Genomic DNA, 57,671 nt, shown 5'->3' on the forward strand with positions numbered 1-57,671 from the left:
GGATGTTGGCGATAACTGGAAGTGGCGCTTTGATTTCAGCTAGTCTTGCAGTATATCTAGCTTTTAATTTTACTGGGCATTTATCAAGTATTATTGAAAAGCTACTTCAGATGGATAGCAATCAAACTGTTTTCGAGCGTCTTGCTGAACTGTTACAGGAAACTGTATTACCCTCAATGAACGGCAAACAAAGAACTGAATTATATAATAAGGATAGAATGGAGAAGCAAAGTAAAGAGGGTATAGCCTCAAAAGATAATGAAATCAAAGTACAAAATGTATCTTATTCTGATAAGAATGATAAAGTTCTTTTTAACAATATCTCATTTACGCTTCAAATGGGTGAATCAATTTCTATAGTTGGGCCTTCTGGCGTAGGCAAATCAACACTAGCAAAGATACTATCAGGCTTAGTAGAGGCTGATCAAGGAAAAGTCACCATATGTGGGTATACTCCTGATAGAGTGAGTATTCACACAAACAATAATATAATGAGCCTAGAAAGTCGAGTTCCTCTACTAAGGATTACAATTCGTGAGTTTATTGATCCTTTTGACAAACGAACGGATGATGAATTAGAAAGTTATTTTTCCATTTTTAATTTTCCAAGTCATAGTAAACTGGACACCTTGCTCACTGAACTAAGTTCAGGGGAAATTCAGACTCTTAATATTATTCGTGCTGTTTTGGATGAGAAAAAAATGCTCATTCTCGACGAAGCTACTTCTTCTACAGAATTGGCACATGAGAGACATATTTTCTCAGAAATGAGACGGTTGAGACCACGCACTTCTTTAATTGTAATTTTACATCGATTAAACAATCTGGATTGCTTCGAAAAAAACCTTCGACTCCATTCCGAACAACAACAAAAATAATTTCATTTTGGAAAGAGTAAATTAAATACTACCAACGAAATGGGGATACAAATGGTAATTGTCGATAAAAATCTCGAAATGCAATTTGAAATGTTTAAAGGCACTCCCATCGCTTTATGTGAGGAGTTATTATATTATGTTCGAGATAGTGGGATATATACTTTGAATACTCGAAACTATGGTATTCAACAACTTAATTTGTCAGTCTTTGAAGGTTTCGATGAGCTTATATTCATGCACCATATAAATCGTTATTTATTTGTTTACTTTCTTGACGGAAAGATTGAAATCAAAGTAGCAGCAGTTAAATCAATTAATTTTATTTATGAGAAGACCATTGAAATTTTAATTTCAGGATGTGTTGATACTATACATGTAGCAGGAACTGTACTTTTAGTATGTGGAACCATTAATGAGCAGTTTAATGATACTAAAGGAATAATTCAGCGTATCATTTTTGAAATAAACGAATTAGGTGAACTTCATACATTAGTAGATAATTATGATGGTAGTCTCATTAATAACGCTATACCTGTCTCGATAGGATCAAGGACTTTAGTATATATTGAAGATAAAACACCGTTTGATCCAAATATTGTTTTAGCCACTATTGAGGGAAACTTTATTAATGAGATTACAAGTCATACATGCGTACACTATAATGATACTCTCTTATATGCAGGGTCAAAAGAAGAAAACTACAAACTATTCCATATTGATATGAGCGGTCAAATTGTTATTTATGATGCCCCTGGTTTTATAAATAAACTTATGATATGGAAAGATTTTATTTTTGCAGTAATCTTAGTAGAAGGTGAGGAGATTATTTTTCGAATTGAAATAAGTAATTCAAACGTAGAGTATTCTCCAATCATTACTGGGAGCGGAAAAAAAGAGATATACCCAATGAATAATGGTGTGATTGTATTACATTTTGACACTTTACTTGGAGTTGGTTTTTACTTTATAGATTCTGCATGTAATTTAACTATACCAAGAACTAAATTAGGGTTATGGGAACCACTAAACCTAAATTCAAGAAAAATTGTTTCATCGCAAGGAGCTGTAGCATTAATTCTATCAGCTACTTCTAAGATTAAAGGAAGTATACTTCACTTTCACGGAGGTCCCGACTCCTATGAAGTAGAAGAATTGAGATTTTTCTCTTCCCTGCGTGAATTGATTGAAGAAGGATACCAACTCATTATACTAAATTATCAGGGCTCAAAAGGAATTGGTAGAGCGCATCAATCCGCTTGGAATAATTGGCATACTGCTCTTCAGCAAGACATCGTTTGGCTACAGAGTGAAGGTTTATTAGAAACTGACTGTATTACAGCGGGCTGGAGCTTTGGAGGAACTCTCGCATTTATCGCAACTCAGTTTATTCCAAAATCTAAAGGTGTCATAGTGGGTGGGATTTTATCAAACTTAATTAAACATCGGATACGAGCCAATGAAGTTGATTCAGTTTATGAAGTTTGGTTTAACCGAAGATTTGGTGAAGGAATCGATCTGAAAAATCAGAATAATCTCTTTTTTGATTTAAATAATCACCTAAAAAGACCTATTAAAGTTATATCTTTTCATGGGGAAGAAGATCAGCATTGTTCATATAAAGATTTCGAACAATTTAAAACGAATGCTATTGTGGCTGGATTCGCATGGACTCATTTTGATCTTGCTGGAAAGAGTCATTATGCTGAAACTTTGGAAGATGCTACTCTAATTAAACAAGAGACTTTAAATTTTGTACGTGGTTTATGACATACTTTTCTCGCTCATAGTGTTGCCCAGCTTATAACCATAGGAGGGCAGGATTAAATGAAAAAAACGAATATCGGAATTATCGCCCACGTTGATGCAGGGAAGACCAGCTTAACTGAACGACTACTATTTGAGAGTGGAGTATTAGAAAAGGTTGGTAAAGTAGATGAAGGTAGCACTTTGACAGATTCTCTGGAGCTAGAGAAACGCAGAGGAATAACTATTAAGGCTTCAGCGGTTTCTTTTGAATGGAATGAACACAAGTTTAATTTAATTGATACTCCAGGACATACCGATTTTATAGCGGAAGTAGAGAGATCCCTCGGGGTGCTTGATGGAGTTATATTAGTAATATCTGCAGTAGAAGGAATGCAGGCACAAACTAAAATTTTACTAGCAGCTGTTGAAAAAATGAGACTTCCAACATTAATTTTCATAAACAAAATAGATCGTTTAGGTGCAAACACTAATGTAGTGGTACAGCAGTTAAAAAAAAGATCGAATCGACCAGTATTAGAACTAAGTCAAGTAAAACAATCTAGGAATTCTAGTGTTCAGGTAGAGCCGCTAGATTATAATCGTGAGCGTTGTTCTGAAATCCTGGGTGCTTTAGACGAGGTTTTTCTACATGATTTTGTAGAAGATGTTTTTGTTAGTGATGACCAAATTCGATCTGAAATACTCAACCTATGCGGTGAGGGTCATTGTCTGCCTGTAGTACATGGGTCGGCTATTACAGGTGCGGGAATATCACATTTACTAGATATTCTTACGTTATATTTTCCCTATTCAGAAGGGAACCCTGATGCTAAAGTTTCAGGAACAGTTTTTAAAATATTACGGGAGACTTCTGGGGAAAAGATTGCGTGTGTTCGACTATACGAAGGAAAAATACGAAAAAAAACTCTCATTTCATTACAACGTTCATTGTCTGATGGTAAAGTAGAACAGAGATATGGAAAATTACAAAAAATAGAGATTTATCGAAATGGAGATACCGTTGAGGTAAGCGAGGCTGGACCAGGAGAACTTGTGAAATGTTGGGGACTAGAAGAAATTCAAATAGGAGATATAGTTGGTATAAAAACATCTTATATTTCTCGTTGTAACCTTGCTGAACCGTATCTAGAAGCTGGTGTTGAGGCGAATAATCCCCAAGAAAGACATAAGCTTTTTGAAAAATTATGGCTAATGGCAGAAGAAGATCCTCTTATTCAACTAAAACAAAATGAGAGTGGTATTTGCTTGAAACTCTTTGGTGAAGTCCAAAAACAAGTAATCCAAACCACTCTTTTAGAACAGTATGGTTTAGAAGTGGCATTTACTGAAAGTAGAATGATCTGTGTAGAACGTCCTAACGGTATAGGTAGTGCTATAGAATATGCTGGATCTTCGGGCAACCCCTTTTGTGCAACAGTCGGTCTCAAAATAGAGCTTAATGGAAATATACCTGGTATTCAATATGAACTGGATGTTGAACCTGGAGTGCTTCCAACTACTTTTCACAGAGCAATTGAAGAGACAGTCTATAAAGTGCTCGAACAGGGGCTGTTCGGTTGGCAAGTAGATTCTGCTAAAGTAACCCTTATAAAAACAGGTTATTCTAGTTCTGACACCACAGCAGGAGACTTCAGAAAACTTGTCCCACTTGTTTTAATGCAGGCATATAAACAAGCAGGGGCCACTGTACTCGAACAAATTAGTAAATTTCATTGTGAGGCTCTAAATTCATCTCTTGGCATTCTAATGGGAAGACTTCGTTATTACAGGGCTGTTATATTAGAATGCAGCCCATTATTAAAAGATAGTACAGAAGTAGAAGAAGATTCAGAATGGTTAATTATTGGGAGGATGCCCACAGTATTTGTACAGACTATTCAGAAAGAACTGTACAAGTTAAGTAATGGAGAGGGTGTTCTATACGCTTCGGCAGATGGGTTCGAACCAGTAAAAACAAAGCCCTTTCCTGAGCGTCCTCGGACTGATTTTAACCCATTAAACAGGCACGAGTATTTGCTCCGTCAATCGGGAGCATACTAAGTAGTGGATTCCTTAAATCATCGTTTTTATGTAGCTATATTGCAGGCAAGTGAAAAGCGAACAATGTAGAGACTATATAGCTATCAAATATGGTGAATCAATGGAACAATATTCCGGTTGTAATCAAATTTGAGTACCGAAAAAATTAAAAAACTCAATGGTGTGCATATTAGAATTATCAGATAAATGAATTTACGAGAGTTAATTATCGTTCTACCTTGTTGGCCAGCCTACCAAGAACATGATATTGCTAGGCTGGAAATGACTCATTCTCTTGAAAAATAGTTGAATCTCACCGATGAGTAACGCATGTAGCTGGGAGTTGTGTCAAAGCAATATTCAGTTATACCCAAGCGATCTAATTTGCTGGCGAAAGTAATGTGTATGCCAAGTACATTTCCATAAGAAAACTTTCCCTCGGATTATGAAACAAGTCGAACTGAAAAAACATAATTCACTCAATTAATCCTTAATGCATTCATTAATGACGCATACGTCGAAGCCAAGAAGTGCCCTTGCTTCATCAATCTTATCAAGTTGCAAACAAAGGTGAAGCAGACTGATTCCTTCAAAGTCGCACAAATTTGGATTCAGACCGTTGTTTAACATCAATAAAAGTGTTTGTACATCTCCAAGAGCCACGCATTCAAAGATGAATGGTGGCTCTTGGAGAATTTCGTTTTTATAGATACTAATGAGCATAGCGCATTTTAGAGTATCATTGTTTTGGCAGGCTTCAAGAAAACTTTGTTGTATTGACAACTGAATCAGTCCTTTTATTCTCATTAAAAATCGGACGATACTTCACTGTCAATTATTTAACTGTGCTACTAGGATGCGATACTCGTCAAAATTTGGATCCTCACATTAGTGCGAGCCCCAAAAGTTATTACTTAAACATAATTTGTATTGTGTCGTACGCTGTAGCATGTGGATATATTGCGACCTTGTACTTATCATATGTTGTGGTAAAAGTCTCACGCTCATTCACTGCGTCATCAATCTTCTTAAGAAAGTTTTCTGAAACAGGTATACCAACTGATTTGAGCATTTCTATTGCCAGCTTCCAAGTCTCAGGATTGCCAGCTTCAAAAAGCATAACTCTGTTATACCCCTGTGAAGTTTCTGCTATACTGAAGGAGGTGTGTCCTCCTCCCTCTGTTTTCATTACACTAACAGTTGTAGTTGAGTATCGGACTATATAGTCTTTGTATGTACTGTTGCTATTGACCACATTTTTCATAGCATCGTACACTGTTTTAACACCAGTTGGTACATTTGTAGCTGGTGGTGTTACAGGCTTGTCAGTTGGGAAACGTGGACGATCTTCCAGTTTAGTCAAACCGTTATCTATTGCACGTTTGATGAAAGCTACAGCTTCGGCACGAGTGAGTTTGTCATTACCCTTATATCCTTCTACTGTACTCCCAGTCTTACCACCTGCCAAGTTTTCATTGAGCAAGTACTGGATAGCTTCTTTTCCGATGTAGTTAATACCATTGGCACCGGCGATAATGTTGGCTACATCAGCACGAGTAACTGCTTGGTCACGTGTAGCTCTACCAATTGCAGTTTTAGCAGCGCCATTTACTGGCCAATTTTTTGCAACTGCGATTTGGTACACTGGGTCAGCCCAATGTGTTTGACCAGAAACAGGTTTTACCTCTTCGTAAGCCGAGATGAACATCATCAAGAATTCAGCCTCAGATACTTGTTTGCTCGGTTTGAACGTACCATCTGGGTAACCTTTGATTACACCATTGTTGATGGCCCATTGAATTGTACTGTACGCCCAGTGAGTGGATTTGACGTCCCCGAATTGTTCAGTTGGATTTGCGGCTGATACTACAGTCGCTAACTGTACTGAAAGCAGTATTGATCCCATCAAAGCTATTAACCTCTTATATTTCATCCTTACACCTCCCTGATCGTTTCTCCCATTAAAATATGCTGGAAATATTTTTGTCAATGTTAACAAATTAAAGTTTTTTGGCATGAAAGACTGATGTAATGTTGCAAAATATTGTTGTTAGATGATGTTTACCTATGAAGCAATAATTGCTGATACAAATTTTAAATGCAGATGCTTTAGGATAGGTGTAAGATTACAGTTCAATTTGCTAATTTCATAGAAGTGCGCACGAACTACATAATTTTTTTGATTATTTACGAGATAACACAGGATTCACAATATTAATCATAGCATATCCTTCATTAACGACTCCGAATTCCAGGCTAAGATCTAGAACACCAGAAATATTAACACTCGCACTCTGGGTTGGCACACCTTTGCTAACTATACTAGTCCAAAGAACCTTCCCATCCCCTATAATAGTTAATTTTCCTGATCCTTCTTTAACACTATCGTCAACCCCGTACATAAAGGATAAATCTGAATATTGTCCATTTAGGGTGTAGCTTTGAGTAAGGGACTCATGATGATCACCAAAACCGTTAATGATAAAACCTCTTTTTGGAAGCTGTAAACCTTTATCATATTCCTGCCCGTCGATTTTCATCTTACCATTAATCACCATATCTTCAGCTATCTTAATTGGAGGCTTGTTAGAAAGGTAATCTCCTTCTGCTACCGAGTCCCCAAACAAAACAGATTTTGTTTTACCATCCCAGGCAACAGACTTCCCTATCATATCTCCAATGAGCTTAATAGGCACATATGTTGTTCCACTGTAGATGAGGGAGGAGGGAACAGGCGAGCCGTTATTGTTAAATTTACCACCAGAAGGAGTTTTATCGACTTTGTCCACAATAAATCTAACCGGATCAAAGCTGACTTCAATCTTGTTCGTTGCTCCCCAAGCTATTCCACTGAAAAATAAAGTACCCACTAAAAAGCCTGCCGCTCCAAATTTCCATTTACCCATTTTTCCCATTGATTGTTACCTCCATAATTAGAATTAGTTTGAATAGGATAAACTTATGAAATAACTTTAAAATATAAACTATAAATGTTATTATATATAATTATAACAACTATAGTGTATTAATTTGATTTACCGCCTCAGTTACGCTTAGTTTGAGGTGGTTTGTGTGGAAAATTTAGTAATAAAACTCGGCGATCGTATTCGAAATATTAGAAAGCAACAAGGGATGAGTCAGGAACTCCTAGGAGAGCGTTCTGGACTACATACCAATTACATTGGACAAGTTGAGCGTGGCGAGAAAAATGTAACAGTAGAAAGTCTGGAGAGAATAGCTAATGGACTGAACATTACACTTGAACAATTGTTCCGTCACCTTGATCCAGTTCCTCCGACAGATGACCTTCAAAGACTTCTTCTTTTGCTTGAAGATAGACCCCCACAAGACAAACAACTTGCACTTCAATTGCTTCAATCCGTGTTTCGCTGGGGGGACCAAAAATTCTGATCTCCCATAGTAAAGGAGTATGACGATGTACCAATCTGTAGTGGATAGTCCTTTTTTCAAAGATATAATTAAAAAAGAGGAGCGAACTTGGATAGAGTCCAAGTTTCTTCTCAGAAAATATCCTAAGAACCAAGTACTTTACTTTCAAAATGATCCAGGTCACACGATGTACGTTATCCAAACGGGTATTCTGAAAATATTTCGTCAAGAAGATCACCAAGAGATTGTGCTCGGGCATCAGTTTCCTGGGGAAGTTATTGGTGAACTTGAGTTATTTCATCACGATAATCTCAGAACAGCTTCTGTCGCCGCGTTTGATGAAGTCAGTGTGTGGGAAATCAGACGTGAACAAATGGATGAAATTGTCCGGATCTATCCGGATCTCATGCGTAAAGTAATATACATACTTAGTGAACGTTTAATTCAGGCGGATCGTAAAATCGAATATCTTGCTTTCTTGGATGTGCGAGTGCGTGCAGCAAACCTATTGCTCGATTTGGTATCCAACTTTGGTAAAAAAACATCAAATGGATTGCTTATCAATTGGCGAATTACGCAACAACACTTTGGTAGTATGATCGGTGTAGGTAGAGAAACTGCTTCCAAAGCTCTTAATGATTTTAAGGCTGAGAAATTAATTCACATGGACCATCGCAAAGTTTACGTTATTGATCTTGAAGGTTTACAGGATGTTGCTAATGCAAATCAAGATCCAGTTGAAAAACGTATTTGGCATTCGACCCATAAGTATCATATCCCAACGATTTAGATGATTCTGCACTCTTGCTTACAGATTTTATGTAATTCTTATTACAAACGAATGTTCCTATAGATCGTGTCGCCTAGTACATTCATTTACTTGTCCAGCAAAATTTCTTCATGTTTCAATAGGGACAAATTTTGTAGGGGAGAGAAGTCATATAGCTAGATTTCAATTAGGTGATATTGTAGTTAATGACAGGGTCTTGGAGCAGATTAGCGAAACCGATCAATTGATTGCATTGAATCGCCATGCTCAAGGAGACTGGGGAATGGTATCAGAGGATGAGTTTCTAGCTAATGAGAATGGTTTGTTAGAAGGATCATATTTAATGTCCGTGTACTTGAGTGAACGTGGTGTTGTGTTTTGTGTGATCACGGATGCTGGACGAACAAAGACGACACTTTCTCTGCCGGAAGAAGTTAGGCGGATCTGAATATGAAAAAAAGTGTTGTTGGTATTGAGTTATACTCATGTTCAGAGATTCTGATACAACATCGGGAATACATTGCAGTAAATGGCTTTGTATTTGAAGCGGGGAGGAAGCCTGCAGATTTTGTATTGTTACTTGATCTATTTTGTGGGAGTCTGATTTATATCAAATTGGAGGATCACGAACTTTTACCAGTGATTAGAGAGAATCTATCAAGAGTTAGGGTGGCAGCTAAAATGTGATCTCGGGCGGGGCGTATTGCCCCACCTAAGTCACATGAAGTTGTCCATTCTCGGCCAACACGAGTGTGACTAGTTCTGGTTGAAACAAACTAAACCAGGGTCAACGCCATGCCCACTTGCTAAAATCAATTCTTCAAGCATACTCTTCAGATCATCAAGGTCCCCTGTTTTAACAGTTCGGTCAACATCGACGTCTCTAATTTTTACAGTGGCAGTACCACTAGCTATGTCGCACTCTACTGTCACTGTTGTAGCTTCGTTAGCAATTCGAAATATGGTAGGTACATCGGAACCGTAGAATACCTCTACTCCAGAGGGTGAAACGGCATGACCGCTATCTGGCAACGGAGCCTGCTGAACTAAATCAATGATTTCCTTTATTTGATCAGATATATTCATTCAAATCTCTCCTTAGCTTGTTATCTGTTGAGGCCACATGCAGATACAAAAATGTGCACGTAACTTTCTTTATAAATCGAATCATGGTCATTAAAATGTAGTCAATGTAATCCCTGACCTGTTCCATAGCATAACAATATCTCTTTCATTGTTTGGTGGATACGAAGGTATGCCATAGATAGCCTTTCTACATTAAGTTAAATTTTTGCACATCTCCCCTTTATGTAGAGAGATGTGCAAGGAACAGTTGAGCTATTAATATCGAGGGTTATCAATGATGATCACGCTTTGTATTTTGGAACGTCGACTGTACTCTTCTTCAGCCATGGTTCTTAACGCATTTTCAATGGTCTTGTTCATATAGGATAATGCGGTTGCTTCTCCATCGTTTTCCCACTTCTCGCGAACCTTGTCACCTACAGGTGTGGAAATAAATATTCTGCTGATCTCTTCTGGGGTGAAGCCTTCTTTTAGAAGCTGGCAGGTGGCATGGAAATCTCTCCCAGATCGAGTTTTATCTCGCATACTACTGCTTGCATAGGTGTTCAGATATTCATCAATAGATTTTGTATTCAACTTTTCAAGGAGTCGTTTATCCTTTTTAATACGTTCACGAAGCTCTGATTCAGGAAATGGCACTAAATTGTATAATGTTGGCAATTTAACTTTCTGCATGTGTAGGGAAGATTGTATAGTTTCTATTGCAGGCAGGTACTCAAATTGATCCAACGAGTATCGAATATTGTTCCAACGAACGAAGCAAGTACGTTTAAGCCTTTTTGGATCTTTACGGTTAACAGATCCTGGCATTCGCATGATACGGGAGGCGTCATGACAGTGATCAGCGATGCCTATATGTTTCTCCATCCGGGCACATATGGTTGATACTTGTTTGGAATCGTAAGGCTGGTCCAAGAGGAAATAAACGTGGAAACCATTTCCGCTGTCTACGATGATAGATGGAGAGAAGGGCATCTTTTCATCCAACAATTGTAGAATGAATTCTTTTGCTTCCTTTGGAGTAGCAGCCTCTACAGACTTGATATCAATATCAATCCATATAGTGCTCGACAGATCAACTCCAGAATTAGTAGCTTTCATTTCGTAGTTATCTTCATCATGCTTGTGGACTTCTTTTCTAGGGTTAACTCCATAGTACACACAATCGCCCTCATTTTTAGCCAAACCAAAATTTGCTGCCCGCAGTAAATTTTTGTCATTAAGTTCATAGTATTGTGTTCGAAACTTTCCGTTCATCTGTTTAAAATTGATTTCAAGATACGAAGCCTTATTATCAGTTCTGCTGAAAAATGGCTCATATAGGGTTTTCCAAAAAAGAGCCAGTAGTTGAGAGCGAGGGCCGTCCTTTTCATAGGGCATTTTGCTGATTTTGGCGAATTGCTCCATTTTATTGTCGCTATGGGGAGCTAGAATCAATTGTTGCAACTGCTCAGGCGTGTATGAAGTATTTTGATTAGTGTTCATGGATGGTTGGCTCCTTTAAATGTAGTGAGTATTTGAATAGAGAGTCACTCGACTCTCTATTTGCAAGTGAGCATTAATTATAACTCTTGGATTCGAGCTGGCCTTCATAGAGCATTGAAAGCGTTGCTAAACATATAAATAAATGTTGTAGGTCAGCTATGGCATGCATCAACTTGTGATTCAGTGCCTGGTCATTTAGGATTTCGTCAACCTCAGCTTCTTCCAGAAATGATTTGACAAAAATTTCATCTTTCTGAGCCGACATAGTAGCATGAACTAACTCAAGCAAAAAATTATCTTCCAAGTCATGCATGAAACTAATGAAAATGAACTCCCTCTCAGCTCTAATCTTGCATGTTATGTTGCCAATCCGAGAATTGGCCTCCTTGTATTCTCCATTTTTTTTTGATAAACAAATACGGGATTTTTCCAAGGTATTGATTGTTTTCTCATAAGCTTTTTTCAATTGAGTAATTGTTACATTGGGTACTGAAAACATATTTCTCATCTCCTTTATAAGTTGGCCTGTATTGCGGTGATCTTAAAATTAACCTCCTTGTATTTTGAGACCAAGGAACCGCAAGAGTCGTGTCCTCGATCACAAGAGTAAGAATAATTGACAAGTATGCTTTGTGTCGCTAATATTAACAGAAGAAAATTCTTCCGTTAATATTGTTGCTTAAAATTTGTTGGCATTTGTAATTAACCTGTGACAATAAGAAAGGGGTAGGTCGTTGTGAACACTGGACATATTGAAGTTAGTCAATGGATTGAGTCCATAAAAAATCTTAATTACAGGGGGGTTCTTAATGACAGGAGCATTAGGGAAGATATCGAAACTAAACTGAATTTGACTAAGGCCGAGGGAGTAATACAAAGTAAAAACGCCCTTAAAACATATGACAGTATTATGGAGACCTATATTTACAAGGAAATCAAAAATAAAACTGACTATCGAAATCGAAACAAAAAATTCTTGAATTGTTTGAATAAGTCAAAAAATATTGATGATTTTACGATGAATGAAATTTTTGGGCCGGAATTGAGTGACCTTCAAAATAGAAATAAACAACAAATATCTCATGCAAAATCTTATATTCAAAATGCGGAGAGTACTCCTGAAAATCATAAATATATTGAAAAAGAAAGTGTAATTGAACTTGTGAAAAAATATGGTATTTCCGATAAAGAATCAACAATTAAAAGGTGGATGCAACCGGATGAAAAAAGAATAAAAGCTATTAAAACTAGAGTAGGCAGACAGCAATATTTATCTGTAAAACAAGAAGATATGATTGAATATCTTGGAAATCAGAGTGAAGTTCATCAGAAATTATTCAAACTAGCAGAGACGGACTCTCCTACAATCAAGACTGATGAATTGAGATATATACTGGGAAAAGAATTATTCGAATGAAACGTTACATGTTCCTTGTTAGTAAATTCGCTTCTGTAAAGCTCATTTTTCTCCATGTGTGTATATTTTAAATGATATGCGAGTAATAGAAAACGTACTCAACTAATATATAGATTGAATTAAGTGTGGTTTTATACATGGGAGGACGGGAGAAATGTGGGGGACATGACGGGAGCATCCTACCCTAATGAACTAGAATCCGATAAAAACAAAGCAAAAATAAAATAATAAATATATCATCCTCCCAATCTCCCACACTCTGTACAATGTTCAACCACCTTTTCTAGTGTTAGCATGTTTTTGTTTCTGTTGTGCATTTCTTTTGGGGGAATGGGAGGATGGATAAGCTGTGCCCCGTTTCTCACGAGCTTTAACAAATCTCCCCAATCCTCCCCCGCTTTTTGAGCCTCCCAATCTGGCCTTGTTCTTCGGGGGAGGGGATCTAAGAATATAGTGCGGACATGGTAGAAACAGATTGTTAAACATTAAAAGATAGTGGAACGACTACTGTGATCATTGGTGAGTTCTTGTAGCGAGTAGCTTATCATCAGCTTATGAAGCAAGGAAGGCTACTACCTTAGTAGTTGTAGTATTTGCTTAACTAGAATGGAATAAGGGCTCCTCCGCATCAAGCGAGAAGGAGCCCTGTGTTGTTAAGCACATTGAATTTGTCGAGCTTGTTTTTGATGCACTAGTTGTTTTGATCAATAAGGTTTTGTGCATCTTCTAGATGTATGAAGGTACAATAAGGTTGGGTTTTTGTATTATCGGCATGAGTCAATGAGCATTTGTGGCTGTTAACTTTGGAAAGCCGTCCGCCGCCTTTATTACTTGTGGCTGTGCGGATAATGCCATACGTTGCCCAAGAAGAAATTACATTTTTAGATACGTAACCCCATGTAGTGAGAAGGTTATTTAATTCATTAGTTACAATCATAAGACAAGGGATTATCTTGTCGTTCACTTTGTATTCAGAAAATTTTCCATATTGAGAGTGGTTCGGGTTGCTTTCTGTAAAGTGCTTTTTTTGATTAGTAGTGGCGTAGGCCATAACATCCTCTAGAGCTTCGATATTCTTATTTCGCCCTGTACAAATTTCTTTCAAATAATCATTAGTATACTCACAAATTCGGTTAATTTCTTCGTGATTAAGGGAGGACAATTGATATTTCTCGGAAAGGCACTCCAGAACGACATGCATACTTGCTAGATACTTTGCATAGGAATTATATCTTTCATGGTCAAACATGATATGTTCGCTGTCAGCTCTGTATAATGCAATGTACTTCTCAAATCGTTTCTCAATAGCCGCTTTGTTTTCCAGTGTATAATCAACGAAAAGATCAAGTGTGAGTCCGTAAGTCGAATTAAGCAATTTTCCTAGTCGATCTTGCCATTCTTTTAGCTTCTCTGGTTGATCCACAAGTGTTTCCAGTACACGGTCAATGGATAGGGGGAGAACACGCCGAGTAAGCCCATCCATATGAACCATAGATAAAATGGATGTTTCACCAGTGGATATAATAATGGAAGTTGTATTCTTATCTTCTCTGGCAGTTCCGTCTTTATTCGCCTTTACTCCATATGCGGAGTTAAAAGCAGTATAGATCGCTTTTTGCAAAGTTTCTTTAGTTTGTGTTTGAGAGTCATCGAAAAATGCAGGGTGACTACTATGCGGACGGATGCTTGCTAGAATTCCCGCATCTGTGGCGCCAACCCATGTCTGCATCAAAGGAGATTTTTCCTCAGATTTTCCAATCGGATTCATCGCAGTGTACTGTAAAAGGTTTTTCCCCTTGCCCTTAGCGCCATAAATATCAAGTATCAGATAGCTTGAAGAGGCGAAACCACCACTCATTAGTACATTGATATACGAACTAACGTAAACTGCAACGGACAGAGGGTGGTCTTTAAGTTGTTCTAGTATCTGTTCCAGATTCTGCTTAGCATCATTTCCTTTGGTTACGTATCCGTGTTTAATCATTGTTTGGGCTTTATCATCAGCAATACGAACATAACAATCCTTTCTACGTGGGCTAATGAACTGGGTCTTGTCTTCATTCCAGCCAATAAAACTATACTGATCGTAGCTTGGAATGAGGCGATGATTTAGCTCCTTATACGCAGAAATGTATTTCATGAGTTTTTCAAATTCACCTTTTTGGAAAGGGAGTCCGTTTGAAATACATGTTTCCTCAAACTCTTTGGTCACACGATACAAATCTGTGTCGGCTACCTGCAGAAGGACCCACTTTTCAAGATTATCGTCATAATAACTGATAATGGTTTGTGGGGCGAGTTTGACATTGACAACTTCAAAGTGAGAGCCTGAATACGGAGTACTCCCAAAGAAATTATGAATGTGTAGACCAATCTGTTTTGCTTTATTCAAATTGAACTCAGGAATGAGACATGCCTTGTTTCCTGGGAAGGTTTGATGATGAAAGTACATGAAATCATTAACCGCAGCGGGTACAATTTGTGGAGAATGAATCAGATCAATAATAATCTCTTCTTCTGTTTTATCTGGAAAAACTTCCGTCATTGCTTTAAGAATGGCGCTGCGCTCAATCTGATGCGATGGAATTCCGGCACCTCTCGTGTATGTTGCAGATACATTGAGAGTGGTGATAGCTTCTTGGAGATGATGTTGATAATTTTCATTACCACGGACGTTGTTGTTATAAATTTGTAAATGCTTCACTGATATACCTCCTGTAATTGGGAGGCGTCCATCTCTACACTCCAATAATTGACAGAAATCATATTGGCGTATTTTAATAAAAATATGAAATGGTTCGCCTATTTTGATGTGTGGTCTGGACATTGATTGAAAATGTCCAGACCCTTTTTATGTTTTTTAAAGCTGACATCAAAAGAAGACAAAACACAAAAAACCATGCCGAATGAAGTAATCGCAAACAAACTTTCATCTATCATTGAAAGTTTAATAAAAGCGATCAACATTCTTCAACATGGTTTACATTAAAAAGATAAATTACATTCTAAGCAGAAAATATACATACACAGATAACTTTTTAGCTGTTCAAGCATTATGATTGATGGCGTTTAGAAAGTCAAGAACTTTTACGAGAATTTCTTCTCATCCATTCCTTAACTTCTATCAGATCAAAACGCGGGTGACCTCTTGGTGAGAGCGAATAGAAGGGAAGCCCGTGTTCTTTGCGAAGCTTTTCAATATTTCTTCGAGTGGTCTGCAAAATTTTACTGAGTTGATCTATTGTCAAAAGCTGACCATTCTCCATTACAGTAACTGTTGGATGGTGTGTATGCTGGTTCAAGGTGTGTCCCCCTTTCTAAATCTATTTTATCATGTAAAAATATGTCATAACAATTATTCTATTCGCATCTTTTCGTATGATGAACAGTTTAACTTTGCAGATCAAAATATTGCTGATTACGTTTAAGAGAATGGTTTTTCTGGAAAAGTTAAACGGTGTTTAACCGCGTTGAACCAGGTTTAACGAGCAGAATAGTGCAGTCTTTCGGGAGATACAGGAACTTCCTTGGCGATGATTTGTTCTCCATGTTTTACTTTTGGGGACAACTATGTAAGGAGGCATGATCATGCGAGGTTGTATCAGTAAAAGGAAAAATGGTACATATGCTTACACCATTGAGATGGGGAAGCATCCTGAAACAGGCAGACGTCGGCAAAAAATGAAATCGGGGTTTGCTTCACGGAAAGAGGCAGAAGCAGCACTGGCTCAGGCTTTAGCTGAAGTAGGAAGAGGTAGCTATATTACTGAAACGAAAGAGACTGTGCAAGATTATTTTATCAAATATCTTGATCTGAAGCGGCCTCAGCTACGTCCGGGCACAGTTAAAACGTACAAATGGTTGATTAACTATCATATCATTCCAAAGCTTGGTCAGATTCCTCTGGCTAAGCTTGTTCCACATCATTTGGTAAGTATGTACGAGAAGCTACGGATTGAAGCCGGTCTGTCGCCCCAGTCGATTAATCATGTGCATAAGGTGCTACATGACGGTTTGGCTACAGCAGTCCGGCATGAAGTGCTAACACGGAATGTGGCCGCACTAGTAAAGCCTCCGAAGATTCCAAAAACTAAAACGACTGTTTGGACAAGTGAACAGCTTACGCAATTTTTGCATTACACCGAGCCTTATCGATATCATATGATTATTTTGCTTGCTGCCACTTGCGGATTACGTCGTGGAGAAGCTATTGCATTGAGATGGGAAGATGTTGATTTGAAAGCCAGAACACTCACCGTAAAGCAATCCTACACCAGGGGAGAAAAGGGGCATATATTTCAGGAACCAAAGACTGCGGCCGGAATTCGAACCATGGCTATACCTGATGTAACTATGACTGCCTTGAAAAAGCAAAAAGTAATGCAAGCAGAGGACAAGCTGGCATCTGGTCCTAAATACAATGATCACGGGCTCATTTCTCAGACCAAACATGGTTTGCCAATCAGTCCTTATTATTTTGAAGCACGTTGGCTGGATTTGCTCAGAAGATCGGGGCTCCCCAAAATTCGGTTCCATGATTTACGTCACACCCATGCTTCATTGTTATTGAAGCAAAATGTACATCCGAAGATTGTATCGGAGCGAATGGGGCATTCGTCGGTGGGAATTACTTTGGATCGTTACTCGCATACGTATGGTGTAGATTATGGAGCAGCGGAGAGGTTAGACGACCTGTTAGCATATGAAATGAAATCGTTGTGATGCAAAAGGCCTGTTCGAACGAATGTTTGTGATCAATCCTACACAATAGATGTTGTGACGGGTACTGTTTGGTGAGGGAATATACCTCATAATGGTCTATGTATGACGAGCAAACGGGGGTGAAGAGGTGAGCAAGCAAAATTATGGTGCTGGAAAACTCTTGTTGGCGCTGGCTACAGTGATTACATTATCGAGTGCATCCTATGCAACAGTGCCAGTTTCAGCAGAAGTGGCCCAGGCAAGCACCAACTTTACGGATATCAAAGGCCATTGGGCTGAAACTTCTATTAGAAAAGCGGCTGAGCTTGGACTGGTGGAAGGATACACTGATGGCACATATAAGCCAGGTGCCAATGTTACACGGGCTGAGTTTGCGGCAATGCTTAGCAGGGCAACAAAATACAAGGCAAACAAGGTGAGCCAAGCATTTAGTGACGTACCACCTACAAATTGGGCGGCAGAAGCAGTGAACAAAGTGACTGCGCTTGGATTTGTGAACCGTGTAGATTATCCAAACGGATTTGTAGGCAACAAAGCTATGACGCGGATCGAACTTGCAAAATGGATGGCTAACGGACTGGCGGCGGCAGATTCTGAGTACAACAAAGCTCAAGGAGATGCAAAAGGTGATAAAGCCCTGATCCCAGTGCAAGAGTTTTTCAAAGGTACACTGAAAAAGTCTGACTACCCATTCGTTACGATTGCAATGGGCACGGGGATTATGACGGGGGATGCGGCAGGGAAGTTCAACGTAGACGCTCCGACTACACGGGCTGAGGTAGCTACGATTTTGCTTCGTTATATGGAAGCAGAAGGCAAGAAAGCCACTGACTTTTACGGACTGAACGAACTGCGTGAAGTAGCTAAAACCGGCACTAACTTCAATACATTTGGAAAGATGAAGATGGCGGCACCAGATGCGTCTCAATACAAGAACGTGAATGAAGCATTTGGAAAGTCACTGAAACTAAGAAGTGATGTAGCTACAGTCACAATGTCGAAGATGATCTTTGTAGACCCGTATCCGGCCGATGGTAAAAAGAGCGTGTATGCTCCGATGTTCCATTCAGATGCTGATCCTATATCCAAAACATTGTACCAGGAACGTTACCGAATTTTCACTGAGTACTCTTTCACATCAAAAGTAGACAACCTGAGCAGACTTGGCACTTTGGCTGATACAGGATTATCCATTCAAATAGGGCTGCCCATTTTTAATGCAAACATCGATAAGTATGGTGCCAACTATTACACAAGAGATGAAAGATCCCCAAAATCCTATAACAAGGGGCAGGGTGAAAAGGATATGTGGGCGGCGACATACTCGACTAAGAGCGCAGATGATGGTCTCGCCCAAATGTACACAGAAGATGGTAAGATGATCAACATCCGTGTAAATAAATAAGATAGAGAGGCCCCTACAGCGATGTGGGGGCCTTTTGTTATATACAGGGGCGTGTATTTGTTGTGCGGGTTCATCTCTTATTCTGGAATGTAATTGTCAAAAATTATCTCTTCATGTTTTAATGGGATTAAGGTTGGAGCAAAAGAAAAAAGAACTGCTGTTAACAGTTCTTAGAGTGTAAATCACTTTTTCTTATTGTAAAAGCCATTCCAGCCCCAATTATTCCCGTTTTTATCGGAGTAAGACTCCAATTCGTCGGCCCGGTTGTGCGCGCCGATACGACGCAATGCGTCAATCATATCTTTTTTGCTCATTTGGCTGATCCTCCTTGGAGTGGTAGTAGTGTGATTCTTGTAAATTGGACTCTACCACACGCTTGAGGAATAGTCAAGTGAAAAAAAACAGAGAGGCCCCTACAGAGATGTAGAGGCCTATTGCTATATACATATGTATTCTCTGATGTTACCTGTGATGCTGTGAAAGTAGAGAAGGACCACGTGGTTGGACGTGGTCTCTTAGAACAACAGCATGGATTTATGGTTTATATTTTTTAGCCATTGCAGAGTTTCTAAGCTGTCTGATTCTAGGTTCACTTAGGTTAAGTTGTCTAGCGACTTGAGCCATAGTGCAACCTTGAAGTACAACTCTGTTCCATACTTGTTGCTCTCTGTGTGTTAAAGTCATTATAATTCCTCCATAAGAAGATTATTTACACTCCTTAACACAAATGCATCATAACAGATAACAACCATTTAGAATCCATATAGAATACAGTTTGAAGTTTTTTATTGGATTGAATTAGCTACAGATAAGTCCAATAGATAATTGTTGATGTCTGCATCATTATCTAACTTACTTATCAAATACAAGAGACTTTCCTCAAGAAGAAGAATCTGTATTGATTCCTGAGGATCATATTTTTTGTCAAATCTAGTACAAACCACACTATCAAGCTTTAAATTAATCTTTGCAAGTCTATCTTTACATGAAGACACAGTCTGATATTTAAAATCAATTACATTATAATAATAACCGTTATCATAGCCCCAATACCAGTTGTGAGAATTGTGCTGAAGCACTCGATTGAAAAAGAATCTTAAAATATCGTTGCTAATCGCATTGTCCGCACTAATCACAACTTGATCAATTGATTTTTTTAACATTGAATATAAAGTTACAGCGACACAATTGTAAGAGTACTCAATTGGTGACCCTCGACGAAGGGAATAACCCTTTGCAACTGATTCGAAGTCCACAAATTTTTTGTACTTCTGTGGTTCTATCGTGACACGTCCTACAGTAGAATCAAGTAATTTTTTAGTGTACATTGCGTTGAAAATTTCTATTTCACTATTGCGTAGTTGTTCTGCCACTTCTTTTTGGGCAACTTGGTAAGAGCTAATTGTCTTAATGCAATTTCCAAAAATGCGTACACAAGCAGGTACATAAAATTTGTAATAATTAGATTCCTTAGCTTTAGGTAAATCCAAAGAATTGATGAAAGGCACATTGTTTATGCGACATTCGTTCATGACATCTTGTACAGGTTTAATTAACTCTAAGTGTTCCTCACACACGTTCGCATAAAGACGACGGATCGAACAGTCTGGAGTTTTATTGAATTTTTCTAATTTGTCTAAATACTCGTCCATATCATTACTAGATTTTACATCCACTTCATCTTCATTGATATGGTGTTTTCCAATAAACAGTACTGGAACATGCTTGTAATCTTGACAAACTTTAATAAGTCCATCACGAATGGAGGGAGTAGGTGTTTCACTTTTTCCAACAATCATAATCGCATCTGCTCCAGCGAAAGGAATAATCCGCTCTATATCATCATCGTCTCCAAGTCCTCTGGTATCAACAATTTTTAGAATATCAATACCATTCTCGGCCATTTCCTTATGCAAATTTGGGTTCACTGGAACTTCTATAGTTATGTGATTGAAAAAGGTACTAGATTGGTTTATTATTCCAAATACTTGACTGATGTCCATACTACACAAATATTCCTTTGCGAATTCATTGATTGACTCTTCGTAATCATCGTTGGAACGGTCTAGTTTCTCGGTATTTCCAGTAGACTTTAGGTATGCTTCAAAGCCAGCATCACTTACAAATTCAAAACTAGAATCTTTAGGAAAGTTCATGTTACAAGAAACAGAATTAACTACAATATCAGAATATTCGCTAAACAGATATTCAATTGTAACTTTTGTGGTTCCAGCATGTCCTTCACTAGAAGAAGCGTACTTCAACTTATGGGGATCAGCTGCTAAATGGCGAATTATAGTACTTTTACCACACCCAGATTCTCCTATGAAAACCACTTTAACCTCTTGCAAGTCGTTCACCTTTTCGTCCCCCAGTTATTATGTACTCTCTGAATACAATACCAAATAATTCAAACTACACACAGAGTATATCACATCAATTTACTTGGTAGGTAGAAAAAAGAAAAACTCACGTGTTTCTCCTTGTAAAATCATATTTGTTTTTATCATTAATATTATGCGTTTTAAGTTGGTTTTTAGTTGACTCTTATGAAGTTGTTGACTGAAGACCTACTACTGGTTCACAGTTCCTATCCCATTCTACGCGTCCCGCGTCTGGGGCGCGTATTCATCATTCTGCGCAGAAAATGCTTTCTGCGTCTTCTGGTTGATTCTCTGTTGACTTGATATAACGCTTTCCACTCTGCATGAACTCGACCCCATCAAATTCCAAATACAAAGAACCCGTGCTCTGCGCGGGTTCTTGAACGTTATTCAGTGTCTGTAGCCACCGGATTTTCCTCATAACTAATCCAGTCGCTCCAGCTTCCGGAGTACAACTTCACATTCGAGAATCCCGCTTCTTCCAGTGCAATCACGTTCGGGCAAGCTGATACGCCTGATCCGCAGTACACGATAATTGCACCATCCTTGTCCAGCTTACTGAAACGCTCTTCTAACACCCCGGTATCTGTCCAACGTCCATCCCAATCCAACACATCTTTCCAAAAATAATTCACCGCGCCCGGAATATGTCCGGCCTTGGCATCAATGGGTTCCTCCAGACCCGCATAGCGGCGAGCATCACGGGAGTCAATTAGCACGGCACTGCCACTTGCCGAAGCCTGCTGAACATCCTGGGCACTTGCCAGCATGGCTGGCTGTACGTTCACCTCAAAGGAAGACGGGATCTGAACTGGCACATCCACGGTCACCGGGAACTTGGCATTTTGCCAAGCAGAGAAACCTTCGTCCATGATATACACCTGTTCATGACCGATGTAGCGCAGCAGCCACCAAAGACGAGATGCATACATCCCGCCTTGATCGTCATAAGCAACAATCCGACTGTTGGAGCCGATGCCAGCTTTGGAGAGACGACTTGCGAGAACAGCCGGATCAGGAAGAGGGTGACGTCCTCCGTGGGCAGACACAGGGGAAGACAGATCTTTTTCCAAATCGAGATAGACAGCGCCTGGAATATGTCCAGCTTCATAGGCTTGTCTTCCAGCCTCCGGCTGACCGAGCAAGAATCGGCAATCTGCAATGACGACATCCGGTTCATACATTCTGGCGAGCAGCCAGCGCATGGATACAATATTTTTCATCAAAATACACCGCCTTATGAGAGTGGTAGAGTCGTAAATAACTATGCATTACGAAAAAATACGTTATACCGTAGTAGGTTCTATAGGCCCTTTACCAGCGATAGGAGCATCGGCGGGAATAGGTTGAGGTTTGGTTTTGCCATATCGAATGAAGATCCACACCCCGAATATAATGACGACCCCGGCAGACATCTGTAATGCACTGAGGGATTCGCCGAGCAGCATCCAGGCCAGCATTGAAGAGAATACGGGTTCTCCAAGTACGCCCATGGATACCGTTGTGGCATTCATATATTGCAGCAGCCAGTTGAAAAGATAATGTCCAAAGATCGTTGGCACAATGGCCAGCAACAGGAAGATTCCCCACTCTGACGCAGCGTAACCTCCGAACGGATGGCCCATAATCAGATTATACACCGCCAGCGTGCAAGCAGCCACGAAGAACACCCAGAAGTTATACGAAAATGCACTAAGCCCCGCTCGCAAAAATTGACCCAGCAGCATATGGACAGCGACTGCAATCGTGCCAAGCAAAGACAGGATATCACCTTGCAGGGCAGTGCCTGCCAACTGGAAATCTCCTGCGCCAATGACGATTGATCCAAAGAGGGCAATGCCCATGCCGATGATCATCATGCGGTTAATTTTGGCTTTGAACAGCCATACCGAACCGGCAAGAATCAGTATAGGCTCCAGCGCGAGAATAACTGTGGAGCTGGCAACACTGGTGAGCCGCAGCGAACCCATCCAGAGCAGGAAATGAAGGGCCAGCATCACACCGGATGCAAGCAGCAAGCCCCACTGCCTCATGCTTAGACGCATCATCTCATGTCTGTATTTCCAGACAAAAGGCAGCATCAGCAGATTGGTCAGAAATAGACGGTACATGGCAATGACCGCAACATCTGCGGTAGACCAGCGTACAAAGATCGAAGAAAAAGAAATGGCGATAATGCCGACAAAGAATAACAGATAGATAGATCTGCCGGCACGGTTCAAGCTTGTCATGGGTGTAGCTCCTTCTTGAAGTCTGATGGCGTAAATCACTTCATTATACAGGAGAAGATAACCGCAGGAAAGATAAAGAGAACAAAGAGATAAGTAGATTGTAACCTGGCTTGTAACTATTCTGTCATTCTCCCGATCCATTTTTCTATTAATCTTCTATATAGAGACATGAAACGAGATAATATACCAATAATCGGGAAAAAATGAAAGTAAGGAAGTGGCATGACAGTGAGAGTTCAACAAGAGAGAGCGGGAGAACGTGGCAGTATTCCGCCTAGCACAAGTCGCACGAAAACACATAAACGAAGAAAAATCCGGTATGGAAGGATTAGCATAGCTCTAATGCTACTGGTATTGTTCGTTACCGGTATTACATATGTATTCCTTGGCATGACGCATTGGATCAAAAGCGTTGTAGCGCCGCCTCCGATGACTGTAATCGAGCAGCCCGCCAAGCTTGGCATGATACAGGTTACTCCTGATGCGAAGGAGGAGCCGGCACGGTTCCAGGGTCAGGTTCGCAAATTGGCATACATAACGTTTGATGATGGACCAACTGAATATACGGAACAACTGCTGGATATATTGAAGCAGCATGAGGCAAAGGCTACCTTTTTCATGATCGGACGTCAGTTGAATCAGCATTCAGCTGCAGTGAAACGGCTGTTGAAGGAAGGCAGTTACCCTGGTCTTCACAGCATGACACACAACTATAAAAAGCTGTATAAGAGTGGCAGTTCTGCGAACTTTGTGAAAGAGTTCAAGAAAGAGCAGAAGATGGTGCAAGACCTGATTGGTTTTACGCCTCATCTTATTCGTGCACCTTATGGCAGCAGTCCACAGATCGGTGAAAAGTTCAGAGGTGACATTGCGGCAGCCGGGTTCAAAATGTGGGACTGGACGACAGATTCACTCGATTGGAATCTTCCCGGTCAGCCGGACAAGATTGTGGCCCGGGTGAGCAAAAGTGTACATCGGGATAAGGAAGTGATTCTGATGCATGAGCGCGAGCAGACGGTTCAGGCTTTGCCACGTATTCTGAAGTTACTCGAAGATCGGGGTTACGAATTCGAAGTATACGATCCGGATGCACACTGGGTAGCCAATTTTAGCGGAGATACCCGCTTGTAATATAACAACAAGATGATGCAAGAGAGGAAGGACTTGGGTGCTAACGAGTAAAAAAGTGGCGCTTGCGGCAGTTAGTGTATTGCTAATTCTGCTGGCGAGTGGTTGTGGAGATCCGCAGGAGCCTGCGGCAAATCAGGTAAACCAATTGGTGCTCAGCGGCCAGGAGATCGATCAGAGTTTGAAGACGCTGGCCAATCATGAGCAGGAAGATATGAAGTTATACAAGTCTATTTTAGACAAAGGCAAGAACAAAAACAGTGATCTCGAAGCACTGCTGGATCAGGCAGCAGGTCATATTCATGAACGAAGAACGTTGTTGAAACAGGCGGAAGAGGCGATGAAACAGACCCACGAGAAGACGGTGGCCCTGCGCAGCTCCCTTCAGGAACTATCGTTTGAAAAAAAAGAAACGTTAGCACAGGCTGAAAAGGTGCTGGATCAATATGAAGCAAGAGCACGTGCATTGGAAAATTTTGTTGCCTCGTATCAGCTGAGTCTGAGTGCTGATGAGCAGTTGTATGATCTGATGAGAGAAAGTACAGAACCTAATCTGGTTAAGATTAAGCGAGCCATTCGGGTACGGAATAGCGAATATGCGAAGCTTGCTGAATTCCGAAAGCAATTTAACCTTCAGACCAAAGCATTTAACGGAGCCAATGCCAAACTGGTACAGATGGATCAAGCCAGTTAGGTAAAGGACTACAATAATCGTTCAGACATTTAGCATGATTGAGCTGCCTTTCTCCCGTGTAAGTACTAGTATACAGCTATGCCAATGGATGAGAAGTAACATGGACAGCATCATTGCGTATAAGCTAACGGAGGTGTTCATATGCGAAAAGGAAATACAATGAAAGTCAGTGCCTCACTCCTGGTTTTACTTATGGGATTCTCGCTTGTGGCCTGTGGGAACAGTACTCCTGCTGCACAGCCACCAGTGAACAATACGGAAGAACAGTCACCAGCACCGGAGCAACAACCGAATGAAAGTGCTGCAATGGAAGCAGAAGGTATTCTGACTGGATGGGCTGATCCGCATACCGTTGAGATTCGAGTGAATGAGAAGCCAATGTCATTCCAGGTGAGCGAAGATCTGCAGAAGTCTCTGGATGATCTTGATGACGAAGATTCCGTTCGTTTCAAATATGTAGAGAAAACGATTGATGCAACAACGAAACAATTGGTACTTACAGAGATTGCAAAGATTGAATCGAGTGATGACAATAACGGTTCCAATGCAGGCGGTACAGTAACGTCCGATCGTCCGAAGACATCAGAGCTGGAAGTGACGGTAGAAGGCATGAGCGAGAAACGCCCAGTGACACTGGCACAAGCGAAAGGTTATTCACTTTATGTGTTTGAACCGATGGCTTTTGATGCGAAAGACCATGAATTAACAATGAAGATTGATCCGGATTATGAGGTGGAGATTGAGAAGTTGCCGACGAATTACAATCTGGATGCGCTGAAGATGGATGCCAAGGAAGAGTTGTCCGAGACCGGAGAAGTGAAGCAGTTAACGGATGAACAACTCAGCAAGGGCCCGATGAAGGATGCAAGATTGTACATGATGTCCCAGAACGATAAGAAGACAGAGTATTTTATTGTGAAAGAACTGGACGGCAATGGTTTCATTTTTCACATCCAAGCACCTATTGGTGAACCTTCGGAAGGTTTCCTGCCCATGGCATACGCATCCCTCAATTCCATTATGAATGAGTAGAAAATGGATGAGCCACAAGGCTGAGCCAAACGATGTAGTGAAATTAAAAAGATTCCCTAAACAGCGTGTTTCCTTGAGAGAGGAGATACGCTGTTTTATTAACATTACTACAATATAGATAGAATGTACTGTGCCATGCAGAGACAAAGAGCCGGAAGGAATGATGCCCATGCATAGGTTCCTCCCGGCTTCTTCACCGTGTTTTTATTCAGTTTGCGGGATCGAACGAATAGCCTTGATAGGTATAATTAGGTTAGTATAGTCGATTCCTTACGCCCTTTGAGTTCCTGATAGCTGGCGATTACATTCTGATGAACGGGATGTTCGTCGGAAATTCCCATGCGTTCACGGATGAAGGCAGAGACGCCATCTTCGCGAATCATGTGTTGTAGCTTGATCGCTTCCTCGTCGCGTTTGTCATTGAACAGCATTGCGGCTGCCATAGCAGAAGTTAAATGAGGAATTTCGATTCCGAATTCACTGGCCTGCATCGCTGGGCGAACAAGCCGATCATGAGGCGAAAGCTTGCGAAGGGGAGAACGTCCAACCCGGGTGACCTGATCCGTCAGGTTGGGATTGGCGAAACGTTCCAGTATGGTGTCGATATATTTGTTATGTTTCTGTGCGTTGAATCCATGCTTCTGGATGAGCATCTGACCCGTCTCTTCCATAACATGGCGTACCTTTGCCCGAAGGGTGGAGTTGCTCATCACCTGGCGGATCGTCTTGAATCCTTCGAGATAGCCGAAGTATGCGGCGACACAGTGGCCTGTATTGACCGTAAACATTTTACGCTCGATATAAGGTTCAAGGGAATCCACATAGTGAACGCCATCTATTTTCTTAAATCCATCCAGAAGTGCTGGACGATGAACGACCCATTCGTAAAAAGGTTCAACAGTGACCTGCAGCGGGTCTTTGTGGTTTTGAGCCGGAACAATCCGGTCCACAGCTGCATTGGGGAAAGAAACATAACGTTCGGCTTTTTTACGAGTTTGTTCATCCAGAAAGGGATAGATGCGTTTCTTCAGCCTGGTGCTGCCACCGATGGCATTCTCGCACGCAATAATATGCAGTGGAGCCTGATTATTGTTTTTCATGCGAAGTTGAATGCCTTTGGCGATCGGTTCGGCGATATCTCCCAGTGCAGATACACCCACCGCGGTTGTGATCACATCGGCTGAAGCGATCTCTTCAGCAACCAGATTCTGCTCACTCACATTGATAGCAGTAACGTTGTTGACAATCGTTGTATCCTGATCCCTATTTGCCAAGGTAATCGGATATTCCTGTCTCTCTTGAAGCATGGAGATTTTCTTCGGGTTACGTGCGACAAAGCAGACTTCGTAGTCGGAAGCGGACAACATATGACCGATAAAACCGCGGCCTATATTGCCCGCACCAAAATGTACAGCTTTCATGTGTGAACTCCCCCTTTAAGGATTAGATCGCGAAATTCGTGCAGACCTTAGACGGTAGTGACGAGTGGCTTCGAAATCAAATCGTTAAATGTAAGGTCAGTCAAGCAAGACAGCCGTTGGTGAGGCATATCGAATTCCAGTGTTCCTGTGATGGTATTCGAGATGACTACGCAGTGCATACCAGCCGCAGCAGCTGCACGCGCGCCGTTAGGTGAATCCTCAATCGCTACGGCTTCGTCTGCAGTTACTCCAAGGGCTTCAAGCGCTTGAATGAAGAGTTCCGGGTCAGGCTTCACGTTCGCAACATCATCTGCCGTACAGATAACTTCAAAATAATCTTTCAGTTTGAGTTGTTCCAGATGCTGTTCGACCCACTCCCGTTTGGAGCTGGATGCTACAGCCAGTTTCAGTCCGGCTTCACGTGCTTGTTCAAGATATTCCTGAATACCAGGACGCACCTTCTCTTTGTTCATCAATGCAGCGTGCTGCAACTGAACGGATTCCCTGAACGCTTCCCGATCGATCGGAAGATTCAAATCTGTGATGAGGTACTCATACGGGTTAAATGTTTTCAGACTGGTACCGATGCATTGTGAATACATCTCCAAGGTTAAATCTACGCCGTGTTCCTTGTAAGCATCACGAAAAGCAATATACCATGCTGTCTCTGTATCAATAATCGTTCCGTCGAAATCAAACACCAGTGCCTTAATCATAAATTTGTTCCTCCTGTTTCAGAATTAATTTGGGGATGAAACAAAATGAAAATTTTCTGCAAATTCATTCCCTGTATTCATTAATCTGCGTTATATTAGTTGACGCAATACACCGAAAATGAATTTTAATTTGGGGAAATATGCGTTTGAAGCTAATAAAACCGTAACATAGGACAAACCGGAGGGTCAAGAATGTCATGATTGTTTACATTGAAAATTTTCACATTATTGATTTGTTTTCAGAAAATGATGAACGTTGCAAACCGTTAACCCTTTTGCATGTAAGCGGTGTACTGAATAAACTGTTTTTACAGCTCAAAAAAATAAAACTTTTTTTATGAAAATTGGATGATCCGACCGTTCAACAGCTTTCGACACTTTTATAATAGAAGAAATGGAGCTTAATTTATTGGACTTTATTAGCTTTACGCCAGATCAGACCCTGTGGGAGAATGGAAGGAAGAGAGATTCTGAAAGTATATGGAGTAAGGGAGGAAGACAAGCATGCTTCAAAGGGACCGTTTCAATGGCTGCTTCATCGGGCTTGCAGTGGGTGATGCGCTGGGAACAACTGTGGAATTCAGTAGTCCGGGTACGTTTGAACCTGTTACCGATATCGTGGGTGGCGGCGTATTCGGGCTGGAAGCAGGGCAGTGGACAGATGATACATCCATGGCTCTATGTCTGGCAGAAAGTCTGGTACGCAAGGCAGACTTTGATCCTGCGGATCAGATGCGTAGATACACCAATTGGTACAAGGTCGGGTATATGAGCAGTACAGGCAATTGCTTTGATATCGGCGGGGCCACGCGAAGTGCCTTGGAGAGGTTTGAGATAACTGGAGAAGCCTACAGCGGATCAACTGACCCGATGACGGCGGGCAATGGCTCTATCATGAGGCTTGCACCTGTCGCAATGGCTTATGCTAATCAACCAAACGAGGCGGTTCGTTATGCCGGGCTGAGCTCCCGGACAACACATGCTGCAACGGAAAGTGTGGAAGCCTGTGAAGTGCTGGCCGCCATAATTGTTGCCGGTCTGCACGGAGCAGACAAGAGCGCCATGCTGATGCCGGAGACATGCAGACAGTGGAGGGAAGAACCTACTTTTTCGCCCGCTATTGAAGAGGTTGTTATGGGTTCCTATCAGAGCAAAGAACCGCCGGAAATTAAGGGCAGTGGTTATGTGGTTCGTTCACTCGAAGCAGCACTATGGGCGTTCCATATGTCGTCAAGCTTTGAAGAAGGCGCGTTGTTAGCTGTTAATCTGGGTGATGATGCGGACACTACAGGCGCGGTGTATGGGCAGATCGCAGGTGCTTATTACGGACTCAGCGGTATTCCGGCACACTGGCGGGACAAGCTGGTCATGCGTGAAACGTTCGAACAACTAACAGATGCCTTGTGGTTGAAGGCGACAGAAAATCGTTGATGAAGAGACAGGAGAAGAGAACATCTATGAGCACGACTCGACACAAAACAGAATTAGAGGCTTCGCAGTCTGGTAAACGAGGGGCGTTTCCGTTGTCCCTGTTATGTCTGACGATAGGAGCTTTTGCGATTGGTATGACTGAGTTTATTATTATGGGCTTACTGCCCAATGTAGCGACAGATCTGAATGTGAGCATTCCACAGGCGGGACAACTCATTACGGGATATGCGCTTGGTGTAGCGGTAGGTGCGCCGATTTTGACCGTATTTACACACAAGATTCCGCAGAAAAAACTGCTGGTGCTGCTGATGTACATTTTCATTATCGGGAACGCGTTGTCTGTCATTGCTCCCACCTATGGGTTACTGATCTCGGCACGGATTTTGACGGCATTTGCCCATGGTACGTTCCTCGGTGTAGGTTCAATCATGGCAACACGGCTTGTTGCACCCGAGAGAAGGGCAGGGGCGGTATCGGTTGTTCTCGCAGGACTCACGATTGCCAACATTATTGGCGTTCCGTTTGGTACATTTATCGGGCAACAGCTTGGATGGCGGTCATCTTTCGGGGCGATTACGATCTTGGGCATCATTTCGTTAATTGGCATCATTCGTTTCATTCCCGTTCTCCCGCAAGGCGCACCAGCAAACCTCGGACAGCAATTTTGGAATTTGGTTCGTCCCCAAGTATTATTGGTTCTGCTCGTTGGAGCGATGGGATGTGGAAGTCTGTTCGCCGTGTTTACTTACATCACACCGATGCTTGTGGACATTAGTGGTTTTGCCGAGCAGAATGTAACCTGGATTCTGGTGCTCTTCGGATTCGGCGTTACCTTGGGGAACATGGTCGGCGGCCGTCTGGCAGATTGGAAGCTGATGCCTTCCCTGATCGTCAATTTTGGGATCCTGGCGGTTCTTCTGGCAGCACTTACGCTTACGCTGGAGAATCCGTATCTCGCGGTAATTACGATATTCTTCTGGGGCGTTGCGGCTTTTGGTATTATGCCGGGACTTCAGATTCGGATTATGAATATGACCCGTGAAGCACCGCTGCTGGCGACAACCTCAAGTCATTCGGCATTTAACTTGGGAAATGCCGCTGGTGCCTATATGGGCGGGTATGCAATTACCCATACGGGACTTATATCCGTACCTTTATATGCAGCAGTTATTGCCGCGTTGGGGTTACTGGGATTGTTCGTCAGTTTGGTAATGGACCGTAAACGGCGTTTGCCGGAGATTCCGAACGTTGTGGAGCCAGTATCGGTACAATAGAAAGCCTGATAAAAAAACCTCAGTTTCCCGTATATTACGAGGAATCTGAGGTTTTTTTGCGCTACTGTTTTAATAGATTTCTAGCTCATTGATTCGGACATAGTTTGTTTGATGGGACGGACCCTTGCTCGCGACGACACGGACTTTAGAAGTGCTGACCGCTGTGAAGGCATGCGATCGCTTCAACTCCTGATTTCCTGTGATCTGAACAAGATTCACCCAAGTTGTGCCGTTCCAGTATTGCAGGTCATAGTTGGCAATTGGGTATCCCTGTGAAGTATACAAATCTACCCGCTGGATGGATTTGGCTGCCTGCAAGTCAATGACGACATATTGGGGAAGTGAAGAATTGCGGTTATTGGCCCAGCTATAGTTTTCACCTAATGTCGTGTTTTGGTCCCCGTCATTGATTCGGGTCGCAGAATATCCTGGGTAGGTAGAATCTACCGTGATGAGGGCACTTCGTGCCAAGTTCGGTCCGCTTGTCGGATTTTTTACCAACCTGACCAGATTCCAGCGCAGCTCGAAGAGCTTGAAGGATTTATTAAATACGGCCCCTTCTCCTTTGACGAGAGCATCAATGGTTAGAGACATGGTGCTTGGCACGTTATTGCTGCTTGTCCATTTCCCAGTGCCTTCAATTCCGGCGAAAACACTTACCTCAAGTATTTTCTTCCCAGCGATTTTCAGCCCTACTTCGGCTTTGGCCCCGGCCCAAGCCGTGATTTGTCCCTCAATCTTATGAGTTACCGTCAGATATCGGTTCACACTGCTGTAAGGCTGGATTTTCACAGGAATGAAAACACGTGTTTTTCCTTTGACTCCTGCAGTAACCGTGTATCCCTGATCGACCTGGAATTCAAAGGTGACGTTGCCGTCAACGCCAATGACCAGGAATACGCCAACCGATACGGCTCCCAGGCTGCCTGCACTGAGATTAAAGCCCATAATCGGTACTTTTACCTCTTTTTTGAATTTGGCGTCGCCCTTGATGTAGATGTTGGCCTTCTCTCCGGCTGTGAATTTCAGATCGTATTTTCCCCAGAAACCATATTTTCCTGTAACTTTGGGTGCGATCAGGGTGAGCTTGCCGCCAGCTTCAACGTAAACTTTGTTTCCGTTTGCATTTTGTTGATTTATAAGAACTTTCTTAAAATCACATACAAATTCGTTGCCGACTTTTTTGCAGTTGGTAAAATCACCTGCTCCGGCGGCACGAATCACATCCTTCAAGTCCATGGAATTGGTCTCGGTTTCAATTGATTGCGCTTCCATATCATTTTGGATGGTATTGTCTATGTTGAATTGCTGGATATCAGAATCGTCAGCGATATCAGAATCGGATGAAGAGGCGGTATCCTGCATAAGCAAATCCGTGCTGTCTATCACCATGTTAGGGTCGGGCATGACGATATTGCGTTCTTCGAAAGATACCTCCTGCTCGGGAATATCATAGTAATCGAATAATTCTTCCACACCTGGGGTGGTATATTCTACCCTTGTTCCACCGGAGCTTCTACTGGTACTCGCTACTTTGATGGCCCGGGCAGAGGACTGATCCAGAAAGATCTGGCCTTGGACAAGGCTGTTACCGATCTGAGCAGCCTCTTGGGCACTAAGCTCAAAAGAGCCTTTTTCTTCAACCGTTTCAAAGACAGCATTGACCAAGGGAAGCTTCTTTACTATGGAGGAAGGCATGGGAAGAGTCGGCTTTAACTTATAATCCACCTGTTCAAACTGACCTGAGGACGTGATGGGATTACTGATCGCCAGTCCGTCTTCGGAAACCTCGAAGGTGATTCGGAAATAGGCTTGCCTAACAGGAGTATCCACGTTGGTCTTGCCTGGCCAGATCCAGCGTGCACTAGTTTCCTCAGGCATGCCACTGACTTGCTTCCAGGGTTCACTGCCATACCGTCCAAAGTCAGTAGCGCGTGACCATGACGCGTCATCGAAGTTTTGCTGCTCCCAACCCTCAACATATCGTTCGGATACTTTCCAGTTGAAGTCAGATACTATATTTTCATCCCCGTAGCTAAGATCTGCGAGCAGCCCCGCATAGCTACCCCAATCCCCTGCCTGCACTGCAATGACATTTTTACCGGTTTGAATCTGTACAGGGAACGTATACGCCTTGCTCCAGTCGTTGCCTTTCCCCGTTTGCTTGCCGTTAATAAAAAGTGTAAATTCATTATCAGCCGTTAATGTGATATTTCCTTCATTGTTAGATGCACCATAAACATGTGAAGGCCATACACCTGCCAGTAAAGGAAGTAATAACGCAATGACCAGAAATGAAGCCAAGGCTTTGTGGAACGACGAGCGCACCGTGTGCATAATCATTTTCCTCCCAAAAAATAGAATAGTTGCAAAAGAGATGGGTTTAACCGTTGGCAGCTTTGTGGAGACGTTTCTCAGAAAAAAATATGGACAGTCTGTGGAAGACTTGTCAGGGTCACCCCCTTTTGAAAATATAATAAGGTAAAATATTCAATTTAACAACATAATTTTACATTTTCAAGAATGCCGGTGGAAAGGTTTAAGAAATAATCTAACGTTATAGAGGATATACTTTGAAATTCAAATAGGGAATTCACTTTGAAACTTTCAAATCGAGTAAATTTAGTTGCGATAATGGATAAAAAAGCTATAATATACTATATAAGTCATTACTCCTGTTGTAATAGAAATGTCTATCTACGTAAGTGTATGATGAATTGCTAAATTGAAAGGAGGTGATCAAGGTAAAAATGTAAACGTTTTCAATACTAGAGGGTCCGTTGAAGGCCTGCTTAGGTAAGGTTACATGCAGAAGTTGCTCAGCATAAAGCAGGATCTAATGATCCTCCAGAACAGTCAGGACTCGTCTTACCAAATTGAGAGGAGAAGTTGAATATGAAAAAACGTCTATCTATCGTTTTAAGTCTTTCGATGGCTGTTGCAATGGTTGCACCAACGATGGCTTTTGCCACGGATTCCAACCAAGGTGCTCAGAACGCAGCATATGAAACGCAGAATGTATCCAGCAACGAAGGGGCCAACGCTTTGGCTGCAAGCCAGGTCATACCCGCACCCCCTGGCTATGACTCATATCGAAACCATATTCCACATGGCAATATAAATCTGATCTCCTATTATTCCACAACTGTTGGAAATGCACGGAAAGCTCAAGTGTACACGCCGCCAGGATATTCACCCAATAAAAAGTATAACGTTTTGTATCTCCTGCATGGCATCGGCGGAGATGAGCATGAGTGGGTTAACGCCATGAAACCAAAGAACATTCTGGACAACCTGTATTCCGAAGGCAAGCTGTCAGATATGATCGTTGTCATGCCGAATGGCCGTGCCATGAAGGACGACCGTCCAGTGGGTGACATTTTTGCTCCGGACAAAGTGGCTGCGTTTGAACGATTTGAGCAAGACCTGCTCAAGGATCTGATTCCTCATATCGAGGCCAATTATCCGGTGTACAAAGACCGCAATAGTCGTGCATTGGCCGGTCTGTCCATGGGTGGTGGGCAGTCGCTTAACTTCGGATTGAAAAATCTGAATACCTTCGCCTGGGTAGGGGCCTTCTCGGCCGCACCGAATACGCAATCTGTATCGCAGCTGGTTTCCAACCCAGGACAAGTCGCTAGCCAACTCAAATTGCTCTGGATCTCCTGTGGATCAAGTGACGGTCTGTTATGGGTCAGCCAGAACTTTAAAAACGGTCTGAGCAGCATGAATATTCCGCATACCTGGTATCTGGATGTAGGTGGACACGAACCATCTGTCTGGAACAGCGGCCTGTATCAGTTCTCACAACGAATCTTTAAATAAGAGCAGGCCCCCATACAGGTAAATGAGCAACAGCCTCAGTTCTGTATTGTGCAGAGCTGAGGCTTATTGTAACAGAGGGTGTTTTAAGATGACAGAAAGGATGGACTACAAAAAGGAGGGATAGCATTTGCAATTGAATGAAGTGCTTAAGGAAGAGTACTATTACGATTCCAGTGGAAAACCCAATGAAATAGTTCAGAGCTTAGGTAATTGTTTAACGAGAAATATTTATTTTATGCTTAGAAAAAGATTTGAAAACCCAACACTTTTAATGAGTGCTTACATTGATGATTTCTCCATGATATTAATGACTGATGTCCAGGATCGAATCATAGATATCCAAATAAATGATATAAAAAGTCCTGATTGTTATGTATATGAAAAAAATAAAATAGAGATAGAGAACAATGGTCAACAAGCGATACAACATATTGAATCATTACTCCTACAAGAAGAGATTGTGTATGTAAATACAATGATGAAGCTGGTTCCATACTACCGGACTTTTAAAGAAAATCCGAGCGAAGAAGAACTGTCTGTGGTAGATAGTCATATTTTTTTAATATTAGGTCAAACCAATGATGATTTTTACTATATGGATAATCCGGTTAATTATAGCGGGAGGTTTAGAGCATATTCAGAAAATAAAAGCATCGGGATTGATACCAAATCTAATTTTTACAATGCTTTTAATCGTCAGTTTAACTGTTTTACGCTAGAGCCTAATGATGCTGAGTTGAGAAATTTAAATACCAGAATACCTTATATCATGAATCAATCCGTTGTAAATTATAAAACGAAAGTGATCGATAACAACGATGGCCAAATCGTGTATCCTGGCAGAATTATGCTTCGAAAGTTTATTGATTTATATACAAAGGGAAAAATTTCCTTGAATGATTATGTCCAAAACAAAGATCGTGATGTATTCACCCTTTCCAGAACCGTTTTTAACAGGAACCTTGATAGAAAAAAAGTTCTATTATTATTTTTAGAGGATCTGCCCTGTTGTCCTTCGAAACAAAAACTAGTGCATACTATGGAAGAAAATATAGAAAAATGGGAGTTAGCCAAAAATAACCTGACTAAAAAATTTATGAAAGAGGATTTTGCCTGTGATGAGAAGATGGGCGTTCTGTTAGAGCATGCTTTGGAATCCGAGGATGTTATGTTCCAAACACTGGAGGATCATCTTGATTTCATAAATACCACTCTCATTTTTAAGTAAGTCTATTTATGACGAAGAAATGAACCGTGTGGTCGAATTTCCTTTTTCAAGTGTACGTGCACTTCTGGGCCCCTGCCTACATACAATAGATCGACCCTGTTCCCACATGTGCTCAGGCCAGATCGTTGTAAAACTGCAGGAGGTGTCATCTGTGCCCGGATTGTTTACCGCAATTGCTCTATTCATTAAAGAGTTAACGTTACTCGTCTCGTATGTCAAAAATAATGCGTTTCCCCAGCCATTGGCTGAGGATGATGAAGCCAAACATTTACGCCTTATGGCTGAAGGCAATGCCCACTCCCGCAATCTGCTCATTGAACACAATCTGCGCCTCGTCGCGCATATCGTCAAGAAGTTCGACAACACGGGCGAAGATCAGGAAGATCTGATTTCCATCGGAACCATTGGTTTGATCAAAGCCATCGAAAGTTTTCAACAAGGCAAAGGTACGAAGCTTGCCACATTTGCGGCGAGATGTATTGAAAACGAGATACTTATGCATCTGCGTTCCCTGAAGAAGACACGCAAAGACGTGTCCCTGCACGATCCCATCGGTACGGATAAAGAAGGCAATGAAATAACATTAATCGATATCCTTGGCACAGAAGCTGATGATGTTGTAGATCGGGTACAGCTCAAGATTGAAAAAAGCAAAATTTATCGTAATCTAGACATCCTGGATGATCGGGAGAAGGAAGTTGTAATCGGTCGATTTGGCCTGGAAGCAGGCGGGGAAGAACGAACTCAACGCGAAATTGCGAAGGAACTTGGCATCTCACGTTCTTATGTATCCCGGATTGAGAAGCGGGCGTTAATGAAGCTATATCATGAGTTTTATAAGCAAAAATAGTTGCTGAACAGACCAGAGGGCGCCTTTAGCGGGAGCCCTTTTTACTGTGGAAATCCTTAAAATTGAGTCTATATAGTATTAATTATTTGGGGTTATAACCTAAATAAAGGAATTTTCATTTCTGTTGAAGAATATCTTGTACACAGACCAATATAATATATAAGGAGTAAATCATAATGAAGCAGCTTTTTCTGAAAATTCCACTTTGGTTTTGGTTCATCTGGATCGTAGGATGTATGATGATCGTGTTCAACTCATTTTATTTGTATTCGAGTGTTATTAATTTGATTGCGCTAGTGATGATTAGTGTTGCTAATGCGATTCGAATATGGAAAAACGAACGTTCCTTGGCGCTTGCCTTTTTAGTCGTTTCCGTTCTATGTTTGGTTTATATTTTAATATTTTTCATTAGGTATGCATGATAAACGTGTGTAAAATCAGGGACTGTCTCAAAAGGGATTCCGCCTCGCCCAATTGCTAACGAACCTACCGCACCTTAAATGGCAGATCATCAACGGTTGCAAGATTTAACGAACCTCAGTAACGCTATATCGTCATAAGAGGGCTTCCAAACCTAAAAAAACCAGTGAATCGACGAATAGCGTCTCTGTAATTCGTTAGATCTCAGATCTGGGCAAATGGGAGCGAATAGCGTGTGTCAGGTTCATTAAAACAAAATAACACAGCAAAGAGGGTGTCCCCCGTCATATCCATGACTTATGGGCCATGCTCTTTGCTGTGCAAAAAAATATAAATGAGGGATATGTATTCTGGGCAGATTATTATATGATGAGTAATAATATTTTGCATCGTAGAGAGTATTGGCAGAAAGAGAGTGGTGGTTGATCATGCAGCAAGAAACGTTAACAAGGGGATTAAAGAACCGACATGTTCAGTTGATGGCGATCGGAGGTGCGATCGGTACAGGTCTGTTTCTCGGAGCAGGCAAAACGATCCAGCTGACAGGGCCATCCATCTTGCTGGCCTACATCATTACGGGTGTTGTGTTGTTCCTGATCATGCGCGCATTGGGGGAGCTGCTGTTAAGTAACTTGCAGTATCATTCCTTTGTCGATTTTGTGCGTGATTACCTGGGAAATATGGCGGCATTTATTACAGGGTGGACCTACTGGTTCTGCTGGATCTCCATTGCCATGGCTGATATTACGGCCGTTGGATTGTATACGCAGTTTTGGTTTCCCAATGTACCTCAGTGGATGCCAGGGTTAATTGCGTTAGTCATTTTGCTAATCATGAACTTGGCAACGGTCAAGTTGTTTGGGGAGATGGAATTCTGGTTTGCCCTGATTAAGGTCGTGGCTATTCTGGCACTCATTGTTGTTGGTTTATATATGATATTCAGAGGTTTTACAACGGATCAGGGTCCAGCGAGCTTCACCAATCTGTGGAGTCATGGAGGATGGTTTCCAAATGGACTGCATGGGTTCATCATATCGTTCCAGATGGTGGTGTTCGCCTTTGTAGGCATGGAACTGGTGGGACTCACAGCGGGGGAAACGGAGAACCCGGAGAAGGTTATTCCGAGAGCAATTAATCAGATTCCGATCCGGGTACTACTCTTCTATGTTGGCGCACTGCTGATTATTATGAGTATTTACCCGTGGAACGCCATTGTGCCTACTGAAAGTCCGTTTGTACAAGTGTTTGCCGCTGTGGGTATTGCGGCTGCTGCAGGCATTGTGAACTTCGTGGTACTGACTTCCGCAGCGTCAGCGTGTAACAGTGCCATTTTCAGTACAAGCCGTATGGTGTTCTCCATGGCAAAGGATAACAATGCACCCGAGTCGTTTGCACGACTGAATAAAAGGAAGGTTCCTTCCAACGCGCTGTTTTTCTCCACGATTGTTATTTTGATTGCAATTGTTCTGAACTATATCATGCCAGAAGGTGTATTTACGCTGATCACAAGCGTGTCGACTGTATGCTTTATCTTTGTCTGGGGCATCATGGTGATCTGTCATCTCAGATATCGTCGTACTCAGCCGGAACTGGCGAGTCGTAGCCGCTTCAAACTGCCACTATATCCGTTTTCGAACTACTTGATCCTGGTGTTTTTGGCATTTGTGCTGGTGGTGTTGGCATTGGCCGAGGATACGCGTGTTGCACTGTTTGTCACGCCGGTGTGGTTTATCCTGGTTGCCGGGATCTACCTTCTCAAAAAGAGAAAACTTGAGCAGTAACAGACAGTAGGTCTTACCATCGTTGAAAATAAAGCCGCCCAATGATTTTGGGCGGTTATTCGTATTTAAGTTCTTGCAGCCTCTTTACTTTCACGAATGCCCGCGTAGATGGCATCACAGATATCGGTGGTATACTGGCCCGACATCCCTTCAAGTGCCGTGTTGGTGAATGCTGCAACACTAAGTTCTTCTTTTGGATCGACAAACCAGGAATGACCGTAGGTTCCACCCATGCGCCACGTACCCGGTGATTCTGGTGTACTAGCTGCAACAGGGTCTTTAAGTACTGTAAAACCAAGGCCAAATCCTCTTCCTGGCCAATACGGCATGACAAGTTCACCAATTTGATTCGTGGACATCTTAGCGGCAACAGCTTCCGTAAGAATGGGTTTCCCTCCTTGCCGCAATGTTTCAAGTAAAGTAAGAAAATCTCCGGTACTTCCAACCATTCCCGCTCCGCCTGATAAGTAAGCAGAAGTATGATTCGCACGATTGGGTGCCAGTCGGAAGCCAGCAGTACCCTCAATAAAAGGAATCTGCTCCAACTCCTTATGAAGGAGACGCGGTTCTTCAGAACCATCAGCGTATGCGGCTGTCAATCGATCCGAATCCACCGCAACAAAATCAGTGTCGGTCATGTGGAGTGGATGAGTAACCAGCATTTGAACAGCTTCTCGTAGTGACAGTCCGGTTACCTTTTCAATAACGGCACCAAGTACATCTGTCGCAATGGAATATCTCCACATGTTGCCTGGCTCATACAAAAGAGGAACAGAAGCCAGCCTTTGCAAATTCTCCTCCAGACTAATTTCAGACCAATCCATTCCGTCCGATACTCCTGCAAGCTCATAGGTTCCCTGATCTTCTTGGAAGAAACGGTATGTCAAGCCTGCGGTGTGCGTCATCAACTGATGTACTGATATTAAAGCGTCCTGACCATTAGCAAGTTTGGGTCGGAATGCAGGAAGCCAGCGGGTCACCGGATCATGCAGACTCAGCTTTCCTTGTGAGATTAATGCCAGAGCTGCTGTCGATACAATTGGTTTGGTTACGGAAGCAAGTCGAAATAGAGCGTTTTCCGACATGGTGCGTTTTTGCTCCCTGTCTGCGAAACCAGCAGCTCGGCTGTATACCAGTTCTCCTCCTAATGCAACCTGTACAACTGTTCCTACGATTCTTTTTTCGCTTAGAGCGCGGTCAATGGCTTCATCCACATAATTATGCAATGTTGTCATGTCTTCTTTTCCCATGTTTATCTTCCTCTCACCCACTGATGTATTTGATTTCTCGTGATAACTGTGTTTATTATATAAATAATTGATCTTGTATTACATGGGTTGTTAAAGGTATTATAATGAATTAGCGAATATACTTAAGGTAATTTCTGAATATATCTTATGTATTTAAAGGAGTGGATCACATGGACGAAATAGATCAGCATATTCTGTTTCATCTGGAGAATCAGGCTAGATTATCCATGACCGAACTAGGCAAATTGGTGGGGTTATCTCAGCCCGCCGTTACTGAACGAGTCAAACGAATGGAAGAAAAGGGAATCATCGAGGAATATCGAACCGTGATCTCCCCCTCCAAATTGGGCAAGCAGAGCACAGCCTATGTTCTCTTTCGTACGCGGGACTGTTATCCTTTCCTGGATTTCTGCCGTGCATCACCTGAAGTTGTGGAATGTTATCGGATAAGCGGGGAGTACAATTACTTGTTGAAAATCCTCACAGACACCATTCAAGGACTGGAGGAGTTTGAGAACAAGTGTGATCCGTACGGCACTTACATGACCCTAATCACCATGTCTTCTCCAATTGCACATAAGAATCTCGTGGGAGGACCGAATCTACTGGCACAGGCAGAATAAGACTGCAGTCTATAAAACTTTGAAATGTAATGCAGAAGAGGAGTCCACATCAAGTGAACTCCTCTTTTGTCCTACGTTGAACTCATGCAAAATGCCTTCCTGTTATTTTACATGGGAAATCCATATTTATAAGCCCTCATAGCTACAAGCAATGCAGGAATGAGCAAGATACACAGCGACCCAGCAAGGTATCCTGCTCCAAATACTTCAAGAAGGATGCCACCGATGATGCCTCCTCCGCCAATCGCCAGATTCCAGGCTGTAACCAGCATCGATTGGGCGACATCGGTGCTTTTGCCTCCGGCTTGAGCAATGGCAGTTTGTAACAGTGTCGCAGCCCCGCCAAACGTAAGTCCCCAGATCATGATTCCTAGGATAATAACCACAGGTTGATGAATACCGATTCCGATCACGACAGACGAAAGAGCGAATGCTGCCAGGCTGATGATAACTAATCTCCTCAAAAACCGGTCAATGAGCATTCCGGTCAACCAAATTCCAACAATGGAAGTAATACCGAAAATAAGCAAAATCAAGTCTACTCTGTTAGCAAATACGGTCTGGGCAAGGTAGGGAGAAATATAGGTGTACAGGATATTATGGGCAAGCATCCAGGCCAGAACAACAAAAAGAATGGGCCTGATTCCCGGAATTAAAAACACCTTATGCAGCGGAAGACGTTCACCAGCCGGCTCTCCGGCAAAATCCGGCATTTTCCAGACAACCCATACGATTAAAGCTACGGTCAGAAGAGATACAATCCCGAAGATGAGGCGCCAGCCGAGATAAGAACTGAGAAAACTGCCGATTGGAACACCAAGGGCTAATGCCACCGGTGTGCCAACCATAGCCACGGCCATGGCTTTACCTTTTAACGAATCCGGAACCATCCGACGAGCATAACCTGCTGTCATTCCCCATAACACACCCGCAGAGACTCCGGCCATGAAACGAGCAGCAAGTGTCAGGATATAATCTGAGGATAAGGCGGTAACGGTGTTGAAGACAAGAAAACCACTAATGCATACTAACAGTAAAGGTCGGCGTCTCCAGCCTCGTGTAGCAGCAGTCAAGGGAATAGCAGCAACAAGTGATCCAATGGCATAAAGAGTCACCAACTGTCCGGTAAGAGCCTCTGTGATCCCCAGGTCTTTTGCGATTTGAGGCAGTAGTCCCGCAGGCAGGCTTTCAGTGAGGATGCAAATGAATCCAGCCATGGCTAAAGCAAGTAGCCCAGCCCACGGAAGGCGTTCTGAAGATATGGAGGGCAGCTCCCTTTGGTTTGGGAGGGATGTGTGAGTGGCCATGAATAAAAACCTCATTTCTTATATTTTAATCCTATCCAGAACTATGCATATAAGCTTATCTGAAACAAACAAACTTTTGCATACAGGATTAAAGGTAAGAAGGAGGTTTTAACATGATATTTATTTTATTTTTCGATTTTCTCCGTTAATTCATCATGTACAGCACTAAGGTACCCACACCCCAGTCTGCATCAGCGAACAGGTCACCCCGTCCGAGTACCAGATCCGGGCTTGCACCTACAACCAGCTCTTTACCTACGTAATCTTTGGACAATACCGGAATTTTGGCAAACTCATCCGCCACATCCGGTGTAACGGAACCGTATAGAGCAGCAACGCCGACCATTTTATCGGTCAGACCCAACTTAATGAGCATCTCTGCCGCAGATTGGGTATTCGCAACCACACGTTCAGGTGCTTTATCGAATACTTGCACTTTTGGTTTCCACTCGCCGCCCTCACCCGAGATCGTGAAATTCTCAATGGTGAGCGGGTACGTCGTTTTATTTGTATTCTCAGCAGGAGCTGAAGTTTCTGTCGTGTTAGTTGTTGAAGTTGTTTCTTCGGCAGGGGAAGAAATTGAAGTATTCGTGCAGGCTACAAGCAGCAGTAACAGGAGACTTAGAGCAGCGAAGCCAATGGTTCTGGATGTGGATTTCATTAAATGATGAACCCCTTTTCTATGTGTTTTGAATTGACAAAGATAATCATTCTCAATTATAATCCGAGAAAATGCTTTGTAAATAGTTAAATTTAATATGTTCTACATTTTACACAAATTGATGGGGGAAGAGATGGCACAGACGGTTCAGGTTAAGACACAGCGTATGGGGAAAAGAGAGTCTCTGATTCATAGTAAATCCGGGTTTGCTTTGCTGATTGCAGCTTTAATCATGATTACGCTTATTTCTGTAGGTATTGCAGTTTCCATTGGACAGGTACGCATTCCGCTGGCGGAGTCATATCGTATTCTTTTAACCAAATTAACGGGATTTCAGTGGGGGACAACACCCATTGAGGCAGGCTCCTTTACCGATATTATCTGGCAGATTCGTTTTCCGCGTGTACTGATGGCGATGTTTATCGGTGCAGGCTTGGCCTTGTGCGGTGCTGTAATGCAGGCTGCGGTGCAGAATCCGCTGGCTGATCCTTACATACTGGGCATATCCTCAGGTGCTTCACTCGGAGCAACCTTTGCGATTCTCATTGGATTCGGTGCGATTGGCTGGCTGGGTCAAACCGGTGTAGCTTTCTGGGCATTTGCCGGAGCAATGGGGGCTTCTTTGCTGGTACTGACCCTTGCGGGGATTCGAGGTAAAATGACGTCCGTCAAGCTGGTGCTTGCCGGAATGGTGATTAACGCGTTATGCAGCGCTTTTTCGAACTTTATTATTTATTTTGCCAACAATGCTGAAGGCATCAAAACGGTGACATTTTGGACCATGGGCAGCCTGGCGGCTTCCGGGTGGAACAAGCTTCCACTCGTGGGTATCGTCGTGCTGGTTGCGATTCTATTTTTCCTTTTACATTCCAGAGTTCTCAATACGATGTTATTGGGGGATGAAGCAGCCGTTACGCTGGGCATTAATCTGAGTGTGTATCGCAGACTGTACATGCTGTTAACCGCTTTGGTGACAGGTGTTATGGTGGCGAGCTGTGGCATGATTGGTTTTGTCGGACTCATTATTCCGCATATCGTCAGAGGTCTCGTGGGTTCCGACCATCGTAAAGTGATGCCTGTATCCGTGCTGTTTGGAGCCATTTTCCTCATCTGGACGGATGTTATTGCACGATCCCTCATATCCAGTGTGGAGTTGCCAATCGGTATTATTACGGCCATGATTGGTGCGCCAATGTTTATGTATATGCTGGTCAAAAAAGGCTACGGTTTTGGAGGAAATTAACATGAAACTGAACGTAGAAAATGTATCCATCTCTGTGCTGAACACGGACATCATCAAGGATATTTCATTACAGGTGAACGGTAAACAGTTCGTTGGACTGATCGGACCCAATGGTTGTGGCAAGTCAACGCTGCTCAAGAGCATCTATAAAGTGATCAAACCGCAGCAAGGTAAGGTTTTTCTGGATAATACCGATATTCTCAAATCCAGTCCAAAGCTTGTTTCCAGACACATGGGCGTTGTTGGCCAGTTTAATGAACTGAGCTTTGATTTTACAGTGCGTGAGATGGTCATGATGGGCCGTACCCCGCATAAAAAAATGCTGGAGACGGATAATGAACGGGATCACGAAATCGTCGAGCAGGCTCTGGAGAAAGTACATCTGACTGGACATGCAGACCGCAATTACGTGTCTCTGTCTGGTGGAGAGAAACAGCGTGTGGTATTGGCGCGTGTCTTGGCACAGCAACCCCAATTTCTGATCCTGGACGAGCCAACGAACCATTTGGACATTAAATACCAGCTTCAGATTCTAAATATTGTCCGTGGACTCGGCATTGGCATATTGGCAGCGCTGCATGATCTCGAACTCGCCGCAGAATATTGCGATTATCTCTATGTGGTGAAAAAGGGCCAGATTGTGGTCCATGGCAAACCGGCTGATATTCTGACTCGCGAGATGATTGGTGAGGTATTTGATGTCGATTGTGAAATCTATACAAATCCGGTTACGGGCGGCCTGGGCATCGCTTACCTGAGTACACGGTGATTGGGACTATATCTTTGTTTGGATGACGTGGAGAAATCTTTCGAAATAATCAATTGAAGTGAACATAGACCGTACCTGTTGGAGCGATGTTGTTGAGTGCTCACAGGGCCGGTCTTTTGTTTTTTAGGTGGGGGTAGGGAGCACCTATTGAAGCTTAGGATCAACGGGATGAGCATGTGCACCTTTGCTGACTTCTCGGAAAATATCTGAGGAGTTATCGCTATGCGTTGAAGACTTACTGCTGTTGTCTTGTTGTTTGGGGTGCTCTCCCGTTACCGGGCTACTACCTGTAATTGCATAACTTCGCAGTATCTCTTCCAGATCTCCAACCGTCACGGGACGAGCATGTCGTTTCAGGACATAACCGAGTTGACCATTGGGTTCCACCGTTGCCGTCTCCAGATCGTCTACACTTGTAATTCCGTTCTGTCGCATATGCATCTCGAGCTGATCCATCGTATAACGCATACGTTTCAGATTGGGTATAATGACCTTTCCGTCCTCTACCACGATTTTGGAACTGCCACTCATTAATCGTTCAAAAATATTAAACTTCAATTGCAGTTGTTCCACCACAAGTAATGTCACAATGAATACCGATGCTGATCCAATCGCTTTGCCAAGCTCATGATTTGCGATGGGCTGTACAATCGTTGTTCCGATGGAGATCATGATGACCGTTGTGGCGACACTCATCTGTGAGATCGACTTGCGTCCTGCAATTCGCAGCAGAAGCATGCCGATAAGTACAAGTAAAACAGATTTCCATATCCAGTCCATAAGTTTTATTCCTTTCCTAGTCCAGTATGCTCTTTGCTTCTTAGGCTGTTCTGGAGTTGGAGTAATTATACAATTGGCTAAATCCATAGCTTTCCTTCCTCCCACCGGATGGATTACAATAGGGTACTGATGAAGTGAACAAAGGAGCGGGTCACAGTGGCAAAACAGAAATACTATGTTGTCTGGGAAGGCAAGAAACCTGGTGTGTATAACACATGGGCAGATTGCAAAGCACAGACGGATCATTATACAGGAGCAAAATATAAATCCTATGAGTCCAAAGCAGCCGCAGAAGAAGCGTATCGTGCTGGGTGGAAAGGGAACTGGGGTTCAAGTGCAGGCGGAGCGTCGAAAACGAAGTCGGCTGGTAGCGGAAGAAGCGCCGGCATGGAAACGTCGGAGGAAGTGGATTACGACAGCATCTCTGTTGATGTGGGTACACGCGGTAACCCCGGACCTGTAGAATACAAAGGGGTAGACACCCGCACCGGTGAGATTATTTTCTCTGTTGGACCGATCTCCAAAGGTACGAACAATCTGGGCGAATTCCTGGCCATTGTACATGCCCTTGCACATTTGAAAAAAGAAGGCAGTACCAAAACGGTGTATACCGACTCGGTCAATGCCATGAAATGGCTAAAGCAGAAAAAAGTAGCCACAACGTTACCAAGAGACAACTCCACGGAAGAAATCTGGCTGATGATTGATCGTGCGGAGCAGTGGCTCCAGACAAATACGTACAGCAATAAAGTGCTAAAATGGCAGACCAAACAGTGGGGCGAAATCAAGGCGGATTACGGCCGGAAGTAATTATATTTTTTTTAGATGAGCCCTTTATTTCTGGTCTATTAGAATCGTTATTTACAATTTCCAGTTTCCGCTCTATAATCATCTGAATATGATTAGTTAAACATATGGAGGAGCCTGTCATCTGCAGGCCCTCTTTATCTTTTTGGTCCATTGATTAGCAAGTCCATTTACTAGAATCAGTTATTTTGAGTATATATGCAGGAGGCAGACATGGGTTCCATTTATAGAAGTGAAGAAGGCAAGAGCAGCATACTTGAAGAGTATGAGATTTATTTGAACGAGTTGGGTGAGGAATTTACTCGGGAGTATGTAGAGACGCGTTTTGGCAAGACGCATGTTTTACTGACGGGTCCTCAAGATGGCAAGCCGTTATTTATTCTCCAGGGCGGGAATTGTGTGAATCCGATGACGTTGTCCTGGTTCTCTTCTTTATTTAAAGAATACCGGATAATTGCTCCTGATACGATTGGTCATCCCGGTTATAGTGAGGAAGCCAGCATCTCGACACGGTTTGATAGTTTGGCATTATGGGTATCGGATCTGTTAGATCACTATGATATTGAAAAGAGTGCGTTTATCGGTCCATCGTTTGGAGGAGGCATTATCCTCAGACTGGCTACCTATATTCCGGAACGCATCTCGTGTGCCGTATTGGTTGCTCCTGCGGGTCTTGCGGTCAATTCCAAAATTAAAACAGCTCAGGATATCACGCTGCCGCTCGTCAAGTATCGGATGACGTCTTCACCATCTTCTTTGCAAAAAATTACGGACACGATGTCGTGCAACTGCATGAAAGAAATGGATAAAAACATTATCGGTAAACTTTTTAAATACGTCAGTATAGATCAGGATCTGCCCAAGCTCACGGAGCGGGAAGAACTGGTGAACTATACGTCTCCAACCTTGTTATTGGTAGGGGAGAAGGATGTCTTTTTCCCTGCGGATAAGTGTATTGAACGGGCTCAAAAGATTATTACGAATGTGCAAGCCATCAAGTATGATACAGGGCATTTTCCTTCACAGGACGTATTGGGGCAGATGAACGAGGAAATCGGGCGATTTTTACAGAAGAATTATTAAATCAAGTTGCAATTGAAGGATGAGAAATGTTTTTCTCCAGTTTAATAAAGTAATTACATCCATCTGTCGATAATCTATATAAGAGAATGCTTTTCTTCTATAGAATAGTGTGGATAGGGATTAGCAGTAGATCGTAGAAGGCTTGTTATCATTAATATTTAAATATTTCGCGTTAAGGTGTTTCAAATTGCATCATTTGGTTTATATAGATGGTTGGCGATGAATTGCTGACTGGTTAAACCAAATGATGCATTTACGCGGAAAGTCTTCCGATTGACAAGGTTGAAAAGAGGTCTGTTATGAGAAAAGACAATTGCAAAATGGCATTGCAGCGCAATGTGATTATAAATGATACATATCAGGTAAGACAGGTATTAGCCAGCAGTGAGTTGGCTATTGTATATGCAGGGCGAGATCGTAACACGGGTGCCAAAGTAGCCATTAAGGAATTTTTCCCGCAGAGACTGGCTGAACGCCAGGCAGACAAGCGGGGAGTGTTCTGCTCTTCACGAGGATACGGTGGGCAATATCAGGAGTTACTGGCTGCATTTCTGCTCGAAGGTGAACTGTTATCAAAACTGGATCATCCTCATATTGTTTCGTATTTGGATCATCTTGAAGCGAATGGTACGGGGTATCTGGTTATGGAATACTGTACGGGAATCACATTGACCGAGTATCTGAATGAACACAACCATGCGCTTGATGCTGCCTTCATAACGGAGACGTTGCTTCCACTGGTGGATACATTGGATTACATACATAAGCAAGGCATTCTTCACCGGGATGTGAAACCTTCCAACATTATGGTTATGGAGGATGGTACACCCAAACTTCTGGATTTCGGCTCAGCTACCCGTTGGCCTATGCAATCCGGAGAGAAACAGGTGATATTTACATCGGCAGGTTATTCTCCGCTAGAGTTCTATTCGGAGAAATCCAGCCAGGGACCGATGTCGGACATCTATAGTTTGGCAGCTCTGCTCCATTATTGGACATGCGGGCAACCCCCTATGGACGTGAAACAGCGGTTGTTCCAGGATGAATTGCCATCTGTTCGCTCACATAATGAGTATGTGAATCCTTGGCTCGCTCGTGTTATTCATTGGGGGCTCATGGTTCGTTCCGAGAAACGCTGTGCCTCTTTAGCTTGGGTCAGAAGCTCGTTGCGGGTTCAAGCCTGGGTATGGAAAGTGCGTAAACCTGGAACGGTGGAATGGTCTTTGGCCGAGAATGAACATACGCAGGTCTATGAAGTGGAGTCGAAAAACAACATGAAACGGCTTGAGTTATAACACCTCTTTTATAAATTGATATGCTAGATGAGCATATTCGTACAAAAAAATAAACCAAGTCGACTTGTAAATGAGGAGATTTGGTTTTTTTATGATGGATTTGAAACGAATACCCCAACTCCGATACAATATTCTCATAGAGTCTGAGAGAATGGAGCAAATACGGTGCAGAAATGGAGAAAACCAATATGACTGAATTTATCAACGCTGACGATATTAATGACGTAATTCTGGCTGCGGCAGCAAACGAGCTGGAGCAGATGGTGGACAAAATGTGTGAGCTGATTGGCACGCCTTTGGAACAGACGACAGAACTGGAGCGTCAGGTCATGGCTGCTTTTGGTTTTGGCGCGGTGTATGGTATCACTCATCGGGATCAGCTAGCGGAGCCGCAGGCCCATGCCTTGAGCATTCGGATGCTGATTAAACCGTTTAATTACAGTGAGCAGCAGGCGGTTGATTTTGCGGATGATCTGATTCGGGTGGCGTCCGATCGTGAGGTTCATCCGGTGATGAATACGATTATCCAACGTGGGATTGATGGACACCGCCAATTCAATCAGGAAGACGATGAAGGATTGGAACGTAACATTCAGGAGATTCTAACAGCAGTTCAATCGCAAAAATAGACGGTTTTATTAGATGTGGGAGATGATTGAATTGGATCTGATGAAATTAAGCAAGGAACTCTCATACGCTTTGCGACATGCACCATGGGAGTATGAGCTGGAACTGGACGAAGAGGGTTGGGTGGAAATCTCGCAATTGCTGGTGGCTTTACATGAAAGTCCGCAGTGGAAGCCATGACCCCTGAGCAATGAGCGATGAACCGCAAAAAAAGGGACGCATCCAACATCCGTTGGTGTGTCCCTTTCTCATATTCAAAACTTACTTGCCGACAATCGCTTTAATACCTTCGCTAAGTGGCTGAGCTGGACGGCCAAGCAATTTCTCTAAAGTATCACTCTCTACAGCCAATGCGCCTTCACGGATGGCACCTTGCATATCAACGAGCATCGATACGACAAAGTCCGGTAGACCTGCACCTTTCATGATGTCAGCATAAGCCGCATCGTCCACGTTTTGCACGTTGATTTCCTGTCCAAGCACTTCACCAACAATGGCAGCCAGTTCAGCTTGCGTGCGTAGTTTGCCGGACAATTCATATACGGTATTTTCATGTCCTTCACCTGCGAGTACAGCTGCAGCAGCATGGGCATAGTCACTGCGGGTAGCCCAGCCTACTTGGCTGTTGTTGGTGGCATGAACCCAAGGTGCGCCTTGCGTAGCTGCTTGCACACTGCCTGCTTCATTTTCCAGGTACCAGTTGTTGCGCAGGAAGGAATACGGAATGCCGGATTCACGAATCGCTTTTTCTGTAGCGCGGTGAACTTCCGCCAGGGAAAGGGTGTTTTTCTCTGCATTCACAACGCTTGTATAAGCGATGAAGTTCACGCCTGCGCTCTTGGCAGCGTCAATGGCAGCCTGATGTTGGCGAATCCGCGTTTCGTTGTCACCATCAGTGGAGATGAGCAACAGACGGTCTACACCGGCAAAAGCTTTCTCCAACGTCTCCGGTTGATCGAAATCACCGTGACGTACGTCAACGCCTTGAGTGCGGAGTCCTTCCGCTTTCTCTGGATTACGTACACTTATTGCCAAATCCTTGGCAGAACCCGTTTTTAACAATGCCTCTACGACCAGTGAACCCAATTGACCTGTGGCGCCAGTAACTAAAATTTTCATCTTCTTTTCCTCCCTAGTGTGAAAAATATAGGTATAGATATAATCGTCTTTGTTATAACAGGTGTGATTACAACGAAAGGGTTAAAAAAAGCTCATTATGAGCTTTTTTATTCAGAGACATGAATCTGATCCATCATCTGCTGTATGGTTACGCGATTCAAGCGCTGTTCCATGGCTGTCTGAGCCTCAATGAGTTCGGCACGCAAGGTGTGTTCAATCATGTTGCCGACCGGACATTTCGGATTCGGATGTTTGTGAAAGTTAAACAATTCCCCATCCTCCACCACCTCAAGCGCTCGATATACATCAAGAAGGGTAATGTTGGCTGGATCTTTCAACAAGGAAGCACCGCCTACACCGGGTCTGACGTCAATCAGACCAGCCTGTTTCAGCTTGGACATAATCCGCCGAATAATCACGGGATTTGTATTCACACTCTGCGCGATCACATCTCCGGTGCATTCATTGGGCATAACAGCGATCAGGGACAGGGTATGAACTGCAATGGAAAAGCGACTACTGATTTGTCTCATGGAATAATCACCACCGTTGTAACTATGATAGTTACAAAGTGAATGGTTGTCAATTCTTTTATATCAAATGTGAATTGATAGTTGCTGTTATCCTGTAATCGTAGATGATCAAACAGATGATAATTGAATTATCCCATTTGTCAAATAAATGAGTTGTGGTTCTTTTGAAGCGTTAAAAAAGAAGTAGGATTCAAACTGTTTAATGTAATATTAGGGCTAAATTCCTATTATTTTCAAGTTAAATGGAACTATATGGTTTTCTTGTTTGCGTACAGAAGAATAAAAATGATAAAAGCTTCGACAAAATAGAAAATTATGTATGAATTGACAAATGTAAAAGCGGTTATATAATGTGTTTATCTACAAGATTGTACATTTAGTTACAAATGATTCCAAATAACAAACGGCGGGAGTGGGACAGACATGTGGTTTTTGGTTCTATGGTTGTTAGGTCTAATTTCAGGGGGAGTACACCTATATGTGTTAGGTTTTCCCGGGGAAATGAGCGAGATTAGCAGAGTATTGCTGCTTCATCAGTTTGTGGTTACGTTTGGATTGGTTGGAGTCATTGGTTATGTTGTCAACATTGCGAGAGCGGATCAGACAGCTAAAATGTTAGGATGGCCTGGTGGACCGTTTCAGGTTAAATACGGGTTTTCCCAGGTAGGGCTTGGAGTTATGGGGATTATGGCCATCTGGTTCCAGGGGAACTTTTGGGTGGGTGTATTGGTAACGATGTACATATACGGATTAAGTGGTCTTTGGTCACATACTTATGTCATGATTAAAAATCGCAAGGCAGATGGAGACAGTATTGGGAATCTCATTATGGATGTGGTGTATCAAACGTTTATCACGGTTCTCTCCGTATTGGCTGGCGGAATCTGGGTAATGCACTAAGCTGTAATTGATTTTTTGCCTTACACAGCTTGAATCTCAATTAAACGATGAGGTGTGGTCGTGATGGTACAAAAAACCGTTGAACTTTCCGAAACACAAAAGGGAATCTATTTTGATTGTCAGGTGAATGATCCCGCTTCGTATAACATCTCAGCTTCAATGCAATTTGATCATCTGCAAATAGAGATATTTCGCCGTGCCATCGAATTGCTTATGTATGAGCAAGTGGTGCTGCGTACTCGGATTGAGATTCAAAATGATGTACCCGTGTTATCCGTTCATGAAGATATGGGTTATTCACTTGTCTTGTGGGACCTAAGTAGCGAGAATCAGGAGAATTCAAAGGAACAACAGTTAGAAGCACTGGTGGATGAATGCATCGGGACACCTTTTGAGCTGGAGAAAGGTCCTCTGTTCCGTATAATGATTGTTCAGATGGATAAAAGCCGATACATTCTGACCTTATGTATTCATCATTTAATATGTGATGGCATGTCGCTTGAACTGATGAGAAACAAACTTATCCAGTCATATACGTGTCTTCTTGAAGATCAGCCTGTGGATGTCAAGCTGGATGAAGGATTCATCTCTTATGTTGAGGCAGAGAACAAGAAACTGCACGAAAACAAGTACTCCAAAGAGCAGGAATACTGGTTCAACAAAATGAAGGGAGCGGAACCTCTTTCTCTAAAGCACGACTTTCCAGCAGGCTCTTTACAAGAAGGAATTGGTCACGAACTGCGATTTGATATTTCGGAATCGTTAATGGCTGATATTACACAGATGTCCAAAGATAATGAAGTAACCGTTTTTATGTTCTTTATGGGTGCCTTTGGCATTCTTATGAGTAAATATGTCGGTACAGACGATATCACCTTTGCCTCCCCATATTCTCATCGTCCCGGTATGGACTTGGAAGAAACGATTGGATGTTTTGTCCATATGCTGCCCATGCGATTCCATATTGACCTCGAATCAACTCTAAAACCTCTGCTGCAACAAGTAGCCACAACCTGGATGGATACGTACAGGAACATCGGATATCCCAATAACCTCATTGTCAGAGACAGCATGTTACAGGCTCAACCCGGATCACCATCATTGTTTGATATCTCCTTTGTTTATGATTCCTATGAGGAAGATATGCTCGGAACTCGTATTCTGGATCAGGATAAGGTTACGTTTCCAGGAGATCTAATGGTGGTGTTGAGCCGTTTACCGCAAGGTGCTCAGTTGAAGCTGCAATATAAACCGAGCTTGTTCCGTGAAGATTCAATGGAGAGAATGGGCCAACGATTTCTATATTTGCTGAATCAACTAGTAACCAATTCTGATCTAAAAATCAGTGAGTTCAGCCTGCTGATGCAGGATGAGAAAGAAAACCTACTGTACCGATTCAATCAAACTTCTTATTTTCCCTACACTCCACAACATATTATGGATATATTTCACGATAAAGTAACACGTTTCCCGGAGCGGGTAGCTCTAATGGAAGGCAAGCAGCATCAGACCTATGCGCAGGTCAACGCAAAAGCGAATCAATTGGCTAGGCAGATCGTTGCGAGTAAAAAAAGTGATAACGCGGCAGTTGGCGTGCAGATGCCACGTTCCTCGGATATGGTCATTGCCCTATTGGCTGTATTAAAAGCCGGATGTGCTTTTGTGCCTGTAGATCCTTCCTATCCTTTGTCCAGAAAGGCCTATATTATATCGGATGCAGACATATCCATAGTGCTGGCTATGCAGCCCGAAAAAGATGACGAGACTCTGGATGTCCAGTACATGTACGTTGAGGGAGATCAGGCTTATACGGGAGATGCCTCAAATCTCGAAGAGGCGCTGAATCCGCATAGCCTTGCCTATATCATGTACACATCCGGATCAACAGGCAAGCCAAAGGGAGTCATGATTGAAAATCATAGCGTAGTCAATACACTGCTTGATCTGGAGCGTCGTTTTCCAATGCAGGCGCAGGATGTTTACTTGCTGAAAACAGCTTATACCTTTGATGTGTCGGCCACGGAACTTTTCGGCTGGTTCATGGGTGAAGGCGCACTAAGTATTCTTGAGCCTGGAGCAGAAAAAGACCCTGCTCGTATTGTGTCTACGGTGGCATCACATAAGGTTACGCACATCAACTTTGTTCCAACGTTATTCCGTCTTTTTCTGGAAACGATGGAGCTTCGCTCCGATCTGTCAGTATTGGAAACGCTGAAATGGATGTTTGTAGGCGGAGAGGCAGTCACACCAGACATTATTGAGAAATTTAACAGGTTAGGCATTAGAGCAAGTCTTGAAAATGTTTATGGTCCAACCGAATGCACCATATGGGTTTCTCATTATCCATTAAGCCATTACGAAGGCTTGGGCAATGTACCGATTGGCTACCCGCTCAATGAGTCCAGATGGTATGTCGTCGGAAATCATGGTGAGCTTCAGCCGTTAGGTATTCCAGGAGAGCTTTGTCTTAGCGGTGTTGGGCTTGCACGTGGATATTTGAATCTGGAACAGATGACCCGAGAGAAGTTTGTCCCTAATCCTTTCTTTCAAGAAGGACAGGATGCAGAGCATTTCAGGTACATGTACCGCACAGGTGATCTGGTACGTTCACTCCCAAGCGGTACGATTGAATATCTGGGACGCATTGATTTCCAGGTTAAAATTCAGGGAGCCAGACTGGAGACAGGCGAAATTGAGAATACCCTGTCATCCTATCCGGGTGTTATTCAGACCGTGGTAGTCATGAAATCATTTGAAGGTAGGTCCGGTTTGCTGTATGCCTTCTATCTGTCAGAGCAGGAGCTGCCCTCTGTCGAATTGAGAGAGCATCTGTCTCGTTTGTTACCGGCATATATGATACCATCCGTTTTTGTACATAAATCCGAATTTCCATTGAATAGCAGTGGGAAGATTGACCGGAAGGCACTCATGGCAGATATCACGCATGCTCACACTTCCAGTACGTTCTATACCGCCCCGTCTTCTGAACTTGAGAAGGTTATAGCCGAAGTGTGGGCCGAAGTGCTCGGTGTTGAGAGAGTAGGGCGCGATGACCATTTCTTTGAATTGGGCGGAAATTCATTTTCTGTCATTCAGGCTCACAATAAACTAAAGCATTATACCGATGTGGAGTTCCCTGTTCCTCGTTTTTTTGAATGCCCGACATTGCGCCAATTTGCCGCGCTGGGTCCAAAAGATGAGGGAGTTCCGATACCGACTGAACGGGAAAAATTGTTTCAACGAAAAGACGGCATTATGCGTGAAGATATTGCAATTGTGGGCATGGCGGTGAATGTGCCGGGCGCTGAGGATATAAGGGAGTTCTGGAGTAACCTTGTTGAACGGCGGGAAAGCATTCACTTTTATAGTGATGATGAATTGAGGGAGCTTGGCGTGGAGGAAGCACTGCTGCATTCACCTCGTTACGTCAAGGCAAAAGGACGTGCCAACGGCATTGATGAGTTTGACGCAGGGTTCTTTGACTATACTCCCGGTGAAGCCAAAATGATGTCTCCCCAATTCAGACTATTGTATCAGGGAATATGGGAAGCGCTGGAGGATGCAGGCTGCAGACCGGATGAAGCGGGTAAGGTGGGTGTGTTCCTTGGCGGGTCCGATGACTTCGAATGGTACCGTCAAGTGCTTTTTAACGATGCTAACTATAGCAGTAAATACGAAGCATTTACCCTCAGCACCAATCATTTTCTCGCTACCCGAATGGCTTATAAGCTGAACTTAAAAGGGCCGGCCTATACCGCTCTGACGGGATGTTCTACTTCACTGGTTACACCTCATCTGGCTTGTCAATCCTTAATCGTTGGAGAATGTGATGTGGCCGTGGCTGGTGGGATCACCGTGGAGTTGCCCAATGAAGGGGGGTACATATTTGAGGATGGCATGATGTTTTCCACAGATGGACACTGTCGTCCCTTTGATGCGGCAGCCAGTGGAACCGTCTTCTCCAATGGTATGGGAATTGTGGTGCTGAAGCGGGTAACCGATGCTCTGCGGGACGGAGATCATATCTACGGGGTCATCAAAGGCTCAGCAATTAACAATGACGGACAAGAGAAACTCAGTTTTCTTGCTCCAAGCGTAAGCGGACAGGCTGAAGTCATTCAGGATGCTTATAAGGTAGCCGGAGTAGACCCGGAAACGGTGAGTTATATCGAAGCACATGGTACGGGAACGTTGCTTGGTGATCCCATTGAAGTAAACTCGTTAACTCGGGCCTTTGCTTCCGACCAAAAGCAATTTTGCTATCTGGGTTCGGTCAAGGGCAATGTGGGACATATGGATACAGCTGCAGGTGTGGTTGGTTTAATCAAGGTAGCGCTCAGTCTTGGACAAGGTTATATCCCTGGAACAGCGAATTATGAGCAGCCTAATCCCAAAATTGATTTTTTGAATACGCCTTTTAAAGTTAATGCACAAGGGGTGGACTGGAAACAGGGTAATCTTGGAGTCATGCGCGCAGGAATCAATTCATTTGGTGTGGGGGGCACGAATGCTCACATGGTATTGGAGGAGGCTCCCGAGATGGAGAAGTGCAGTCCGGATGATGACGTAAATATATTGCTTTTTTCCGCCAAAACTGAGTACTCGCTGAACCGCACCGCTGAACGGATTATGGAACATCTGACTCAGCAGCCGGAGCAATCTGTGTCGAACGCAGCGTGGACCTTGCAGTCAGGCAGATCTGTTTTTGCGTATCGTAAGGCACTCATTCTGGATAAGACATGGAAGGATAATCCCGACAAGCTGTTACAGCAGCTGGGAAAAGCACGTGTATACCATTCAGCTCAAGGTACCCGTCCCGTATACTTTATGTTCCCCGGACAGGGCAGTCAGTATCAGGGAATGGGTGCAGAACTATACAGATCTACGGAGCAAGCGGGTCTAGCTCCAATCTTCAGAAGTTATATTCAGGAAATATTGGACCTTCTGCCTGCGGAAGAACGAGAAGATATGCTGTCCGTTGTATACGGGGATCAGCAGCCTGAGCGAATAAACCAGACGGAGTACAGCCAATTCGCACTGTTCATGACAAGTTATGCGCTGGCCAAGTCGCTGCTGGATCTGGGTATCAAGCCAGATGGCATGATCGGGCATAGCATTGGTGAATTGGCGGCCGCAGCGGTAGCGGGTGTGTTTGAACTCGGAGATGCTGTCAAGTTAGTTCGACTTCGCGGACGTCTGATGCAGCAGCAACAACCCGGGGTTATGCTTGCCATTATGGCGGATGCACAGCAGGTGAAGTCACAACTGGAGGAAGACATGTGGCTTGCCCTGGTGAATACTACAGGTTCCAGTGTGATTGG

49 protein-coding genes and 1 pseudogene (2 of these 50 cut by a window edge) are annotated in these 57,671 nt (G+C 42.9%); 29 read left to right on the top strand and 21 right to left on the bottom strand.

The genetic code is table 11. The features are described from left to right. The 3 genes in view from J7E78_RS11920 to J7E78_RS11930 are tightly spaced (at most 57 nt apart) and all read left to right on the top strand, a layout consistent with a single transcriptional unit that may run on beyond the window. Window positions 1-878, top strand: the 3' end of a protein-coding gene (locus J7E78_RS11920; protein ID WP_215076398.1) for an ATP-binding cassette domain-containing protein. 2,719 nt of this gene lie to the left of the window's left edge; only the last 878 of its 3,597 coding nucleotides appear in the window; its start codon lies off the left edge, out of view; the stop codon is at window positions 876-878. 51 nt (window positions 879-929) lie between these two features. Further along, entirely contained in the window at window positions 930-2,645 is a 1,716-nt protein-coding gene (locus J7E78_RS11925) for an alpha/beta hydrolase family protein (protein WP_215076399.1), read from the top strand. Window positions 2,646-2,702: 57 nt separating this feature from the next. Continuing rightward, window positions 2,703-4,685: a GTP-binding protein gene (locus J7E78_RS11930; RefSeq protein WP_215076400.1), complete on the top strand. Its 1,983-nt coding sequence runs from the start codon at window positions 2,703-2,705 to the stop codon at window positions 4,683-4,685. An 889-nt stretch (window positions 4,686-5,574) separates the two neighbouring features. Here the strand turns inward: J7E78_RS11930 and J7E78_RS11935 are convergent. Both J7E78_RS11935 and J7E78_RS11940 read right to left on the bottom strand, forming a co-directional pair. After that, a complete protein-coding gene (locus tag J7E78_RS11935; RefSeq protein WP_215076401.1) occupies window positions 5,575-6,597 on the bottom strand; it encodes an S-layer homology domain-containing protein in 1,023 nt (340 codons plus the stop codon). Between the two features lie 250 nt (window positions 6,598-6,847). Beyond that, window positions 6,848-7,579 carry an NPCBM/NEW2 domain-containing protein gene (locus J7E78_RS11940; protein WP_215076402.1) on the bottom strand — a complete coding sequence of 244 codons (732 nt, stop codon included), beginning with the start codon at window positions 7,577-7,579 and terminating at the stop codon, window positions 6,848-6,850. Window positions 7,580-7,736: 157 nt separating this feature from the next. Here J7E78_RS11940 and J7E78_RS11945 point away from each other — a divergent pair, with 157 nt between their 5' ends. The 4 genes from J7E78_RS11945 to J7E78_RS11960 all read left to right on the top strand — a co-directional run bounded on the left by J7E78_RS11945 (window position 7,737) and on the right by J7E78_RS11960 (window position 9,510). Next, on the top strand, window positions 7,737-8,075 hold the full coding sequence (locus tag J7E78_RS11945; protein WP_184182064.1) for a helix-turn-helix domain-containing protein: 339 nt from the start codon (window positions 7,737-7,739) through the stop codon (window positions 8,073-8,075). A 25-nt stretch (window positions 8,076-8,100) separates the two neighbouring features. Then, on the top strand, window positions 8,101-8,844 hold the full coding sequence (locus tag J7E78_RS11950; RefSeq protein ID WP_215076403.1) for a Crp/Fnr family transcriptional regulator: 744 nt from the start codon (window positions 8,101-8,103) through the stop codon (window positions 8,842-8,844). A 262-nt stretch (window positions 8,845-9,106) separates the two neighbouring features. Further along, a complete protein-coding gene (locus tag J7E78_RS11955; protein ID WP_215076404.1) occupies window positions 9,107-9,271 on the top strand; it encodes a hypothetical protein in 165 nt (54 codons plus the stop codon). 2 nt (window positions 9,272-9,273) lie between these two features. Beyond that, complete coding sequence (locus J7E78_RS11960; protein WP_215076405.1) at window positions 9,274-9,510, top strand: hypothetical protein; 237 nt, start codon at window positions 9,274-9,276, stop codon at window positions 9,508-9,510. Between the two features lie 69 nt (window positions 9,511-9,579). Here the strand turns inward: J7E78_RS11960 and J7E78_RS11965 are convergent, their stop codons facing one another. The 3 genes from J7E78_RS11965 to J7E78_RS11975 form a co-directional block, all read right to left on the bottom strand. Then, window positions 9,580-9,909 carry a hypothetical protein gene (locus J7E78_RS11965; RefSeq protein WP_215076406.1) on the bottom strand — a complete coding sequence of 110 codons (330 nt, stop codon included), beginning with the start codon at window positions 9,907-9,909 and terminating at the stop codon, window positions 9,580-9,582. 255 nt (window positions 9,910-10,164) lie between these two features. Beyond that, a complete protein-coding gene (locus J7E78_RS11970; protein WP_215076407.1) occupies window positions 10,165-11,394 on the bottom strand; it encodes a hypothetical protein in 1,230 nt (409 codons plus the stop codon). Window positions 11,395-11,467: 73 nt separating this feature from the next. Next, window positions 11,468-11,893 carry a hypothetical protein gene (locus tag J7E78_RS11975; protein WP_215076408.1) on the bottom strand — a complete coding sequence of 142 codons (426 nt, stop codon included), beginning with the start codon at window positions 11,891-11,893 and terminating at the stop codon, window positions 11,468-11,470. A gap of 237 nt (window positions 11,894-12,130) precedes the next feature. Between J7E78_RS11975 and J7E78_RS11980 the strand changes: the two genes are divergently transcribed. Then, window positions 12,131-12,811 carry a hypothetical protein gene (locus tag J7E78_RS11980; RefSeq protein ID WP_110896458.1) on the top strand — a complete coding sequence of 227 codons (681 nt, stop codon included), beginning with the start codon at window positions 12,131-12,133 and terminating at the stop codon, window positions 12,809-12,811. A gap of 691 nt (window positions 12,812-13,502) precedes the next feature. Here J7E78_RS11980 and J7E78_RS11985 read toward each other — a convergent pair. Together J7E78_RS11985 and J7E78_RS11990 are read right to left on the bottom strand one after the other, a co-directional pair. After that, window positions 13,503-15,515, bottom strand: coding sequence for a DUF927 domain-containing protein (locus tag J7E78_RS11985; RefSeq protein WP_215076409.1), 2,013 nt, complete (start codon window positions 15,513-15,515; stop codon window positions 13,503-13,505). Between the two features lie 373 nt (window positions 15,516-15,888). Beyond that, window positions 15,889-16,113 (bottom strand): helix-turn-helix domain-containing protein, encoded by a 225-nt coding sequence (locus J7E78_RS11990; RefSeq protein ID WP_215076410.1) that lies wholly within the window; start codon window positions 16,111-16,113, stop codon window positions 15,889-15,891. A gap of 286 nt (window positions 16,114-16,399) precedes the next feature. On the opposite strand from J7E78_RS11990, the gene J7E78_RS11995 reads away from it, so the two are divergent. Further along, the gene (locus J7E78_RS11995; RefSeq protein ID WP_215076411.1) at window positions 16,400-17,533 is read left to right on the top strand and encodes a tyrosine-type recombinase/integrase; all 1,134 of its coding nucleotides are present in this window, start codon (window positions 16,400-16,402) and stop codon (window positions 17,531-17,533) included. A 127-nt stretch (window positions 17,534-17,660) separates the two neighbouring features. Next, window positions 17,661-18,938: an S-layer homology domain-containing protein gene (locus J7E78_RS12000; protein WP_215076412.1), complete on the top strand. Its 1,278-nt coding sequence runs from the start codon at window positions 17,661-17,663 to the stop codon at window positions 18,936-18,938. A gap of 182 nt (window positions 18,939-19,120) precedes the next feature. Here the strand turns inward: J7E78_RS12000 and J7E78_RS29680 are convergent, their stop codons facing one another. The 5 genes from J7E78_RS29680 to J7E78_RS12020 form a co-directional block, all read right to left on the bottom strand. Beyond that, window positions 19,121-19,252, bottom strand: a complete 132-nt coding sequence (locus tag J7E78_RS29680; RefSeq protein WP_255319700.1) for a hypothetical protein — start codon at window positions 19,250-19,252, stop codon at window positions 19,121-19,123. 220 nt (window positions 19,253-19,472) lie between these two features. Continuing rightward, a complete protein-coding gene (locus J7E78_RS30015; RefSeq protein WP_215076413.1) occupies window positions 19,473-19,622 on the bottom strand; it encodes a sigma factor-like helix-turn-helix DNA-binding protein in 150 nt (49 codons plus the stop codon). Window positions 19,623-19,723: 101 nt separating this feature from the next. Then, complete coding sequence (locus J7E78_RS12010) at window positions 19,724-21,298, bottom strand: ATP-binding protein (RefSeq protein WP_215076414.1); 1,575 nt, start codon at window positions 21,296-21,298, stop codon at window positions 19,724-19,726. Window positions 21,299-21,708: 410 nt separating this feature from the next. Continuing rightward, a complete protein-coding gene (locus tag J7E78_RS12015; protein WP_215076415.1) occupies window positions 21,709-22,545 on the bottom strand; it encodes a sulfurtransferase in 837 nt (278 codons plus the stop codon). A gap of 63 nt (window positions 22,546-22,608) precedes the next feature. Then, window positions 22,609-23,553 (bottom strand): DMT family transporter, encoded by a 945-nt coding sequence (locus J7E78_RS12020; RefSeq protein ID WP_215076416.1) that lies wholly within the window; start codon window positions 23,551-23,553, stop codon window positions 22,609-22,611. Window positions 23,554-23,781: 228 nt separating this feature from the next. Between J7E78_RS12020 and J7E78_RS12025 the strand changes: the two genes are divergently transcribed. The 3 genes from J7E78_RS12025 to J7E78_RS12035 all read left to right on the top strand — a co-directional run bounded on the left by J7E78_RS12025 (window position 23,782) and on the right by J7E78_RS12035 (window position 26,407). Further along, window positions 23,782-24,684: a polysaccharide deacetylase family protein gene (locus tag J7E78_RS12025; RefSeq protein ID WP_311517070.1), complete on the top strand. Its 903-nt coding sequence runs from the start codon at window positions 23,782-23,784 to the stop codon at window positions 24,682-24,684. A 37-nt stretch (window positions 24,685-24,721) separates the two neighbouring features. After that, entirely contained in the window at window positions 24,722-25,375 is a 654-nt protein-coding gene (locus J7E78_RS12030; protein ID WP_215076417.1) for a YkyA family protein, read from the top strand. 141 nt (window positions 25,376-25,516) lie between these two features. Beyond that, window positions 25,517-26,407: a hypothetical protein gene (locus J7E78_RS12035; protein ID WP_215076418.1), complete on the top strand. Its 891-nt coding sequence runs from the start codon at window positions 25,517-25,519 to the stop codon at window positions 26,405-26,407. A gap of 248 nt (window positions 26,408-26,655) precedes the next feature. Here J7E78_RS12035 and J7E78_RS12040 read toward each other — a convergent pair whose 3' ends face one another. Continuing rightward, complete coding sequence (locus J7E78_RS12040; RefSeq protein ID WP_215076419.1) at window positions 26,656-27,828, bottom strand: mannitol-1-phosphate 5-dehydrogenase; 1,173 nt, start codon at window positions 27,826-27,828, stop codon at window positions 26,656-26,658. Window positions 27,829-27,875: 47 nt separating this feature from the next. Continuing rightward, complete coding sequence (locus tag J7E78_RS12045) at window positions 27,876-28,544, bottom strand: HAD family hydrolase (RefSeq protein ID WP_215076420.1); 669 nt, start codon at window positions 28,542-28,544, stop codon at window positions 27,876-27,878. Window positions 28,545-29,048: 504 nt separating this feature from the next. On the opposite strand from J7E78_RS12045, the gene J7E78_RS12050 reads away from it, so the two are divergent. Continuing rightward, on the top strand, window positions 29,049-29,975 hold the full coding sequence (locus J7E78_RS12050) for an ADP-ribosylglycohydrolase family protein (protein ID WP_215076421.1): 927 nt from the start codon (window positions 29,049-29,051) through the stop codon (window positions 29,973-29,975). Window positions 29,976-30,001: 26 nt separating this feature from the next. Beyond that, window positions 30,002-31,249, top strand: coding sequence for an MFS transporter (locus J7E78_RS12055; protein WP_215076422.1), 1,248 nt, complete (start codon window positions 30,002-30,004; stop codon window positions 31,247-31,249). Between the two features lie 69 nt (window positions 31,250-31,318). Here J7E78_RS12055 and J7E78_RS12060 read toward each other — a convergent pair whose 3' ends face one another. Continuing rightward, window positions 31,319-33,586, bottom strand: a complete 2,268-nt coding sequence (locus J7E78_RS12060; protein WP_215076423.1) for a galactose-binding domain-containing protein — start codon at window positions 33,584-33,586, stop codon at window positions 31,319-31,321. A 558-nt stretch (window positions 33,587-34,144) separates the two neighbouring features. On the opposite strand from J7E78_RS12060, the gene J7E78_RS12065 reads away from it, so the two are divergent. From J7E78_RS12065 to J7E78_RS12080, 4 genes are all read left to right on the top strand, one after another. Beyond that, a complete protein-coding gene (locus tag J7E78_RS12065) occupies window positions 34,145-35,074 on the top strand; it encodes an alpha/beta hydrolase (RefSeq protein ID WP_215076424.1) in 930 nt (309 codons plus the stop codon). 127 nt (window positions 35,075-35,201) lie between these two features. Beyond that, complete coding sequence (locus tag J7E78_RS12070) at window positions 35,202-36,302, top strand: hypothetical protein (RefSeq protein ID WP_215076425.1); 1,101 nt, start codon at window positions 35,202-35,204, stop codon at window positions 36,300-36,302. A gap of 151 nt (window positions 36,303-36,453) precedes the next feature. Next, complete coding sequence (gene sigK / locus J7E78_RS12075) at window positions 36,454-37,152, top strand: RNA polymerase sporulation sigma factor SigK (protein WP_090915017.1); 699 nt, start codon at window positions 36,454-36,456, stop codon at window positions 37,150-37,152. Window positions 37,153-38,000: 848 nt separating this feature from the next. Beyond that, window positions 38,001-39,353, top strand: coding sequence for an amino acid permease (locus J7E78_RS12080; protein ID WP_215076426.1), 1,353 nt, complete (start codon window positions 38,001-38,003; stop codon window positions 39,351-39,353). Between the two features lie 65 nt (window positions 39,354-39,418). On the opposite strand, the gene J7E78_RS12085 is transcribed toward J7E78_RS12080, so the two are convergent. Continuing rightward, entirely contained in the window at window positions 39,419-40,603 is a 1,185-nt protein-coding gene (locus J7E78_RS12085; protein WP_215076427.1) for a serine hydrolase domain-containing protein, read from the bottom strand. Between the two features lie 170 nt (window positions 40,604-40,773). Here J7E78_RS12085 and J7E78_RS12090 point away from each other — a divergent pair, with 170 nt between their 5' ends. Beyond that, complete coding sequence (locus J7E78_RS12090) at window positions 40,774-41,226, top strand: Lrp/AsnC family transcriptional regulator (RefSeq protein WP_215076428.1); 453 nt, start codon at window positions 40,774-40,776, stop codon at window positions 41,224-41,226. Between the two features lie 107 nt (window positions 41,227-41,333). On the opposite strand, the gene J7E78_RS12095 is transcribed toward J7E78_RS12090, so the two are convergent. Both J7E78_RS12095 and J7E78_RS12100 read right to left on the bottom strand, forming a co-directional pair. Beyond that, window positions 41,334-42,533 (bottom strand): MFS transporter, encoded by a 1,200-nt coding sequence (locus tag J7E78_RS12095; RefSeq protein ID WP_215076429.1) that lies wholly within the window; start codon window positions 42,531-42,533, stop codon window positions 41,334-41,336. 145 nt (window positions 42,534-42,678) lie between these two features. Then, the gene (locus tag J7E78_RS12100; protein ID WP_215076430.1) at window positions 42,679-43,194 is read right to left on the bottom strand and encodes a TroA family protein; all 516 of its coding nucleotides are present in this window, start codon (window positions 43,192-43,194) and stop codon (window positions 42,679-42,681) included. A gap of 166 nt (window positions 43,195-43,360) precedes the next feature. On the opposite strand from J7E78_RS12100, the gene J7E78_RS12105 reads away from it, so the two are divergent. Next, entirely contained in the window at window positions 43,361-44,437 is a 1,077-nt protein-coding gene (locus J7E78_RS12105) for a FecCD family ABC transporter permease (protein WP_215076515.1), read from the top strand. 1 nt (window position 44,438) lies between these two features. Then, on the top strand, window positions 44,439-45,206 hold the full coding sequence (locus J7E78_RS12110; protein ID WP_047843839.1) for an ABC transporter ATP-binding protein: 768 nt from the start codon (window positions 44,439-44,441) through the stop codon (window positions 45,204-45,206). A gap of 144 nt (window positions 45,207-45,350) precedes the next feature. Here the strand turns inward: J7E78_RS12110 and J7E78_RS12115 are convergent, their stop codons facing one another. Next, entirely contained in the window at window positions 45,351-45,986 is a 636-nt protein-coding gene (locus J7E78_RS12115) for a DUF421 domain-containing protein (protein WP_215076431.1), read from the bottom strand. Between the two features lie 156 nt (window positions 45,987-46,142). Between J7E78_RS12115 and rnhA the strand changes: the two genes are divergently transcribed. The 5 genes and pseudogenes from rnhA to J7E78_RS12140 all read left to right on the top strand — a co-directional run. Beyond that, the gene (gene rnhA / locus J7E78_RS12120) at window positions 46,143-46,796 is read left to right on the top strand and encodes a ribonuclease H (protein ID WP_127545028.1); all 654 of its coding nucleotides are present in this window, start codon (window positions 46,143-46,145) and stop codon (window positions 46,794-46,796) included. Window positions 46,797-47,006: 210 nt separating this feature from the next. Continuing rightward, on the top strand, window positions 47,007-47,876 hold the full coding sequence (locus J7E78_RS12125) for an alpha/beta fold hydrolase (protein WP_215076432.1): 870 nt from the start codon (window positions 47,007-47,009) through the stop codon (window positions 47,874-47,876). Between the two features lie 299 nt (window positions 47,877-48,175). After that, window positions 48,176-49,171 (top strand): serine/threonine protein kinase, encoded by a 996-nt coding sequence (locus tag J7E78_RS12130; RefSeq protein ID WP_215076433.1) that lies wholly within the window; start codon window positions 48,176-48,178, stop codon window positions 49,169-49,171. A 188-nt stretch (window positions 49,172-49,359) separates the two neighbouring features. After that, window positions 49,360-49,800 carry an Imm48 family immunity protein gene (gene imm48 / locus J7E78_RS12135; protein WP_053061631.1) on the top strand — a complete coding sequence of 147 codons (441 nt, stop codon included), beginning with the start codon at window positions 49,360-49,362 and terminating at the stop codon, window positions 49,798-49,800. A 13-nt stretch (window positions 49,801-49,813) separates the two neighbouring features. Next, a pseudogene (locus J7E78_RS12140) lies at window positions 49,814-49,972 on the top strand (RNA 2'-phosphotransferase); the annotation flags it as partial. An 87-nt stretch (window positions 49,973-50,059) separates the two neighbouring features. Here the strand turns inward: J7E78_RS12140 and J7E78_RS12145 are convergent. Both J7E78_RS12145 and J7E78_RS12150 read right to left on the bottom strand, forming a co-directional pair. Next, a complete protein-coding gene (locus tag J7E78_RS12145; RefSeq protein ID WP_215076434.1) occupies window positions 50,060-50,917 on the bottom strand; it encodes an SDR family oxidoreductase in 858 nt (285 codons plus the stop codon). Window positions 50,918-51,024: 107 nt separating this feature from the next. Next, complete coding sequence (locus J7E78_RS12150; protein WP_047843833.1) at window positions 51,025-51,450, bottom strand: Rrf2 family transcriptional regulator; 426 nt, start codon at window positions 51,448-51,450, stop codon at window positions 51,025-51,027. 423 nt (window positions 51,451-51,873) lie between these two features. On the opposite strand from J7E78_RS12150, the gene J7E78_RS12155 reads away from it, so the two are divergent. After that, complete coding sequence (locus J7E78_RS12155; RefSeq protein ID WP_026080959.1) at window positions 51,874-52,350, top strand: DUF6790 family protein; 477 nt, start codon at window positions 51,874-51,876, stop codon at window positions 52,348-52,350. Window positions 52,351-52,413: 63 nt separating this feature from the next. Beyond that, window positions 52,414-57,671, top strand: the 5' end (the start) of a protein-coding gene (locus J7E78_RS12160) for a non-ribosomal peptide synthetase/type I polyketide synthase (RefSeq protein ID WP_251035000.1). It continues 11,521 nt past the right edge of the window; the window shows 5,258 of its 16,779 coding nt (coding positions 1-5,258); the start codon lies at window positions 52,414-52,416; the stop codon falls past the right edge of the window.

Source organism: Paenibacillus polymyxa, assembly GCF_018614975.1.
Classification (GTDB): Bacteria; Bacillota; Bacilli; order Paenibacillales; family Paenibacillaceae; genus Paenibacillus; species Paenibacillus polymyxa_E.

What these genes read in the sequence shown, in the direction of transcription:
- J7E78_RS12085 (WP_215076427.1), bottom strand. Translation starts at nt 40,603, where the DNA reads ATGGGAAAAGAAGACATGACAACATTGCATAATTATGTGGATGAAGCC.
- J7E78_RS12090 (WP_215076428.1), top strand. Translation starts at nt 40,774, where the DNA reads ATGGACGAAATAGATCAGCATATTCTGTTTCATCTGGAGAATCAGGCT.
- J7E78_RS12155 (WP_026080959.1), top strand. Translation starts at nt 51,874, where the DNA reads ATGTGGTTTTTGGTTCTATGGTTGTTAGGTCTAATTTCAGGGGGAGTA.
- J7E78_RS12050 (WP_215076421.1), top strand. Translation starts at nt 29,049, where the DNA reads ATGCTTCAAAGGGACCGTTTCAATGGCTGCTTCATCGGGCTTGCAGTG.
- J7E78_RS12110 (WP_047843839.1), top strand. Translation starts at nt 44,439, where the DNA reads ATGAAACTGAACGTAGAAAATGTATCCATCTCTGTGCTGAACACGGAC.
- J7E78_RS12105 (WP_215076515.1), top strand. Translation starts at nt 43,361, where the DNA reads ATGGGGAAAAGAGAGTCTCTGATTCATAGTAAATCCGGGTTTGCTTTG.
- J7E78_RS11950 (WP_215076403.1), top strand. Translation starts at nt 8,101, where the DNA reads ATGTACCAATCTGTAGTGGATAGTCCTTTTTTCAAAGATATAATTAAA.
- imm48 (WP_053061631.1), top strand. Translation starts at nt 49,360, where the DNA reads ATGACTGAATTTATCAACGCTGACGATATTAATGACGTAATTCTGGCT.
- J7E78_RS11935 (WP_215076401.1), bottom strand. Translation starts at nt 6,597, where the DNA reads ATGAAATATAAGAGGTTAATAGCTTTGATGGGATCAATACTGCTTTCA.
- J7E78_RS11960 (WP_215076405.1), top strand. Translation starts at nt 9,274, where the DNA reads ATGAAAAAAAGTGTTGTTGGTATTGAGTTATACTCATGTTCAGAGATT.
- J7E78_RS11925 (WP_215076399.1), top strand. Translation starts at nt 930, where the DNA reads ATGGTAATTGTCGATAAAAATCTCGAAATGCAATTTGAAATGTTTAAA.
- J7E78_RS12020 (WP_215076416.1), bottom strand. Translation starts at nt 23,553, where the DNA reads ATGACAAGCTTGAACCGTGCCGGCAGATCTATCTATCTGTTATTCTTT.
- J7E78_RS12145 (WP_215076434.1), bottom strand. Translation starts at nt 50,917, where the DNA reads ATGAAAATTTTAGTTACTGGCGCCACAGGTCAATTGGGTTCACTGGTC.
- J7E78_RS12080 (WP_215076426.1), top strand. Translation starts at nt 38,001, where the DNA reads ATGCAGCAAGAAACGTTAACAAGGGGATTAAAGAACCGACATGTTCAG.
- J7E78_RS11930 (WP_215076400.1), top strand. Translation starts at nt 2,703, where the DNA reads ATGAAAAAAACGAATATCGGAATTATCGCCCACGTTGATGCAGGGAAG.
- J7E78_RS12040 (WP_215076419.1), bottom strand. Translation starts at nt 27,828, where the DNA reads ATGAAAGCTGTACATTTTGGTGCGGGCAATATAGGCCGCGGTTTTATC.
- J7E78_RS12065 (WP_215076424.1), top strand. Translation starts at nt 34,145, where the DNA reads ATGAAAAAACGTCTATCTATCGTTTTAAGTCTTTCGATGGCTGTTGCA.
- J7E78_RS12100 (WP_215076430.1), bottom strand. Translation starts at nt 43,194, where the DNA reads ATGAAATCCACATCCAGAACCATTGGCTTCGCTGCTCTAAGTCTCCTG.
- J7E78_RS29680 (WP_255319700.1), bottom strand. Translation starts at nt 19,252, where the DNA reads ATGAGCAAAAAAGATATGATTGACGCATTGCGTCGTATCGGCGCGCAC.
- J7E78_RS12035 (WP_215076418.1), top strand. Translation starts at nt 25,517, where the DNA reads ATGCGAAAAGGAAATACAATGAAAGTCAGTGCCTCACTCCTGGTTTTA.
- J7E78_RS12060 (WP_215076423.1), bottom strand. Translation starts at nt 33,586, where the DNA reads ATGCACACGGTGCGCTCGTCGTTCCACAAAGCCTTGGCTTCATTTCTG.
- J7E78_RS12150 (WP_047843833.1), bottom strand. Translation starts at nt 51,450, where the DNA reads ATGAGACAAATCAGTAGTCGCTTTTCCATTGCAGTTCATACCCTGTCC.
- J7E78_RS11970 (WP_215076407.1), bottom strand. Translation starts at nt 11,394, where the DNA reads ATGAACACTAATCAAAATACTTCATACACGCCTGAGCAGTTGCAACAA.
- J7E78_RS12045 (WP_215076420.1), bottom strand. Translation starts at nt 28,544, where the DNA reads ATGATTAAGGCACTGGTGTTTGATTTCGACGGAACGATTATTGATACA.
- J7E78_RS12125 (WP_215076432.1), top strand. Translation starts at nt 47,007, where the DNA reads ATGGGTTCCATTTATAGAAGTGAAGAAGGCAAGAGCAGCATACTTGAA.
- J7E78_RS11940 (WP_215076402.1), bottom strand. Translation starts at nt 7,579, where the DNA reads ATGGGAAAAATGGGTAAATGGAAATTTGGAGCGGCAGGCTTTTTAGTG.
- J7E78_RS12055 (WP_215076422.1), top strand. Translation starts at nt 30,002, where the DNA reads ATGAGCACGACTCGACACAAAACAGAATTAGAGGCTTCGCAGTCTGGT.
- J7E78_RS12095 (WP_215076429.1), bottom strand. Translation starts at nt 42,533, where the DNA reads ATGGCCACTCACACATCCCTCCCAAACCAAAGGGAGCTGCCCTCCATA.
- J7E78_RS11955 (WP_215076404.1), top strand. Translation starts at nt 9,107, where the DNA reads ATGGTATCAGAGGATGAGTTTCTAGCTAATGAGAATGGTTTGTTAGAA.
- J7E78_RS12130 (WP_215076433.1), top strand. Translation starts at nt 48,176, where the DNA reads ATGAGAAAAGACAATTGCAAAATGGCATTGCAGCGCAATGTGATTATA.
- J7E78_RS11975 (WP_215076408.1), bottom strand. Translation starts at nt 11,893, where the DNA reads ATGTTTTCAGTACCCAATGTAACAATTACTCAATTGAAAAAAGCTTAT.
- J7E78_RS12015 (WP_215076415.1), bottom strand. Translation starts at nt 22,545, where the DNA reads ATGAAAAATATTGTATCCATGCGCTGGCTGCTCGCCAGAATGTATGAA.
- J7E78_RS11965 (WP_215076406.1), bottom strand. Translation starts at nt 9,909, where the DNA reads ATGAATATATCTGATCAAATAAAGGAAATCATTGATTTAGTTCAGCAG.
- J7E78_RS11995 (WP_215076411.1), top strand. Translation starts at nt 16,400, where the DNA reads ATGCGAGGTTGTATCAGTAAAAGGAAAAATGGTACATATGCTTACACC.
- J7E78_RS30015 (WP_215076413.1), bottom strand. Translation starts at nt 19,622, where the DNA reads ATGACTTTAACACACAGAGAGCAACAAGTATGGAACAGAGTTGTACTT.
- J7E78_RS12115 (WP_215076431.1), bottom strand. Translation starts at nt 45,986, where the DNA reads ATGGACTGGATATGGAAATCTGTTTTACTTGTACTTATCGGCATGCTT.